Here is a 57671-nt window from a genome sequence, read left to right as displayed (position 1 = left end):
GCTCGGTGCTGGAAGTGATCCGCAGCATCGCCGAACAGACCAACCTGCTGGCGCTCAACGCTGCCATCGAAGCGGCCCGGGCCGGTGAGAGCGGGCGTGGTTTCGCGGTGGTGGCCGATGAAGTGCGCAACCTCGCCAAGCGCACCCAGGATTCGGTGGAAGAAATCCGTATCGTGATCGAGCGCATCCAGACCGGCACCCGTGGCGTGGTGGCGACCATGCATTCGAGCCAGACCCAGGCGCACAACAATGCCGGGCAGATCCGTCAGGCGGTGGACGCACTGGGCAAGATCAGCGATGCGGTGACGGTGATCAGCGACATGAACCTGCAGATCGCCAGCGCCGCCGAGCAACAGAGCGCCGTGGCCGAAGAGGTCAACCGCAACGTCTCGGCGATTCGCACCGTGACTGAAACGTTGACCGAGCAAGCCACGGAGTCGGCGGCGATCAGCAGCCAACTGAATGCCTTGGCGAGCCAGCAGATGAAGCTGATGGATCAGTTCCGCGTCTGAACCTCACCACCGCACCATTGTGGAAGCGAGCCTGCTCGAAAGCGGTGTGTCAGCGCCATTAACAGTGACTGATACAGCGCATTCGCGAGCAGGCTCGCTCCCACAGGGGCCGTGTTCGTTGTTCGGGAATTTCATCTGGCTCAGGATTTTTTTGCACTATCATCGTCCTCTCTTCCGGAGGGCCTTCGATGACTGATTTACTCACGTCCATTCAAGCCGCGCTCGGCTTGCCTCAAACGCCGATTCCGTTCACCGCCAGTGGCGCCCTGCCCTCGGCGTTCGCGGTCACCGACCTGGCCTGCGCCAGCATCGCCGCTGCCGGTCAGGCCGTCGTCGAACTGCTCCGGCAACAGACCGGGAACCCGCCCGCCGTCGAAGTCGACCGGCGTCTGGCCTCGTTCTGGTTTGCCACCTCATTGCGTCCGATTGGCTGGGAAGTGCCGCCGCTGTGGGATCCCGTCGCCGGCGACTACGCCACCCAGGATGGCTGGATCCGCCTGCACACCAACGCCCCGCATCACCGCGCCGCCGCCGAAAGCGTGCTGGGGGCCTGCGCCGACCGTGCCGCGATGGCAGCGAAAGTCGCGCAATGGAGCAGCGCCGAGCTGGAGCAAGCGGTGGTCGACGCCAAGGGCTGTGCCGCGCAAATGCGCAGTTGGGCGCAGTGGCAGCAGCATCCGCAGGGGCTGGCGGTAAATGCTGAACCATTGGTGCACTTCAGCGCTGATCAGCACGAAGTTGCGCCAGCGTGGTCCGGGTCGGTGGCGCGACCGCTGGCAGGACTCAAGGTGCTGGACCTGACCCGCGTGCTCGCCGGCCCCACCGCCAGCCGTTTTCTCGCGGGCCTCGGGGCCGACGTGCTGCGCATCGATCCGCCGACCTGGAACGAACCGGGCGTGGTGCCGGAAGTCACCCTCGGCAAACGCTGCGCACGGCTGGACCTGCATCAAGCGGCCGATCGTGCGCTGTTTGAAGATTTGTTGAAGGACGCTGATATTCTGCTGCACGGCTACCGTGCCGATGCACTGACACACCTCGGTTTCGGCAGCGAGCGCCGCCGGCAACTGGCACCGGGGCTGATCGACGTCTGCCTCAACGCCTACGGCTGGAGCGGCCCATGGCAGAACCGCCGCGGCTTCGACAGCCTGGTGCAAATGAGCAGCGGCATCGCCGAGGCCGGACAGCGCTGGAAGCACGCCGACAAACCCACTCCGCTGCCGGTGCAGGCGCTAGACCATGCAACCGGTTATCTGATGGCAGCGAGTGCGATCTGTCTTTTGACACAACGTTTGCAGAACGGCCGGGGTGGCTCGGCGCGTTTGTCACTGGCGCGAACCGCCAAGCTGCTGATCGAGCAGGGGCCGGGGCCGAGCGAAGCGTTGCGCGCTGAAGACGCGCAGGATCAAAGCTCGCAGCTGGAACAGACACCGTGGGGGCCGGCGCACCGCTTGCTGGCGCCAGTGAAGATCAGCGGGACGCCGCTGCAGTGGGCGTTGCCGGCCACTGAACTGGGTTCGCATCGAGCCCAGTGGTGACCTTCTGACCGCTTTCGCAAGCAGGCTCGCTCCCACATTTGAAACGCGTTCCCCTGTGGGAGCGGGCTTGCTCCCACATTTGAAATGCATTCCCCTGTGGGAGCGGGCTTGCTCTCACATTTGAAATGCGTTCCCCTGTGGGAGCGGGCTTGCTCGCGAAGAGGCCAGAACTGACACCATGAAATCAGGATCAGTCAGCCCGGCTCAAAGACGTCCACAACACCTGCGCCGCATACCCCCGAAAAGGCCGCCAAGCCTCAGCCCGATCAGCCAATGCCCGCGCCGTGGGTCGAGTCCCTTCCAGCTCTTCCAGCGCCCGCAACAACCCGACATCGCCATGGGGAAACCCATCCATATCGCGCAACTGCCGTAGCGCAATGTACTGCGCCGTCCACTCGCCAATCCCGTGCAACGCGAGCAATCGCGCAATGCCGCCCTCGCGATTCGGCTCGAACAACAACGGATCCTCCAGCAGCGCCTGCGCCACGCCCGAGAGCGTCCGTCCACGACTTTTCGGCATGCCCAGCGCCGCCAGATCGGCCGTCGCCAGCACCTGCGCCTCGGGAAATACGTGAGTCACACCCGGCACTGTCGAGCGTAATGGTGCGCCATGGTGCGCGAGCAGTTTTCCCGCCAGGCGAATCGCCGCGACCACGGTAATCTGCTGCCCCAGCACTGCGCGAAAGGCCAGTTCCAGACCGTCCCACGCACCCGGCACGCGCAGCCCCGGGCGCTCGGCGATCAATCGCGCCAACAGCGGATCGTGGGCCAGATGCCGTTGCATCAACGCAAGGTCGGCATCCAGATCAAACTGTCGGCGCAAGCGCAGGACTATCTCGGGCACCGCGGCCGGCTCAGCAAAATCCAGCTCGACGTCCAGCGCATCCCCCGCACCCGCCCACACAGACACCGTGCCGTGCACGCCGCGCAAGCCGATGCTGCGCGAATAAACGCCATCAACCACGGTCTCCATCCCGACCACCGCCCGCGCGGCGAGAAATCCCGACATCGCGTCCCAGTCATAGGGCGGCTGATACGCCAGCGCCAACCTCACAGCGACAGCACACCACTGTACAAGCCATACGCCGCCAGCCCGGCGCCGATGATCACGCAGGTGAAGATCACCTTCTCGACATGCGTGAACAACGGCTCGCCCTGCTCATGCTTGGCCTTGGCAAACAACACCACCCCCGGCGCATACAGCAGCGCCGACAGCAGCAGGTATTTCACCCCGCCGGCGTACAACAGCCACACCGCGTAACACAGGGCGATACCGCCAATCAGCAGATCCTTGGTGCGCTCGGCCGAGGCGTGCTCGTAGGTTTCGCCGCGTCCGCTGAGCAGCACCGCGTACGCTGCCGACCACAGGTACGGCACCAGAATCATCGACGAGGCCAGGTAGATCAGGCTGGTGTAGGTGCCGGCGGAAAACAGCGTGATCAGCAGGAAAATCTGAATCATCACGTTGGTCAGCCACAGCGCATTGACCGGCACATGATTGGCGTTTTCCTTTTTCAGGAACGCCGGCATGGTCTTGTCCCGGGCCGTGGCAAAGAGGATTTCGGCGCACAGCAACGCCCACGACAGCAACGCGCCGAGCAGGGAAACAGCCAGACCGAGGCTGATCAGCAATGCGCCCCACGGCCCGACGATGTGTTCCAGCACCGCCGCCAGCGACGGGTTCTGCAGGTTCGCAAGTTCCGGCTGACTCATGATCCCCAGCGACAACACGTTGACCAGCACCAGCAGTGCCAGCACGCCGATAAAACCGATCACCGTGGCGCGGCCGACATCGGTGCGTTTCTCCGCCCGTGCCGAGTACACACTGGCGCCCTCGATGCCGATGAACACGAACACCGTCACCAGCATCATGTTGCGCACCTGATCCATCACCCCGCCGAAGCTCGGGTTGCTGTGGCCCCAGATGTCACGGGTGAAGATGTCGGCCTTGAACGCCACTGCCGCGATGACGATGAACATGATCAACGGCACGATCTTGGCGACCGTGGTCACCTGATTGATGAACGCCGCCTCCTTGATCCCGCGCATCACCAGAAAGTGCACGGCCCACAGCAGCACCGACGCGCAGCCGATGGCGATCGGCGTGTTGCCCTGACCGAACACCGGAAAGAAATAGCCGAGGGTGCTGAACAGCAGAACGAAGTAACCGACGTTGCCCAGCCAGGCGCTGATCCAGTAACCCCAGGCAGACGAGAAACCCATGTAGTCGCCGAATCCGGCCTTGGCGTAGGCGTAGACGCCGGAATCCAGCTCGGGCTTGCGGTTGGCGAGAGTCTGGAACACGAACGCCAGGGTCAACATGCCGATCGCCGTGATGCCCCAACCGATCAGTATCGCCCCGGCATCGGCACGGGCCGCCATGTTCTGCGGCAGCGAGAAAATCCCCCCGCCAATCATCGAACCCACCACCAGGGCGATCAACGCGCCTAATCGCAGCTTTTGCGTCGGTTGCGACATCTGAGTCTCCATTCAAGTGCGTCGTGAGTTGTTATTTGTAACAACTATTAACTAAACGGATAAAGCCCGATCACGTTTATCAGGTAATACCGAAAAACGCCCATTTATATATAGCGGATAACGCTAACGCCTAGCACGTCAAGACAGTTTTGTGCGCTGGTCCTGATAATTCAATTCTGTACTGAAAACAGATGGGGAAAATTTGCCAAAAGCTGAAAAAGAACTAGCGTGATAATTCGAAAGTAATAATAGCCATTCCCAACCACTCCACCAGAAAGCCTCTGGGACGGGCCTTTCAGACGAAAGCTTTATGCCATCAGTGATTTCCTAAGTCATTCATTAACAATGGAATGTGACCATGAACTGATCTAAGTCAGCTGTTTGAACAGACAACAGAACTACGCTGTGATCTCTTCTCTCCTGCAATGGAGTCATGCAATGTCTGAAGCTCCCGGAAAACTACGACTAGGTGCACTGGCTGCATTGGTAGTCGGCTCGATGATCGGTGGCGGGATATTTTCTTTGCCACAAAACATGGCCGCCAGCGCCGACGTCGGCGCGGTGCTGATCGGTTGGGCCATCACCGCTGTCGGCATGCTCACCCTCGCTTTTGTCTTTCAAACCCTGGCCAATCGCAAGCCTGACCTGGACGGCGGAGTCTACGCCTACGCCAAGGCCGGTTTCGGCGACTACATGGGTTTTTCGTCCGCCTGGGGTTACTGGATCAGTGCCTGGCTGGGCAACGTTGGTTACTTTGTTCTCTTGTTCAGCACCCTCGGCTATTTCTTTCCGGTTTTCGGCGAAGGCAACACGGTGGCGGCGGTGATCGGCGCCTCCGTGCTGCTGTGGGCCGTGCATTTCCTGGTGCTGCGCGGGATCAAGGAAGCGGCATTCATCAACCTTGTGACCACTGTCGCCAAGGTCGTGCCGCTGCTGCTGTTCGTGCTGATCGCAATCTTCGCTTTCAAACTGGACATCTTCACCGCTGACATCTGGGGCGTGAAAAACCCGGATCTGGGCAGCGTGATGAACCAGGTGCGCAACATGATGCTGGTCACCGTGTGGGTGTTCATCGGCATCGAGGGCGCGAGCATCTTCTCGGCACGGGCAGAGAAACGTTCCGACGTCGGCAAGGCCACTGTGATCGGCTTCATCACCGTGCTGCTGTTCCTGGTGCTGGTGAACGTGCTGTCGCTAGGCATCATGACCCAGCCAGAACTGGCCAAACTGCAGAACCCGTCGATGGCCGCCGTGCTGGAGCACGTGGTCGGTCACTGGGGTGCCGTGCTGATCAGCGTCGGTCTGATCATCTCGCTGCTGGGCGCGCTGCTGTCGTGGGTGCTGCTGTGTGCGGAGATCATGTTCGCCGCCGCCAAGGACCACACCATGCCGGAGTTCCTGCGCAAGGAAAACGCCAACCACGTACCGGTCAACGCCCTGTGGCTGACCAACGCGATGGTGCAGATTTTCCTGATCATCACCCTGTTCTCGGCCAGCACTTACCTGTCGCTGATCTACCTCGCCACCTCGATGATTCTGGTGCCGTACCTGTGGTCGGCGGCCTATGCCCTGCTGCTGGCGGTGCGCGGCGAAACCTACGAAGGCTTTGCGGCCGAGCGACGCAAGGACCTGATCATCGGCGGGATCGCGCTGATCTATGCGGTCTGGCTGCTGTATGCCGGCGGGGTCAAGTACCTGCTGCTCTCGGCCCTGCTGTATGCCCCCGGCGCGATCCTGTTCGCCAAGGCCAAGCTCGAACTCAAACAAGCGGTTTTCACCAACGTCGAGAAGCTGATTTTCGCCGCGGTGATCGTGGGTGCCCTGGTGGCGGCCTACGGTCTCTACGACGGCTTCCTGACCCTGTAATTGCCCAAAGTTTTATCTCTGGAGGATCACTGCAATGACCACGGAAAAAGTTAAGTACGGCGTCCATTCCGAAGCCGGCAAACTGCGCAAAGTCATGGTTTGCTCCCCAGGTCTGGCCCACCAGCGGCTGACCCCGAACAACTGCGATGAACTGCTGTTCGACGATGTGCTGTGGGTTGCCCAGGCCAAGCGCGACCACTTCGACTTCGTCACCAAGATGCGTGAACGCGGGATCGACGTGCTGGAAATGCACAACCTGCTGACCGACATCGTCGCCATCCCTGAAGCGCTGGACTGGATTCTTGAGCGCAAGGTCACCGCCGATTCGGTGGGCCTGGGCCTGATCAGCGAAGTAAAATCCTGGCTGAAAAGCCTTGAGCCACGGCACATCGCCGAATTCCTGATCGGTGGCGTGTCCGCCGATGATCTGCCGGACAGCTTCGGTGGCAAGACCATCCAGATGTTCCGCGACTTCCTCGGCCACTCCAGCTTCATTCTGCCGCCACTGCCCAACACCCAGTTCACCCGCGACACCACTTGCTGGATCTACGGTGGCGTGACGCTGAACCCGATGTACTGGCCGGCGCGTCGCCAGGAAACCCTGCTGGCGACCGCGATCTACAAATTCCACCCGCAGTTCACCAACGCCGATTTCGAGATCTGGTACGGCGACCCGGACAAGGAGCACGGCAGCTCGACGCTTGAAGGCGGCGACGTGATGCCGATCGGCAATGGCGTGGTGTTGATCGGCATGGGCGAACGCTCGTCCCGTCAGGCCATCGGCCAACTGGCGCTGAACCTGTTCAAGAACAAGGCCGTGGAAAAAGTCATCGTGGCCGGCCTGCCCAAATCCCGCGCCGCGATGCATCTGGACACCGTGTTCAGCTTCTGCGACCGCGACCTGGTGACGATCTTCCCGGAAGTGGTGAACCAGATCGTCGCGTTCACCCTGCGCCCTGACGAAAGCAAACAAGGCGGCATCGACATCCGCCGCGAAGAAGGCACCTTCCTCGACACCGTGGCCAAAGCCCTCAACCTGCCGAAGCTGCGCGTGGTGGAAACCGGTGGCAACAGCTTCGCCGCCGAACGCGAACAATGGGACGACGGCAACAACGTGGTGGCCGTGGAACCGGGCGTGGTCATCGGCTACGACCGCAACACTTACACCAACACCCTGCTGCGCAAGGCCGGCGTGGAAGTCATCACCATCAGCGCCGGCGAGCTCGGTCGCGGCCGCGGCGGCGGCCACTGCATGACCTGCCCGATCGTGCGTGACCCAATCGATTACTAAACGACCATCTCCCCGGCCGCACCCACCCCGTAGCGGCCGGGCCGATTACCGAATCCAAGGAGAATCATCATGGCGTTCAACATTCACAACCGTAACCTGCTCAGCCTGGAACACCACACCCCACGTGAGCTGCGTTACCTGCTCGACCTGTCCCGCGACCTGAAACGCGCCAAATACACCGGCACCGAGCAGCAACACCTCAAGGGCAACAACATCGCCCTGATCTTCGAAAAAACCTCGACCCGCACCCGCTGCGCGTTCGAAGTGGCCGCGTATGACCAAGGCGCCAATGTCACCTACATCGACCCGAACTCTTCGCAGATCGGCCACAAGGAAAGCATGAAAGACACGGCCCGCGTGCTGGGTCGCATGTACGACGCCATTGAGTACCGTGGCTTCAAACAGGAAATCGTCGAAGAGCTGGCGAAGTTCGCTGGCGTACCGGTGTTCAACGGCCTGACCGACGAATATCACCCGACACAAATGATCGCCGACGTGCTGACCATGCGTGAACACGCCGACAAACCCATCCATGACATCAGCTACGCCTACCTTGGCGATGCGCGCAACAACATGGGCAACTCGCTGCTGCTGGTCGGCGCCAAACTCGGCATGGACGTGCGCATCTGCGCGCCGAAAGCCCTGTGGCCGCATGATGATCTGGTCGATCGCTGCAAGAAATACGCGGAAGAATCCGGCGCACGCATCACCCTCACCGAAGACCCGAAAGCTGCCGTCAAAGGCGTCGACTTCATCCACACCGACGTCTGGGTGTCGATGGGCGAACCGGTTGAAGCGTGGGCCGAGCGTATCCAGCAACTGCTGCCGTACCAGGTCAACAAAGAACTGATGAAAGCCACCGGCAACCCACGCACCAAGTTCATGCATTGCCTGCCGGCGTTCCACAACAGCGATACCAAGGTCGGCAAACAGATCGCCGAACAGTATCCGCACCTGGCCAACGGCATCGAAGTGACCGACGACGTGTTCGAGTCGCCAGCCTGCATCGCCTTCGAGCAAGCGGAAAACCGCATGCACACCATCAAGGCGATCCTGGTCTCGACCCTGGCTGACCTGTAACAACTCACTGAAGGAACCGGATCCAAATGTGGGAGCGGGCTTGCTCGCGAAGAGGCCATATCAGGCAACATTCATGGAGCCTGACACACCGCCTTCGGGAGCAAGCCCCCCTCCCACCAAGGCCCCCGGTTCTGGCAGTACGACCGAGTCGTTTGCCTCTCCTCTGATTAGAAGGACATACACCATGCGTATCGTCGTAGCTCTGGGCGGCAACGCCCTGCTCCGCCGTGGCGAACCGATGACCGCTGACAATCAGCGCGCCAACATCCGCATCGCCACCGAGCAAATCGCCAAGATCCACCCCGGCAACCAACTGGTCATCGCCCACGGCAATGGCCCGCAAGTCGGCCTGCTGTCGCTGCAGGCGGCGGCGTATACCTCCGTCACCCCTTACCCGCTGGACGTACTCGGTGCCGAAACCGAAGGCATGATCGGCTACATCATCGAACAGGAACTGGGCAACCTGCTGGACTTCGAGGTGCCGTTCGCCACTCTGCTGACCCAGGTTGAAGTCGACGCCAAGGACCCGGCGTTCCAGAACCCGACCAAACCGATCGGCCCGGTCTACGACAAGGCCGAAGCGGAAAAACTCGCCGCCGAAAAAGGCTGGGCCATCGCCCCGGACGGTGACAAGTTCCGCCGTGTGGTCGCCAGCCCACGGCCGAAACGGATCTTCGAAATCCGCCCGATCAAGTGGCTGCTGGACAAGGGCAGCATCGTAATCTGCGCCGGCGGCGGCGGGATTCCGACCCTGTACGACGAGCACCGCAACCTCAAGGGCATCGAGGCGGTGATCGACAAGGATCTGTGCTCGTCGCTGCTCGCCGAACAACTGGAAGCCGACCTGCTGGTGATCGCCACTGACGTCAACGCGGCGTTCATCGACTACGGCAAACCGACGCAGAAAGCCATCGCCGAAGCGCATCCGGACGAACTCGAACGCCTTGGCTTTGCCGCCGGCTCCATGGGACCGAAGGTGCAGGCAGCCTGCGAATTCGCGCGCCATACTGGCAAGGTCGCGGTGATCGGCTCGCTGGCGGACATCGAAGCGATTGTCCAGGGCACTGCTGGTACTCGCGTGACCACCGCGAAGCCCGGCATCAGCTATCGATAATTAGAAACTGCGGGGGCAGGCTCAGGGTCTGCCCTTCTCCCATGCCTTGAAAGGAGAAACCCATGGCCCAATTCGAACCCGGTCATTTGCATATTGAGCGGCATGCGTTGACGCCGGATGACGTCAGCTACAACGTGCACCTCGACTATGAGTTATTCACCGATCCTGGAAAAGGCAAAGGCATCCAGTTCACCCTGCACGGCAGCATCCAGGGCAAGGACATGAAAGAGACCTTCTTCCTGCCCAAGGAGGAGGCGTACAACTTTGCCAACAACGTGACACGAATCGCCGAGAAGTACGGGATTCCCAGGACCCACAGCCAGATCGGCTCGGTGCACAAGCATTACGATCTGATGTTTGAAGACATCCGTGTGCAGTTGAATATGAAATCCGGCGACCCGGTGAACATCGAACACTTCGAATAACCCGAACACAGCACACTCCCCCCTGTGGGAGCGGGCTTGCTCGCTCCCACAAGAGATCTGTGTAGCGCTGAAAAGCGCCATACATTTCACCATTGCCCCGCCCCAAGGCATACTTGCCACCCTCCGCACTGCAGAACACTGAACCGCCCCATGCGTATCCACGTCAGCTTCATCGACCGCGTCGGCATCACCCAGGAAGTCCTGGCTATCCTCGGTGGGCGTAATCTCAATCTGGATGCGGTGGAGATGATTCCGCCCAACGTCTACATCGACGCGCCGACCTTGAGCCCGCAAGTGCTCGAAGAACTCAAAGATGCGCTGTTTCGGGTGCTCGGTGTGGAGGCGGTGACCGTGGTCGACATCCTCCCCGGCCAGCGTCGGCACTTGCAGCTTGATGCGTTGCTGGCAGCGATGACCGACCCGGTACTCGCCCTCGACAGCGCCGGGAAAGTGTTGCTGGCGAACCCGGCGCTGATCGCGTTGTACGGCCGCGAACCGGCCGGTGAGAGTGTCGCGGAACTGTTCAACGATCCTGGCCTGCTGGAAACCCTGCTCGAACAAGGTTTCCGTCTGCCGCTGCGGGAAATCACCGTCAACGGCCAGACTTTGTTGCTCGACGCCACACCGATCACCGACGCTGGCGCGCTGCTGACCCTCTATCAGCCGAACCGCATCGGCGAACAACTTTCCGCACTGCACCACGACCATGCCGAAGGTTTCGATGCGCTACTGGGCGAGTCCCCGGCGATCCGCACCCTCAAGGCGCGCGCTCAACGCGTTGCCGCCCTGGATGCGCCGCTGTTGATTCAAGGTGAAACCGGCACCGGTAAAGAACTGGTCGCCCGTGCCTGCCACGCGATCAGTGCGCGGCACAGCGCGCCTTTTCTGGCATTGAACTGCGCAGCGCTGCCGGAGAACCTCGCCGAAAGCGAACTGTTCGGCTACGCCCCAGGCGCCTTCACCGGCGCGGCGCGCGGTGGTAAACCGGGGCTGATGGAACTGGCCAACCAAGGCACGGTGTTTCTCGATGAGATCGGCGAAATGTCACCGTACCTGCAGGCGAAATTGCTGCGTTTCTTGAACGACGGCAGCTTCCGCCGCGTTGGCGGTGATCGTGAGGTCAAGGTCAATGTGCGCATTCTCAGCGCGACCCACCGCGATCTGGAAAAAATGGTCAGCGAAGGCCTGTTCCGCGAAGACCTGTTCTATCGCCTCAACGTGCTCAACGTTGAAGTGCCGCCGCTGCGCGAACGCGGTCAGGACATTCTGCTGTTGGCGCGCTACTTCATGCAGCAAGCCTGTGCGCAGATTCAGCGTCCGGTTTGCCGCCTCGCCCCCGGCACCTATCCGGCGTTGCTTGGCAACCGCTGGCCGGGCAACGTGCGGCAATTGCAGAACGTGATCTTCCGCGCCGCCGCGATTTGCGAAAGCAGCCTGGTGGATATCGGCGATCTCGACATCGCCGGCACCTCGGTCGCACGGCAAACCGACAGCGACGTCGACAGTCTCGAACAAGCTGTGGAAGCGTTTGAGCGATCGCTGCTGGAAAAACTCTACGTCAGCTATCCCTCGACCCGCCAACTGGCGAGCCGCCTGCAGACGTCGCACACGGCGATTGCGCATCGGCTACGCAAATACGGCATTCCCAACAAGCCCTGAACCGGACTCGGTCAAAAATGTGGGAGCGGGCTTGCTCGCGAAGGCGTCGGGTCAGCCAGTATTTATGGTGACTGACACACCGCATTCGCGAGCAAGCCCGCTCCCACAGGGTATGTGGCGTATTCGAAATCCGTTCAAAAACGACCTCAATCTGTACTGAAAGCGCTACAGCGGAACGATATCACTACACCCTCCTCCAGCGACCGCTGTGCAAGACTTTGATCCGCTTCAGCTTTTTTACCTGCCCTGATCTGTAGCGATTTCGCTACACGCCTCGTCCCACCGCCCTCAGCCAAATCCAATAACTCATTGTTTTATAAAGATAAATTCAAGATGGCCGCGTTCTTGCTAAGTAACCGCTCATAAAATCAGGGCATTACCGCCCCAGCCTTCCACCGCGTCCACCAGACGAGTCTGGCCCCCTTAGGAGTTTCCATGAGCGAGTTGCGTTTTACTGAAGATCACGAATGGCTGCGCACCGAAGCTGACGGTAGCGTTACTGTCGGCATCACCGCTTTCGCGCAGAACGCCCTGGGCGACGTGGTGTTCGTGCAACTGCCTGAGCTGCAGGCTTACGAAAAAGGCGCTGAAGCCGCCACCGTGGAATCGGTGAAAGCCGCCAGCGGCGTGTACATGCCCCTCGATGGCGACGTGCTGGAAGTCAACCCGGCGCTGGAAGACGCTCCAGAACTGGTCAACGAAGATCCACTGGGCGAAGGCTGGTTCTTCCGTTTCAAACCAAGCGACGCATCGGCCGTGGCGAAACTGCTGGATCAGGATGCGTACGACCGTCTGATCAAAGCCCAAGCCGAAGCCTGAGGAGTAGCGCCATGACCCAAGTAAACCTCGGCACCGCTAACGAATTCATCGCCCGTCACATCGGCCCGCGCGCCGGTGACGAGCAGGCCATGCTCAACAGCCTCGGCTTCGACTCGCTCGAAGCCCTGAGCGCCAGCGTCATCCCGGAAAGCATCAAGGGCACCAGCGTTCTCGGCATGGACGATGGCCTGAGTGAAGCCGACGCCCTGGCGATGATCAAATCGATCGCCGGCAAAAACCAGCTGTTCAAGACCTACATCGGCCAGGGCTACTACAACTGCCACACGCCATCACCGATCCTGCGCAACCTGCTGGAAAACCCGGCCTGGTACACCGCTTACACGCCGTACCAACCAGAAATTTCCCAGGGCCGTCTCGAAGCGCTGCTGAACTTCCAGACCCTGATCAGCGATCTCACCGGCCTGCCGATCGCCAACGCTTCCCTGCTCGATGAAGCTACCGCCGCTGCCGAAGCCATGACCTTCTGCAAACGCCTGAGCAAGAACAAGGGCAGCCACCAGTTCTTCGCCTCGATCCACAGCCATCCGCAAACCCTCGACGTGCTGCGCACCCGTGCCGAGCCGCTGGGTATCGATGTGGTCGTGGGCGACGAGCGTGAACTGAGCGACGTGACGCCGTTCTTCGGCGCGCTGCTGCAATACCCGGCCAGCAACGGTGATGTGTTCGACTACCGCGAACTGACCGAACGCTTCCACGCCGCCAACGCGCTGGTGGCCGTGGCTGCCGACCTGCTGGCCCTGACGCTGCTGACCGCCCCGGGCGAGTTTGGCGCCGACGTCGCTATCGGTTCTGCGCAACGTTTTGGCGTGCCGCTGGGCTTCGGTGGCCCGCACGCCGCGTACTTCTCCACCAAGGATGCATTCAAGCGCGACATGCCGGGCCGTCTGGTCGGCGTCTCGGTTGACCGTTTCGGCAAACCGGCCCTGCGTCTGGCGATGCAGACCCGCGAGCAACACATCCGCCGCGAGAAGGCCACGTCGAACATCTGCACGGCACAGGTGCTGTTGGCCAACATCGCCAGCATGTACGCCGTCTACCACGGCCCGAAAGGCCTGACGCAGATCGCCAACCGCGTGCATCACCTGACCGCGATTCTGGCCAAGGGCCTGAGCGCACTGGGCGCTAATGTCGAACAAGCCAGTTTCTTCGACACCCTGACCGTGGCCACCGGCGCACAAACCGCCGCGTTGCACGACAAGGCGCACGCTGCGCAGATCAACCTGCGCGTGATCGACGCTCAGCGTCTGGGCCTGTCGGTGGACGAAACCACCACTCAGGCTGACATCGAAACCCTGTGGCGCCTGTTCGCCGACGGCAAGACCCTGCCGGACTTCGCCGCACTGGCCGCCTCGGTGCAAAGCACCATCCCGACCGCGCTGGTACGTCAGTCGCCAATCCTCAGCCATCCAGTGTTCAACCGTTATCACTCCGAAACCGAGCTGATGCGCTACTTGCGCAAGCTGGCGGACAAGGACCTGGCCCTGGATCGCACCATGATCCCGCTGGGCTCGTGCACCATGAAACTCAACGCCGCCAGCGAAATGATCCCGGTGACCTGGGCCGAATTCGGCGCCCTGCACCCGTTCGCCCCAGCCGCACAAAGTGCCGGTTACCAGCAACTGACCGACGAACTGGAAGCGATGCTCTGCGCCGCCACCGGTTACGACGCGATCTCGCTGCAACCGAATGCCGGTTCGCAAGGTGAATACGCAGGCCTCCTGGCGATCCGCGCCTACCACCAGAGCCGTGGCGATGAGCGCCGCGACATCTGCCTGATCCCCTCGTCCGCCCACGGCACCAACCCGGCCACCGCCAACATGGCTGGCATGCGCGTGGTCGTGACCGCGTGCGATGCGCGTGGCAACGTCGACATCGAAGACCTGCGCGCCAAAGCCATCGAGCACCGCGAACACCTCGCCGCGCTGATGATCACCTACCCGTCGACCCACGGCGTGTTCGAAGAAGGCATCCGCGAAATCTGCGGGATCATTCACGACAACGGCGGCCAGGTATACATCGACGGCGCGAACATGAACGCAATGGTCGGCCTCTGTGCACCAGGCAAGTTCGGCGGCGACGTCTCGCACCTGAACCTGCACAAAACCTTCTGCATTCCACACGGCGGCGGCGGCCCGGGCGTCGGCCCGATTGGCGTCAAGTCGCACCTGACTCCGTTCCTGCCAGGCCACGGCCAGATGGAACGCAAGGAAGGCGCGGTCTGCGCAGCACCGTTCGGCAGCGCGAGCATTCTGCCGATCACCTGGATGTACATTCGCATGATGGGTGGGGCGGGTCTCAAGCGTGCTTCGCAACTGGCGATCCTCAACGCCAACTACATTTCCCGTCGCCTCGAAGAGCACTACCCGGTGCTGTACACCGGCAGCAACGGACTGGTGGCGCACGAATGCATCCTCGACCTGCGTCCGCTGAAAGACAGCAGCGGCATCAGCGTTGACGACGTCGCCAAGCGCCTGATCGACTTCGGCTTCCACGCCCCGACCATGTCGTTCCCGGTCGCTGGCACACTGATGATCGAGCCGACCGAAAGCGAATCCAAGGAAGAACTGGACCGCTTCTGCGACGCCATGATCCGCATCCGCGAAGAAATCCGTGCAGTGGAAAACGGCACCCTGGACAAAGACGACAACCCGCTGAAGAACGCCCCGCACACCGCAGCAGAACTGGTTGGCGAGTGGACCCACCCGTACAGCCGCGAGCAAGCGGTGTATCCAGTGGCGTCGTTGATCGAAGGCAAATACTGGCCGCCGGTCGGCCGTGTCGACAACGTGTTCGGCGATCGCAACCTGGTGTGCGCCTGCCCGTCGATCGAAAGCTACGCTTAACCGGATGAGGGGCGGGTTGACCTGCCCCGATTTCAGCAAAACCATAGATCCCAAAGTGGGAGCGGGCTTGCTCGCGAATGCGGTGTATCAGTCGCCATCAATGTTGCCTGACACACCGCATTCGCGAGCAAGCCCGCTCTTACAGGGGATTTGTGTCCAGCCTTGAGCTTGCGCCAATTCCTATAACAAGAAACCGGAGAACCACTCATGTCGTTAAGCGTGTTCGACCTGTTCAAGATTGGCATCGGTCCCTCCAGTTCCCACACCGTCGGCCCGATGCGTGCCGCTGCGCGCTTCGCCGAAGGCCTGCGCCGGGACGGCCTGTTGTCTGCAACCAGCACCCTCAAAGTCGAGCTGTACGGCTCGCTCGGTGCCACCGGCAAGGGGCACGGCAGCGACAAAGCCGTGTTGCTCGGCCTTGAGGGCGAACACCCCGACACTGTCGACACCGAAACCGTCGCCACGCGCCTGCAAGAGATTCGCGGCAACGGCCGGCTGAAGCTGCTCGGTGAACACAGCATCGCGTTCAACGAAAAAGAACACCTGGCAATGATCCGCAAACCGCTGGCTTATCACCCCAACGGCATGATCTTCCGTGCGTTCGACGCGGCGGGAATCCAGATCCGCAGCCGCGAGTATTACTCGGTCGGCGGTGGTTTCGTGGTCGACGAGGATGCCGCCGGTGCCGACCGCATCGTCGAAGACGCCACGCCGCTGACCTTCCCGTTCAAAAGCGCCAAGGACTTGCTTGGCCATTGCGCCACTTATGGGCTGTCGATCAGCCAGGTGATGCTGACCAACGAAAGCGCCTGGCGTCCGGAGGCGGAGACCCGCGCCGGCCTGCTGAAGATCTGGCAAGTGATGCAGGACTGCGTGGCTGCCGGATGCCGCAACGAAGGCATCCTGCCGGGCGGGCTGAAGGTCAAGCGCCGGGCGGCGGCGCTGCATCGGCAATTGTGCAAGAACCCGGAGTCGGCGCTGCGCGATCCACTGTCGGTGCTCGACTGGGTCAATCTGTACGCGCTGGCAGTCAACGAAGAAAACGCCAACGGCGGGCGCGTGGTGACTGCGCCCACCAACGGCGCGGCGGGGATCATCCCGGCGGTGCTGCATTACTACATGCGCTTTATCCCGGGTGCGAATGACGACGGCGTGGTGCGCTTTCTGCTGACCGCCGCCGCTATCGGCATTTTGTACAAGGAAAACGCCTCGATCTCCGGCGCCGAAGTCGGCTGTCAGGGCGAGGTCGGTGTCGCTTGTTCGATGGCGGCCGGCGCGTTGTGTGAAGTGCTCGGCGGCAGCGTGCAGCAAGTCGAGAACGCTGCGGAAATCGGCATGGAACACAACCTTGGCCTGACCTGCGACCCGATTGGCGGGCTGGTGCAGGTACCGTGCATCGAGCGCAACGCGATGGGCTCGGTGAAGGCGATCAACGCGGTGCGCATGGCGATGCGCGGCGACGGACAACACTTCGTCTCGCTCGACAAGGTCATCCGCACCATGCGCCAGACCGGCGCCGACATGAAAAGCAAATACAAGGAGACCGCCCGTGGCGGTCTGGCGGTCAACATTATCGAATGCTAATTAGCCCCCTCTCCCTTGGGGAGAGGGTTGGTGTGAATCAAGGAGTCCCGCATGTCCACCGAACCATTGTCGAAAACCCCGCTGCACGCTCTGCACCTCGAACTTGGCGCCCGCATGGTGCCCTTCGCTGGCTACGACATGCCGGTGCAATACCCGCTCGGCGTGATGAAAGAACACCAGCACACCCGTGAGCACGCCGGACTGTTCGACGTCTCGCACATGGGCCAGATCCGCCTGACCGGTGCCAACGCTGCCAAAGCCCTGGAAACCCTGGTACCGGTTGACATAATCGACTTGCCGGTGGGCATGCAGCGTTATGCGATGTTCACCAACCAGAGCGGTGGCATCCTCGACGACCTGATGGTCGCCAACCTCGGCAACGACGAACTGTTCCTGGTGGTCAATGCCGCCTGCAAGGATCAGGACCTGGCGCATCTGCAAAAACACATCGGCGATCAGTGCACCATCACGGAGCTGTTCGAAGCGCGCGCCCTGCTCGCCCTGCAAGGTCCGGCAGCCGTCACCGTACTGGCCCGCCTGGTGCCTGCAGTCGCGAAGATGACCTTCATGCAGTTCGCCCGCGTGAATCTGCTGGGCGTGGATTGCTTCGTCAGCCGTTCCGGTTACACCGGTGAAGACGGTTTCGAGATCTCGGTACCCGCAGCTGACGCGGAAAAACTCGCCCGCGCTCTGCTCGCAGAGCCTGAAGTCCAGGCCATCGGCCTCGGCGCCCGCGATTCGCTGCGCCTGGAAGCCGGCCTGTGCCTGTACGGCCACGACATGAACACCGACACCACACCCATCGAAGCCAGCCTGTTGTGGGCGATGTCCAAACCTCGCCGTGCCGACGGCGCGCGGGCCGGCGGTTTTCCGGGGGCAGAAAGCATTTTTGCTCAGCAGCAGAACGGCGTCGCCCGCAAACGCGTCGGCCTGCTGCCACAAGAACGCACACCCGTGCGTGAAGGCGCAGAAATCGTCAACGAAGCCGGCGAGATCATCGGCAGCGTGTGCAGCGGCGGCTTCGGGCCGACCTTGGGCGGCCCTTTGGCGATGGGTTACCTCGACAGCGCTTATGTCACCCTCGACACACCAGTCTGGGCCATCGTCCGTGGGAAAAAGGTGCAAATGCTTGTAAGCAAAATGCCATTTGTTCCACAACGCTACTACCGCGGTTGATTGATTGTTTCTATAAGTAACGCGATTGCGTTATGCGTGCACTAATGTGTAACGCAATCGCCACAAAAAAGTGCATTTTCTAACATTCGATTCGAATATGAACTTTGCTTATAACGATCGAAAACAATTGAACCCGCTAATCGTCCAAGCCGCACTAGTGAACTGACTAATTGCCAGCAGGGGCAGGAAAACCGGGGCCTTCACGGGGCTTGTTTTTTCTCCCGTAGTTGGCGTAGAGTTTGTCCACTGTGTTTGCATGGGTCAGCTTGGAATCGTGACCTGGGCAGTAGCCTACAAGTTAGCTACATCCCGTTCGACGTCTTCTTACTCTCCTGCAACCAGCCCCAGTACTCTTTCATGAGGAAGAGACTGTCATTAATTTTTGCGTCAAAGGAAATAAGAAATGTCCCAACGTCAGAGCGGTACCGTCAAGTGGTTTAACGACGAGAAAGGTTTTGGTTTTATCACTCCAGAAAGCGGTCCGGATCTGTTCGTGCATTTCCGCGCTATTCAGGGCAACGGCTTCAAAAGCCTGAAAGAAGGCCAGAAAGTGACCTTCGTTGCTGTGCAAGGCCAGAAAGGCATGCAGGCTGACGAAGTACAAGCAGAAGGCTAATCTTCTGTAACGAAAAAGCCCCTGATATTGATATCAGGGGCTTTTTTGTGCGCGCGAATCCGTAAAATGGCGCTTCATTTTGCGTCCAGAGGCTGCCATGTCGAAAAACCTGCTCACTCCCCAGGGCGATTTTCCTGCCGTAGGCCTCGGTCGACGTTTGGCCGCGATGTTCTATGACTTCCTGCTGTGCACCGCCCTGCTGATCGTGACCGGCTTCGTTTACAAGCTGATCCAGGCAGCGATCATCGGCGAAGAGCGTCTGCGCGCAATGACCGATGCCGGCAAACTGGATGGCGACCCGCTGTACTCCACTGTATTGCTGCTGGTGCTGTTTGCGTTCTTCGCCAAGTTCTGGACCCATGGCGGCCAGACACTGGGCATGCAGGTGTGGGGGATTCGCGTACAGAACGCCGATGGCAGCGCGATCAGCCTGTGGCAGGCACTGTTGCGCTTCATGGTGTCGATCGCTTCGTGGCTGTGCGCAGGGCTCGGGTTCTTCTGGTCGCTGTACGACAAACAGAAGCGCACCTGGCACGACATCTACTCCGATACCCGCCTGGTACGGATTCCGAAGAAAACCAAATAACCCTCCAAAACGCAGAAACAACTGTGGGAGCGGGCTTGCTCGCGAAGGCATCGTATCAGTCGAGTTAGATGTTGACTGATATGACGCCTTCGCGAGCAATCCCGCTCCCACAGGTTTTGTATGCTGCCTTTAGAGCTTAGGCGTTACCAGCCAGCTTCATCCGCGCGGCCTGAGTAAAGTCCAGCATGCGCTTCAAAGGCCGGATCGCCTGCGGAATCAGCGCCGGATCAACAAAGATCTCGTTCGTGCCTTCCTTGAGGCTCTTGAGCGTTCGCTCAAGGGTGTTCATGGCCATCCACGGGCAATGTGCGCAACTGCGGCATGCGGCGCCGTTACCGGCGGTTGGCGCCTCGATGAAGACCTTGTCCGGGCACAGCTGCTGCATCTTGTAGAAGATGCCGCGATCGGTAGCGACAATCAGGGTCTTGTTCGGCAGGCTTTGCGCGGCAGCGATCAACTGGCTGGTCGAACCGACGGCATCCGCTAGTTCGATCACCGAGGTCGGCGACTCCGGGTGCACCAGAATGGCGGCGTCCGGGTACAGCGCCTTCATGTCTTCAAGCTGCTTGGACTTGAACTCCTCGTGAACGATGCAGGCGCCGTCCCACAGCAGCATGTCGGCACCGGTCTTGCGCTGGATGTAAGTACCCAGATGCTTGTCCGGGCCCCAGATGATGGTCTCGCCGTTGTCCATCAGGCTTTCGACGATCTCCAGCGCGCAACTCGACGTCACGACCCAGTCAGCCCGGGCTTTGACCGCTGCGGAGGTGTTGGCGTACACCACCACCGTGCGCTCCGGGTGCTGATCACAGAACGCCGAGAACTCATCTACCGGGCAACCCAGGTCCAGCGAGCACGTCGCATCAAGGGTCGGCATCAGCACGCGTTTTTCCGGGTTGAGAATCTTCGCGGTCTCACCCATGAATTTCACGCCGGCGACCACCACGGTCTTGGCCGGATGGGCGTTACCGAAGCGGGCCATCTCCAGGGAATCGGATACACAGCCTCCGGTCTCTTCGGCCAGGGCCTGAATCACCGGATCGCAATAGAAGTGGGCAACCAGCACCGCGTCCTGAGCCTTGAGCTCGGCGGCGATGGCGGAACGGTAATAGGCCTCTTCCTCGGCACTCAGCGGTTTGGGCTGTTTGGCATCGAGGTGGGCTTGAACCAGAAGGCGTTCGGAAATCTGCGTCATGTTCGCAAGACCTGCAGGCGCTTTCGCGCGAAAGTCGAGTATACACCCGGCTCCGGACCGCTTGAGGGTACCGCCGGGAGAGTGAGTATCATCAGGCACGGACAGCATTGAAGCTGCGCAAGGCTACAGAATATCCCGTTGATACAAAAGATGATTCTGACCTGTGTCAGCACCGACGGCGCTGAGGAAATGCTCACCCGAATCGCAGGCAAAAAAAAACCCGGAAATCCTCACTTTCGTGGGCCTTCCGGATTTTCTAAACCGCCAAATATGGTGGGTCGTGTGGGATTCGAACCTACGACCAATTGGTTAAAAGCCAACTGCTCTACCAACTGAGCTAACGACCCGCTGTGTGGTGGCGCGTATAATACTGATTTTTAAGGACTATTCAACACCTTTTTGAAAAAAATCAAAAATAATGTGTTGGGTCGTCCACACCAGCGGCCGCAAAGCCCTCTGCACGCAGGCGGCAGCTGTCGCATTTACCGCATGCGCGGCCTTCATCGTCGGCCTGATAGCAGGAAACAGTAAGACCATAATCCACACCCAGCTTCACGCCGGCCTGGACGATCTGCGCCTTGCTCAGGTTCTGCAGCGGCGCCTGAATGCGGAAGCCATTGCCTTCCACGCCCGCCTTGGTCGCCAGGTTGGCCATACACTCGAACGACTCGATGAACTCGGGACGGCAATCCGGGTAACCGGAGTAATCGACCGCATTGACGCCGATGAAGATGTCACGGGCGCCGAGCACTTCAGCCCAGCCCAATGCCAGCGACAGGAACACCGTGTTGCGCGCCGGCACGTAAGTCACCGGAATGCCCTCACCCAGCGCCTCAGGAATGTCGATGCTGGTATCGGTCAGGGCCGAACCACCCATGCCGTTCAGGTTCAGGCCAATGACCTTGTGCTCGACCACACCCAGATCACGGGCAACACGGGCGGCGGCGTGCAGTTCAGCGTGAGAACGCTGACCATAATCGAAGCTCATGGTGTAGCAGGCGTAACCTTCAGCCCGGGCCATCGCCACGACTGTGGCTGAGTCCAGGCCACCGGACAGCAGGATTACTGCGCGTTTTTCACTCGTGTTCAGTTGTTCAGTCATCTCAGCGCCCCGGCTCATCATTCCATAGATATTTATGCAGCTGCAGTTGCAACCGCACTGGCAGATTATCTGCCACCACCCAGTCCGCCAGATCCCTCGCGTTGAGGTCATGGTGACTTGGAGAAAACAGAACTTCGCCGGCACGTCGGTCGAGCCCGTACTGGATCAGTTTGGAAACTGCCCAGTCATAGTCTTCCCGCGAACAGATGACAAACTTCACCTGGTCGTTGCGAGTCAGCAGCTCGATATTCTCGTAACGGTTGCGATGGGCCTCTTTCGAGCCGGGCGTCTTCAGGTCGACAACGCGACTGACCCGCGAGTCGACTGCCGAAACGTCGAGGGCACCGCTGGTTTCCAGCGAGACCTCGTAACCGGCATCACACAAGCGCTTGAGCAAGGGAATGGCATTGGGCTGTGCCAGCGGCTCACCGCCAGTGACACACACATAGCGCGGTCGGAACCCGGCCACTTGCTCAAGGATGTCGTCGAGGGTGCGGATCGTACCGCCAGTGAACGCGTAGGCGCTGTCGCAGTATTGGCAACGCAATGGGCAACCGGTCAGGCGCACAAAAACCGTGGGCAGCCCGGCAGTCCGCGTTTCCCCCTGCAACGAGTAGAAAACTTCGGTGATTCTCAATGTGTCTTGCATAGTCGCCACGGGCGTAACAGCTAAACAGGCTGTCCGCCTCCGTCAGGCACTTCAGATAACCCCGCCAACGCGCAGGCCATAAGAAGCGTGTTTCAGAAAAAGGGCGTGAATTCTAACGAAAAAACCCGCGACAAGCGCGGGTTTCTTCCAAACGGGGTGAAGCTCAATTACATGCGTTGCAGATCGCGTTGGGCCAACTGGGCTGCGGAGGTCCCCGGGTATTGGGAAACCACCTGCTGCAGAATGCCTTTGACCTTGTCGGTGTGACCGAGGCGGCGCTCTACGTCAGCCAGCTTGTACAGCGAATCCGGCACTTTGGCATGCTTGGGATACAGTTGCGAAACCTTGGCAAACGCTTGACCCGCACCTTGCAGATCGCCTTTGGCCAGATTGACTTCGCCCAACCAGTACTGGGCATTGCCCGCGTATTGGCTGTTCGGGTATTTGCGCAGGAATGCCGAGAAAGCCTGGCTGGCCTTGTCGAAATCCTTGGCTTTGATCAGATCGAAAGCCGCATCGTAATACAGCTTTTCCTTGGCCGGATCACCCGGTTCACTGCTCGCAGCAGGTGCCTGGGCAGCAGCCCCGGCACCAGCGGCAGCACCGGCAGCAGCACTTGCATCGCCACCGGCAGAAGAATTCTCAGGAGTCGCGGCAGGTGCAGCACCGGATCCTATGCGCCGATCAAGATCCTGGTATCGCTCCAGGGACTCTTGCTTCATGCGCGCAACCTGATTCTGCAGTTCTTCGATCACACCTTGCTGGCGCGATATCTGATCCTGCATTTGTTGCAATTGGTTGAACAGCATGCCCTGTGCCGAGGCAGGGGCCGAAGCCGCTCCCCCGGCATAGGCGCCGTTCGTACCGTAACCTGCAGGCGGATAACTGCTCCCGCTATTGTTATAACCGGAGTTGTCATCGACCACAGGAACCGCAGCCCACGCCGCAAGCGGCGCGAGGCTGAGAGCCAGAACAGTTACAGCACGACGGCACGTTCGCATATCGAATTACTTACGCAGTTCGACGCGACGGTTTTGAGCCCAGGACTGCTCGTCGTTGCCGGTAGCAACTGGACGCTCTTCGCCGTAGGAAACCAGTTCCAGCTGAGCTGGGGAAACACCTTGCAGTACCAGGTAGCGCTGAACGGCTTTCGCACGACGCTCGCCCAGTGCCATGTTGTACTCACGAGTACCACGTTCGTCGGTGTTGCCTTCCAGAACAACGCGAGCGCCGTTTGCTTTCAGGTCTTTGGCGTGAACGTCCAGAGCGCGCATGGCTTCTGGCTTCAGGTCCGAGCTGTCGTATTCGAAGTAGAAGGTGGTGATTGCGCGCAGAGCAGCTTCTTCGCTCAGGGAACCGTCAACGGCACCAGTGTTTGCGCCGTAACCAGCGTTTGGATCAACAGCGCCTTCACCGGCGTTGTCGCCGCCTTTGGACGAGCAACCTACAGCTACAGCCATGGCCAGAGCCAGCGCAGCAAATTTACCAAACTTCAGCATTTCCATCGTGAAACTCCTAATGAACCCCAGTGTGTTAAGTAAAACGTGTAGCGCCGCGTCAGTTCAGGTAAGGGGACCAGGACGGTTCTCTGACTTCGCCTTGAGCGGTAGGAAGCGGGAGCCTCACGCGTCCATTAATGGACACGAGCATCAAGACTCCCCGGCCCTGCTGGCGGGTGGCGTAGATTACCATGGTGCCGTTGGGCGCAACAGTAGGCGACTCGTCCAGAGTGCTATCAGTTAGGATTTTTACACTTCCGCGCTGCAAATCCTGAGCCGCCACCTTGAAATTGGTGAAACCGTCCTGACGATGGATCATCACCAGGGTCTTTTCGTCAGCCGAAAGCTTCGGGTTGGCGTTGTAGTTACCGATGAAGGTCACTCGCTCCGCACCGCCGCCACTGGCGCTGGTTTTGTAGATCTGTGGTTTGCCGCCACGGTCCGAGGTGAAGTAGATGGTCGAACCATCCTTGCCCCAGTACGGTTCGGTGTTGATGCCAGGACCTGCCGTCACGCGAGTGATCTGACGCGAACCCAGGTTCATCACATAGATGTCCGGGTTGCCGTCCTTGGACAGCACGAAGGCCAGGCGATTGCCATCCGGCGACCAGGCAGGCGCGCCGTTCAGGCCTTCGAAGTTGGTGATCTGCTCACGGCGACCGGTGTCGATGTTCTGCATGAAGATGCGCGGACGCTTCTGCTCGAACGACACGTAGGCGATACGCTTGCCATCCGGTGCGAAACGCGGCGACAGGATCGGCTCGCGCGATTGCAGCAGGGTCACGGCGCGGGCACCGTCGTAGTCCGAACGCTGCAGGGTGTAGCGAGTGTTCTTCTCGGAGAAACGCTCGGCTGTCACGTACAGCAGACGGGTCGAAAACGCACCTTTGATGCCGGTAAGTTTTTCGAACGACTGGTCAGAGATGTAGTGCGCCATGTCACGCAGTTGCTCGGTAGTACCGGAAACACTGCCGTCAGCCACTTTCTGTTCGGTGGCCACGTTGAACAGCGCCCATTGCACCTGCAGGCGACCGCCCGCTGGAACAATGCTGCCGACCATCATGTATTGAGCACCCACCGCCTTCCAGTCACGGAAGATGATTTCACTCGGCTGGCTTGGCTGGGCAATCATGTTCTGCTTTGGAATCGGCGAGTAGTAGCCCGAGTTCCGCAAGTCATTACCAATGATTTCTGCCATGTCGTCCGGCAGCACTGCACCGCCCTGGAAACCGAATGGTACGACGGCGATCGGCGTTGCCCGATCGCTGCCGCTGGTGACCAGAATGTTCTTTTCATCAGCCATCGCGATCCCTGCCATGCAGCAGATCACGACCAGCATTCCTCGAAGAAGGTTTCTCACAAGGCTAGATCCTCAGGTGTGAATGTCATCTTGAATGAACGATACGGAGCGAAATCGCTCGGCTTCATTCCCTGCATTTCCGTCAAACGTCCAATATTCTTGACCGCCGCGACTGCCGAAGCATCGAACGGACCGTCGCCGCTGGACTTGGCCACGCTGACCGAGGTCACCGTACCGTCCGGCAACATGCCGATTTGCAGCACGACCGTCATGCCTTTGCGTGCCGAAGGTGGACGTGCCCAACCTTCCGCTGCCCGCGCACGAATCAGGTCATCGAAACTGCCCGCGACTTCGTCACCCTGCTCATCGGCCAAGGCCTGCTGACGCTGCGGCGTGTCGGAAAGCAAATCTGCCAGGGCCTGAGCCTTTTTGTCTTCGGTAGATTTACGTGCCGCGTCCTGCGCTTTCTTCTTCGCAGCATCGGCAGCAGCTTTCTTCTTCGCTTCGTCGGCGACTTTCTTCTTCGCCTCTTCAGCTTCAGCTTTCTTCTTGGCGTCTTCGGCGGCTTTCTTCTTCGCGTCTTCGACGATCTTCTTCTTGGCTTCTTCAGCGGCCTCTTTCTTGGCCTCTTCCTTAGCTTCTTCTTCAGCCTTCTTCTTGGCTATATCAGCCAATTGTTTCTCTTCGGCCTTTTTGGCTTCGGCTTTCTTCGCGTCGTCGGCTTTCTTGGCGTCATCCGCCTTTTTCGCCTCGTCCGCTTTCTTCGCCTCGTCGGCCTTCTTGGCTTCCTCGGCCTTTTGAGCCGCTTCTTCTTTCTTTTGTTCCGCAGCCTTCACCGCTTCCTGCTCGACCTTTTTCTGCTCCATCTGCTCGACTTCGGTCTGGCGCGCGGCGGATTTCTTCGCCTCACCCGCAATCTTCTGATTGGTCTGGGTGGTTGCCTGACTTTTCGATTTCAGTTGGTACAAGGTTGCCTGGACAATCGGCTTGGCCGGCGGCAGCTCCGGTGTCAGGGCAAAACTGACGAACAGCATGCCGAATACCAGCACGTGCAAGCCAATTGCCAGGACACTAGGCCAGAAGTAGCTTTCCGAGGCGGACGGCTCTCGCTGTTGCTGCATCAGGGCGCCTCGGTAATCAAGCCAACATTACCGACCCCGGCTTTCTGCAACCCGCCCATCGCGCCCATGACGGCGCCGTAGTCGACCGACTTGTCGCCACGAATGAACACCTGGGTGTGCTTGCCGCCTTCGTTGCCGGCGCGAATGATCTTGGTCACCGCGTCAGTCATCTGCGGCAGCGTCATGGCCCTGTCCTGCTGCTTTTCAGTGTCGACTTCGCTGCCAAGGTTCCAGTAGTAGGTCTTGTCAGCCTTGATCGAAATGGTCAGCACCTGAGTGTTGTTGTCCTGCGGCAAGGCTTCACTGGAAACCTTGGGCAGATCCACTTTCACGCCCTGATTGAGCATAGGCGCGGTCACCATGAAGATAACCAGCAGCACCAGCATCACGTCGATGTATGGCACCACGTTCATCTCGGCGACCGGCTTGCGCTTGTTTCGGGCTCGAGCGATTAAAGCCATCGGGAAATACCTGCTTATTCTTCGCTGGTGTGCACTTTGCGGTGCAGGATCGCCTGGAACTCATCGGCGAAGGTGTAGTAGCGGCTCAGCAAGGTTTCGCTGCGGGCTGAGAAACGGTTGTAAGCGATAACGGCCGGGATCGCGGCAAACAGGCCGATTGCGGTGGCGATCAGGGCTTCGGCGATACCCGGGGCCACGGTGGCCAGGGTCGCTTGCTGGGCCTGAGCCAGACCACGGAAGGAGTTCATGATGCCCCATACGGTACCGAACAGACCGATATACGGGCTGACGGAACCAACAGTGGCGAGAAACGGCAGGCTCTGCTCCAGCTTCTCTTCTTCACGGGAAATGGCAACGCGCATGGCTCGCGCCACACCTTCCATCACCGCCTCAGGATCGACGCCTGGCTGCTGACGCAGACGGGAGAACTCCTTGAAACCGGCACGGAAGATCTGCTCCACACCCGAATCCGGATCCGGGTTGCTGCCGGCCTGACGGTACAGCTTGGACAGGTCGATACCCGACCAGAAGCGCTCCTCGAAGCTCTCCAGGGCGCGTCGACCGGCGCGCAGCAGATTGCTGCGCTGAAAGATCATGATCCATGAGGTCACCGATGCGGCCACCAGGGTCAACATTACCAACTGCACCACGATGCTGGCATTGCTGACCAGGCTCCACATGGAGGAATGGTCGACGACGTTAGCTTCCACGCTTTATCTCCTGCTTTGAGTGTGTACCCGTGCCGCCCGCGTCGGCAAAGGCCGCACGCAAGGATTCGGGCATGGCCCGGGGTTTCAAACTTTCGGTGCGCACACAGGCCACCAGAAACTGCCCTTCACAGAGCAGCACATTATCCGTGGCCCGCCTGACCTGCTGTTTGAAGCGCAGGCTGGCACGGTTCAATTCGATTACATCAGCGCTTACCAGCAGTTCGTCGTCCAGTCGCGCCGGCGCGTGGTAGCGCGCTTCGCTGGAGTGCACGACAAACAACAGGTCCTCCCCTGCCAGTTCCGACTGGGAAAAGCCCAGCGTTCGGAGCCGCTCGGTTCGAGCCCGTTCCATAAACTTGAGGTAATTAACGTAATACACGATGCCGCCGGCATCGGTGTCCTCGTAATAAACGCGACAACGATGTGCGAACGGCTCAAGCCCGTTTTGCGCGCGCATACTCTAGTGCTTACTCCTCGGGTTGCCAATCCAGCCAGGCAACTGTTTTTCATTGTTCAAAGGCTTTACCGCAAAAGTACCGTCCTGTGACAGTACAAACGCTGAATAAATCGACAATAAATGTGTACTAATCGTCTACCGCATCGAGAAACTCGTCTACCACGGGCATCTCGCCCATTCGTGACGGAATGTTTAAACCGAAATGCAGGTACGCATGCCGTGTCACCACCCTGCCCCGTGGCGTGCGCATGATGTAACCCTGCTGAATCAGGTACGGCTCCAGCACATCCTCAATGGTGTGGCGTTCTTCGCTGATCGCAGCCGCCAGGCTGTCGATGCCCACCGGACCGCCATCGAACTTCTCGATCATGGTCAGCAGCAAGCGCCGGTCCTGATGATCGAAGCCATGTTCATCGACATCCAGCAGATTGAGCGCCAGATCGGCCACGGCCTTGGTGATGTGACCCTTGGCCCGGACTTCAGCGAAATCCCGCACCCGACGCAGCAGACGGTTGGCGATCCGCGGCGTACCACGGGCGCGGCGGGCCACTTCAAAGGCACCTTCCGGGTCCAGCGGCAAGCCGAGAATGCTCGCCGAACGACTGACAATCGTCGACAGGTCGGCGGTGTTGTAGAACTCCAGACGCTGGACGATGCCGAAGCGGTCACGCAACGGATTGGTCAGCATGCCGGCGCGGGTGGTGGCGCCGACGAGGGTGAACGGTGGCAGATCCAGCTTGATCGAGCGCGCCGCCGGCCCTTCGCCGATCATGATGTCGAGCTGAAAGTCTTCCATGGCCGGGTACAGCACTTCTTCCACGATCGGCGACAGACGATGGATTTCATCGATGAACAACACGTCGTGCGGTTCCAGATTGGTCAGCAACGCCGCCAGATCGCCCGGGCGCTCAAGCACCGGGCCGGAAGTGCTCTTGATCGACACGCCCATTTCCTGGGCGATGATGTTGGCCAGGGTGGTTTTACCCAGCCCCGGGGGGCCGAAGATCAGCGTGTGATCGAGGGATTCGTTACGGCCACGGGCGGCCTGGATGAACAGTTCCATCTGCTCGCGGACCGTCGGCTGGCCAATGTAGTCGGCCAGGCTGACGGGGCGAATGGCCCGGTCCTGGACTTCTTCGCGCTCGCGCGGGCTGTGCGCGGCGGCGATCAGACGATCAGCTTCAATCACTTAAATCATTCCCTTCAGGGCACGGCGGATCATGTCTTCACTGCTCAGGTTCTTGTCCTTGATGGCGGAAATCGCCTTGCTCGCTTCCTGCGGCTTGTAGCCCAGGGAAATCAGCGCGCTGACCGCATCGTTTTCGGCGGTGTTGACCGGCGCCGGACCGTCCGGCTGGTTCGGCACCAGGGCGAACATCGCCGGCACGGTTTCCCAGGCCTTGAAGCGGTCTTTGAGCTCGACCAGCAGACGCTCGGCGGTTTTCTTGCCAACACCCGGGACCTTGGTCAGCGCCGAAGTGTCCTGGGATTGCACGCAGCGGATCAACTCATCGACTTCCAGGCTCGACATCAAGGCCAGGGCCAGTTTCGGCCCGACACCATTGAGACGGATCAACTCGCGAAAAAAGTCTCGCTCACGCTTGCCGGCGAAGCCATAGAGTAACTGCGCGTCTTCGCGTACGACCAAATGGGTGTGCAACGTCAGCGGTTCACCGACCGACGGCAGACGATAAAGGGTGGTCATGGGCACTTCCAGCTCATACCCGAGGCCGTTTACATCCAGAATCAGGTGCGGCGGCTGTTTCTCAGCCAGGGTGCCGCGCAAGCGTCCAATCACGTTTCAGATCCTTGAGCGTTGACCAGCCGGGGGCTGGCGACAAAACGGAATACGGATTCGGGCCGACGACCCAGGCACAAAACCCATATACCGGAAAATTGATTGCTGATGCTATCAGAGACGCAGGCGCCCGCCACGACTGCGTGCGGCGCCCAGACCATGCGGCAACAGACTGGAGCGGGTGTGCGCGTGACAAATGGCGATAGCGAGGGCGTCCGAGGCATCGATTTGCGGCTTGGCGGTCAGCTTGAGCATGTGCATGACCATCATCTGCACCTGCTCCTTATTGGCAGCGCCGGTGCCGACCACGGCTTGCTTGACCTGGGTTGCAGTGTACTCGGCAATCTCCAGGCACTCTTCAGCGCCAGCAACAATCGCGGCCCCGCGCGCCTGCCCCAACTTCAGCGCTGAGTCGGCGTTTTTCGCCATGAACACTTTTTCGATGCCCATGGTCACCGGGCCATAGGTCTGAATGATTTCCCGCACACCGCGATAAACGATTTGCAGCCGCTCATGCAGCTCACCGGCGCCGGTACGGATGCAACCCGAGGCGACATAGATGCAGCCGCCGCGTCCGGTATCACGAACAATCCCGTAACCGGTAATGCGCGAGCCGGGGTCGATACCAAGAATTAGAGTCATAACGCCTGCGGAGTCGGTAAAAACACAAAAAACAAATCAGCGAATAACCAATATGGGAGCGGGCTTGCTCGCGAAGGCGGTGGGTCATTCAGCATTATGTCTGCTGATAAGCCGCCTTCGCGAGCAAGCCCGCTCCCACATTCAAGCCTAGTCGCTCTTAACCGAGCTGAGCGGCCACGTCTTCGGGAATATCCGCGTTGGAGTAGACGTTCTGCACGTCGTCCAGATCCTCAAGCATGTCGATCAGCTTGAGCACCTTCTCCGCGCCCTCCAGATCCAGCTCGGCGCTGGTGGTCGGCTGCATGACGATTTCTGCGTCATCACCTTTGAACCCGGCCGCTTCCAGCGCGTTGCGCACGGCGTAGAAGCTGGTGAACGAGGTGAACACGTCAATCGAGCCGTCTTCATGGCTGACCACGTCATCGGCATCGGCTTCCAGCGCCGCTTCGGTCAATGCGTCTTCATCGACGCCCGGCGCGAAGCTGATCTGGCCTTTGCGCTCGAACAGATACGCCACCGAACCATCGGTGCCGAGATTGCCGCCACACTTGCTGAATGCATGACGTACAGCTGCAGCGGTACGGTTGCGGTTGTCGGTCATGCACTCGACCATTACCGCCACGCCACCCGGGCCATAGCCTTCGTAGGTCAGCTCTTCAACGTTGTCCGCCTCGGTCGCACCGGCGCCGCGCGCCACGGCACGGTCGATGATGTCGCGACTCATGTTCGCGCTCAGCGCCTTGTCCAGCGCCAGACGCAGACGCGGGTTGGAGCCCGGATCGCCACCGCCCTGACGGGCCGCAACGGTCAGCTCACGGATCCACTTGGTGAAGATCTTGCCTCTCTTGGCATCCTGACGTTCTTTGCGGTGCTTGATGTTCGCCCACTTGGAATGACCTGCCATAACTCGCTCCGAATTCTCTTTGAAACGTTGCCCGCCCTGCTCATGCAGCGGCCAGCAAACAAAAAATCTCGACCTGCTCTCTACAGATAGAAAAAAGGCGCATCCGAAGATGCGCCTTCAGGCCCGTCTTACTCAGCCTTTGGCGTTTCGCGCAAACGAATATGCAGCTCGCGCAGTGCCTTGGCATCCACCACACCCGGTGCTTGCGTCATCACGTCCGCAGCGCTCTGGGTTTTCGGGAAGGCGATCACTTCACGGATCGACTGGGCACCGGTCATCAGCATCACCAGACGGTCCAGACCGAAGGCCAGACCACCGTGCGGCGGTGCACCGTACTTCAGCGCATCGAGCAGGAAGCCGAATTTCTCTTCCTGTTCTGCTTCGTTGATACCCAACAGACGGAATACTGCTTGTTGCATTTCCTTGCGGTGAATACGGATCGAACCGCCACCCAGCTCAGTGCCGTTCAGCACCATGTCGTAGGCGCGGGACAGAGCGCCGGCCGGGTTGGCTTCCAGCTCTTGCGGGGAGCACTTCGGCGCGGTGAACGGGTGGTGCAGCGCGGAGAAACTGCCGTCGTCGTTTTCTTCGAACATCGGGAAGTCGACGACCCACATTGGCGCCCACTCGCAGGTCAGCAGCTTGAGGTCGTGACCGAGCTTGATACGCAGCGCACCCAGGGCCTCGCTGACGATCTTGGCCTTGTCGGCACCGAAGAACACGATGTCGCCATCGACTGCGCCAACGCGGTCAAGGATCACGTTCAGCTTGTCTTCAGGAATGTTTTTCACGATCGGCGATTGCAGACCTTCAACACCGGCAGCACGCTCGTTGACCTTGATGTACGCCAGGCCCTTGGCACCGTAGATGCCGACGAACTTGGTGTAATCGTCGATCTGCTTGCGCGGCATGCTCGCCCCGCCTGGAACGCGCAGTGCGGCGATACGGCATTTCGGATCGTTGGCCGGGCCGCTGAATACTTTGAAATCGACTTCTTTGAGTTGATCGGCAACGTCGACCAGTTCCAGCGGGTTACGCAGGTCTGGTTTGTCGGAACCGTAGCGGCGCATGGCTTCTTCGAAAGTCATGTGCGGGAAGTCGCCGAACTCCAGACCCAGCACTTCCTTGAACAGGTTGCGGATCATTTCTTCGGTCAGGCCCATGATCTCTTTTTCATCGAGGAAGCTGGTCTCGATGTCGATCTGGGTGAATTCAGGCTGGCGATCAGCGCGCAGGTCTTCGTCGCGGAAGCACTTGGCGATCTGGTAGTAACGGTCGAAACCGGCCACCATCAGCAGCTGTTTGAACAGCTGCGGCGATTGCGGCAGCGCAAAGAACGAACCGGCGTGAGTACGGCTTGGCACCAGATAGTCACGTGCACCTTCAGGGGTGGCACGGGTCAGGATCGGGGTTTCAACGTCGAGGAAGCCGTTTTCGTCGAGGAAGCGGCGGATGCTGGTGGTCATGCGCGAACGCAGACGCAGCTTCTCGGCCATTTCCGGACGACGCAGGTCGAGGAAGCGATAGCGCAGGCGGGTCTCCTCGCCGACGTCGGAGAACTCGTTCAGCGGGAACGGCGGGGTTTCCGACTCGTTCAGCACTTCCAGCTCGTAGCCCAGCACTTCGATCATGCCCGACGCCATGTTGGCGTTGGTGGCGCCGGTCGGACGCAGACGCACCTTGCCGGTGATCTTCACCACGTACTCGCTGCGCACGCGATCGGCAGCGGCGAAGCTCTCGGCGCGATCCGGATCGAATACCACCTGGGCCAGACCATCACGATCACGGATATCGAGGAAAATCACCCCGCCGTGGTCGCGACGACGGTGAACCCATCCGCAAAGGGTAATTTCCTGGCCTTCCAGGCTTTCGTTCAGTTGGCCGCAATAATGGCTGCGCATCATGGTAGTGGTTTCGCTTCTCGTAATTCGAAATTCGGTGGAGATCCCGTCGCCATCAAGCATTGCGAAATCTCACGCGTGTCGTTCGACCTGGGCCTGAACCCTAGTCAGATTTGTCGCCACCGGCCAGGTTCTTCTTGGCTCCGGTCTTGAAATCGGTTTCGTACCAACCGCTGCCGCTGAGGCGAAAACCCGGCATGGACAGCTGTTTCCTGAGCTCTGGCGCCTGACAGGCAGGGCAGTCGACCAGCGGTGCCTCGCTGATCTTTTGAATGGCTTCCAACTGATGACCACAGGAAGCACATTGGTAATCGTACATCGGCATGGGGGTGTCTCGGCGATCAGATTGCCACCGCGCGCAGGGCTTTGCGGCGAAAGAGCGGGATTATATCCATTAAATGCGGGCTGTGCAGCCGTAAGACTGCACAGCCCGCCACGTCATTTCAAGTATTGCCCGTTCAGGGCATGACGGCCGACGGGGTATCACGCAGGCCGTTCATCACGCACACCACCCGCACCAGACCGCTGAAGTTTTTCACCCCGCCATGGCGCAGGTGTACTTCGCGGTCCACATGGGACAACAGCGTACTGACCGAACAGCCGTTGTCTTCGGCCATACCGCCAAGAATGTTCCAGTAAACCTGCTCAAGCCTCAAGCAAGTCGCAAAGCCATTCAAACGCACCGACCTGGACAGCGGCCGGATCAACTCGAAGTCGAAATCGCTGACAAACGGATCGACCTTCATCTCCTGATGCGAACCGGTCTGTTCGCTTCGCCTGTCTCCACCTACCATATCGCTGACACTCCTTTGTCATCACTGCTTATAAAGGCAACTTCCTGTGCCCTCATAAAAACGCAGACGCAAAGTTAGCGCCAGATGACTAGTTGCCCATCTGCGTAGGATAAGCCGACATAATCAGTAAGATTTGAACCAGCACGCGGACATCCACCACCCCGGGACGTCCGCGCACCGGGCGATCAGGCCTCCAGCAGCGCGCGCAGCATCCAGGCGGTCTTCTCATGCACCTGCATGCGCTGGGTCAGCAGGTCGGCCGTGGGTTCATCACTGACCTTGTCCAGCAGAGGGAAGATGCCGCGCGCGGTGCGCGTCACCGCTTCCTGCCCCTCGACCAGTTGCTTGATCATGTTCTCGGCACTCGGCACGCCCACCTCCTCCTTGATGGAAGAAAGGCGCGCGTAGGTGGCGTAAGCCCCCGGCGCCGGAAAGCCCAGGGCGCGAATGCGCTCGGCGATCAGGTCCACGGCCAGCGCCAGTTCGTTGTACTGCTCTTCGAACATCAGGTGCAGGGTCCTGAACATGGGACCTGTGACGTTCCAGTGGAAGTTATGGGTTTTCAGATACAGCACGTAGGTGTCCGACAGCAGCCGCGACAGCCCCTCGACGATGGACTTGCGGTCTTCTTCACTGATACCGATATCGATTGCCATGTTTACCCCCTAAGGCGATTGAATTCATCCAGCAGGTGCAGACCCACTCTAGCAAGGCAACCGCCACCTCGCAGCCAGCAATCGGCGCGCGTGGTGCGACAAATCGACCGGGCAGGTGCCGCTGGCCGGGGTGATTTGAGTAGCTGCAGGCTTTGCTGTTAAATAGGCAGCGTGTCGCTACGCCCCATTTTTCGGGGGTGTGGCGCATAGGCTGATGCCGGGCACGTGTCCAACGCCTCTTTATTGTTCCGAAGCGAACCGTGCGCCTTCAGCTCTTCCTTGTGAGCCGTCATAACGTGAGCCAATCAAAATGTTGAAAATCGTCCACCTGCTAATGGGCGCAGCGGCCTTGCTGCTGTCGTTCATACCCAGCTTGAAATCCGAAGCCGTTCCTTACCTGCAACAACCCGACGCACTTTACCTGGCCTTTTTCGGCCTGCTGAACCTGGTCATCGCTCCAGTGATTCCTTACTGGAACAAAGGCCCGCGCCAGCATCTGCAAAACCTCGTCAGCGCTCTTCTCGTGCTGACTGTCGTCCTGCAAACCCTGACCCTGATCGCACCGATGCCGGTCATCGCCGGCCAACCAGCCGTGCTGTTCAGCCTGGTGATAGCCCTGGTTGCCGTGGTCCTGCACCTGGCCGTGAGCTTTTACAAGTCTTCGCCGGCGGCTGCACCTGTCAGCTATGACATGAGCAACCGCGATACCGGGACCGTCAAGTGGTTCAACACCTCTAAAGGCTTCGGCTTTATTTCCCGGGATTCCGGCGATGATATTTTCGTGCACTTTCGTGCAATCCGTGGTGAAGGCCACCGTGTTCTGGTCGAAGGCCAGCGCGTGGAGTTCTCGGTGATGAACCGCGATAAAGGTCTGCAAGCCGAGGACGTGATCGCCGCCCTGCCGCGTCGCTGATCCAAGGCAACAAAAAACCGCGAACAGCCAGGCTGTTCGCGGTTTTTTTACGCCCGCACAAACGTGCCGACATCAGTAATGGGGCGGCGGCGCCTCTTCCTCGAAAGAGTCAAACTGCCCGACCATCTCCTCCTGACGCTTGAGCAGTGCCGCCATTTGCAGCTGCAGACGCTCGATCACACGCTGCTGCGCCACCAGCTCGTCGTTCAACGCCTGAATGGTGTCATCCTGGAAGGCCAGACGGCTTTCCAGATCGGTAACGCGCTCTTCAAGGCTCATGATTCAGCCCTCCAGAAACGTGAAATGTTCGGTCAGCACCAGACGCAGCCGTTCACGAATGGCGGCTACCTGCTCTGCGCTGTAGGGTTTGGCCGGGGGCTTGCCCCAGACCGGTGCCGGCCATGCCGCATCGTCGCGTTTACGCACAATCACATGCATGTGCAGCTGGCTGACGACGTTGCCCAGGGTCGCGACGTTCAGCTTGTCGGCGTCGAACAAATCCTTGAGCAGCTCAGCCAGCGCGGTGGTTTCCTGCCACAACTGCTGCTGATCAGCGACATCCAACTGAAACAACTCGCTGATATCGTCGCGGCGTGGCACCAGGATGAACCACGGGTAATTGGCATCGTTGGACAGCAACAGTCGGCACAGCGGGAAGTCGCCGATGGTCAGGGTGTCCTGTTGAAGTCGTGAATCTAAAGCAAACACTGGGTGCACTCCCGGCTGATCTACATCATTGAGCTTAGCGGCCGTCCCGACGGGCAACGCACCAAGCGACAGGCAGGCAGCATACCTGCGAATGCGCCGGGCTTCACGATGACAGTGCTGCCCATACCGGCACAGCCCCGACAAGAGACATCTGAAGAGACCGCGCACCATCACAGAGCCAGGATTGCCATCGAACACCCAAAAATACCCGAAAACACCTGCTGCACCTGACTGCACGCTCACGCTGAACTGTATGAATCCTGTACAGCGTGTAATTTTTTTGCACCAAAACCGCACAGTGCGTCTACGCTCAGTGCGTCGAGCATCCGCCGAATACTCACCAATGGGGTGAACCGGTAACGTTTTTGGTTGTCACGCCCCAATTCCAACGTGACAACACCATGCAAGGGAGTGCGTCAAGCTCCTGATACAAAAGGGCTTGAACCCCCGTTTTCACAAGGTTTTCACAGGCACAGGCAGCTGTTCGGAAAAATAAACGCGACAACTTGGCGATTTGTGCACGCTTGTTGCATTGAGACACACATGGTCTATAAGCGCACCACGGGAAGTGGGGGCTTGAGACCAACAAATACGGTGGCAGGGTTGCCCCAATGGAGATTCAAGTGTTTTGCCAGGGACTCTTTTTTACCGATGCAAAAAGGCCCAGAAACAGCGATAAAGTTGTCAGTCCGGCTGCATTGGTACTGTGAATTTGCGACATCAACCAAGCCATTTGCGACGTCGTCGTAAAGAACGTGAAAGGTTGTATGTGCAAGTATCGCCAACATTGTCGGCGTGATATAAGTTTGCGCCGACACAAAAAGAAAGAGCCGCCCAGATAATAAAACAGGTGGGACGGCAGTACTCTTCTAAAACCAAAGGAGCAAATCACGATGCGCGTGATGAAGTGGAGCACAATCGCACTGGCCGTTGCAGCAGCAGCCAGTACTCAGTTGGCTACGGCCGCACCGTTTGTAGATGACCAGGCAGAAGCCAAAGGTTTTGTTGAAGGTGCGAAACTCACCGAGACGTTGAAGAACTACTACTTCAACCGCGACAACAAGAACGGCGGCCACGACCAGAAAGACTGGACCCAGGGCTTTCTCGGTAACTTCACTTCCGGTTACACCCAAGGCACCGTAGGCGTCGGTATCGATGCATTCGGTTACCTGGCGGTAAAACTGGATGGCGGTGATGGTACTTCCGGTACTGGCAACATGAGCCGTAGCGACTCCGTCAAGGCCAACGGTTATGCCCACGACGTTGATGAAAGCCAAGGCAAAGCCGGCGCTGCCATCAAGTTCCGCGTCTCCAAAACCGAACTGAAATTCGGTGACATGCAGCCAAGCACTGCCCCGGTATTCGCTGTTGGCGGCTCCCGTATCCTTCCGCAAACTGCCACTGGCTTCCAGTTGCAGAGCAGCGAAGTCAAAGATCTGGACCTCGAAGCGGGTCACTTCTACTCGGCTACCAGCCAGGACAAAAACGCCCGTGATGGCGGCCTTTACGCCACCTACGCCGGCGTTGAAGCCAAGAACATCGACTACTTCGGTGGTAAATACGGCATCACTGACAACCTGACTGCATCGCTGTACGGCGCCAAACTGGAAGACATCTGGAACCAGTACTACGCCAACGTGAACCTCACCACCCCGTTCGGTGGTGATACTTCGCTGAACACCGACTTCAACATCTACCGCACCACCGACACCGGCAGCGCCAAAGCGGGCGACATCAGCAACACCGCCTTCTCGCTGGCAACCGCCCTGTCGTTCCTGAAGGCACACACCTTCACCCTGGCCTTCCAGAAGGTCAACGGCGACACCCCGTTCGACTACATCGGCGTGGGCAAGAACAACCGTGGTGGCGACTCGATCTTCCTCGCCAACTCCATCCAGTACTCCGACTTTAACGGTGCAGGCGAGAAATCCCTTCAAGCCCGTTACGACCTGAAAATGGCCGAGTATGGCGTTCCTGGTCTGAGCTTCATGGTTCGCTACGTTAAAGGTTGGGATATCGACGGTACCCACACTCCAGCGGGTAGCGCTTACGCCGGTCTTTACGGTGAAGATGGCAAACACCACGAAACCAACTTCGAAGCCAAGTACGTTGTTCAGTCTGGCCCTGCGAAAGATCTGTCCTTCCGTATTCGTCAAGCCTGGCACGTTGCTAACGCTGATGAAGGCGAAGGCGACGTTAAAGAGTTCCGCCTGATCACCGAATACCCACTGAACATTCTGTAATTGTCAGTGGTTAGTTTGGAAGCATAAAAAAGGCCCATCTTCGGATGGGCCTTTTTATTGCCTGTCACTTGTAATAAATGCCTGACCAACAAGTCAGGCATTTAATTAGCAACCTATCATTGTGTTGCCGACTCCTGAACCACACGAATCACACGCTGTGGAAACGGGATATCAATACCGGCAGTCTTTAAACGATCACGCGACTGTTCGTTAAACATGAACATCACATCCCAGTAGTCCGCGGTTTTAACCCAGACACGCAGGGAAACAGTGATCGAACTGTCACCGAGCGTCGAAATCACTGCCTGCGGTGCAGGGTCCTGCATGACACGGTCATCCTTGGCCAGATCCAGCAGCACCTGACGCGCTTTCTGCAGATCTGCCTCGTAATCCACACACACATCGAACACAACTTTACGGGTTGGCTGACGGTTGGTGTTGGTGATGATGCCGTTGGACAGGTTACCGTTCGGCACGATGATGGTCTTGTTGTCGCCAGTACGCAGCACGGTATGGAAAATCTGGATGCTGTCGACAGTACCCGCCACGCCCTGCGCTTCGATCCAGTCACCGATACGGAACGGACGGAACAGCAGAATCAGCACGCCGCCGGCGAAGTTCGCCAGACTGCCCTGCAACGCCAGGCCGATGGCCAGACCTGCAGCACCGATTGCCGCCACGAACGAGGTGGTTTCGACACCGATCATCGAGGCCACGCTGACGATCAGCAGCACCTTGAGAATGATGTTCGCCAGGCTGCTGATGAAGCCTTGCAGCGCCAGGTCGGCGTTGCGCAGAGCCAGCAGGCCGCCGAGCTTTTGCGTGACCTTGTTGATCAGCCACCAGCCGATCGCCAGTGTAATGACCGCCAGCAGCACGCGGCTGCCGTACTCCATGATCATCGGAATCCACGCCTGGGATGCCTTGACCAGGTTGTCTACTTCAGCGTTCAAATCCATCTTCCATCTCCTGATTTCCGGCTACCCGGGCTGTTTACAAATTAAAAATGGGAGCGGGCTTGCTCGCGAAAGTCGTGCGTCATTCAGCAATGAGTTGCCGAACACACCGCTTTCGCGAGCAAGCCCGCTCCCACAGGTCATCTGACCGAGCTTAGTCGCGGAAGTTGTTGAACTGCAGTGGCATGCCGAACTCTTTGGCACGCAGGGCAGCAATGGCTTCCTGCAGATCATCGCGTTTCTTGCCAGTCACACGTACCTGCTCGCCCTGGATGGCGGCCTGTACCTTGAGCTTGGCCTCCTTGATGTGAGCGACGATCTTCTTCGCCAGCTCCTTGTCGATGCCTTCCTTGAGGATCGCGTCCTGTTTCATCAGCTTGCCCGAGGCGTAAGCGTCTTTTACTTCAAGGCACTGTACGTCGATCTTGCGCTTGGTCAGGGCCAGCTTCAGGATCTCGATCATCGCTTCCAGCTGGAACCCGGCTTCAGCGGTCAGGTTGACGGTCAGGTCCTTTTCCTTGAACTCGAAGCTGCCTTTGCCTTTCAGGTCATAACGACGATCGAGTTCCTTCACGGCGTTCTCGACCGCGTTGGTGAGTTCGTGTTTGTCCAGTTCGGATACCACGTCGAACGACGGCATGTAATCTCTCCAATAAAAAGTCGCGCTCGATCAGGATGGAGCGCGCTTGGCTTGCGGTTAAAATCCGGCTCATTATAACGGGTCTTTTCCCACCGATACGGCGAGCCTTGCATGCCAGTACCTTACCGAGTGAAAAACTGATGTCCACCCCCTGGCACGTTCTCGGCGCCGGCAGTCTCGGCACGCTATGGGCCACGCGCCTGGCCCGGGCCGGTCTGCCGGTGCGCCTGATCGTGCGTGATGCCCAGCGTTTGCGCGACTATCAGGCGGCGGATGGCCTGACCCTGGTCGAACACGGCGAGGCCAACACCTATGCCGTCCCCGCGCAAACGCCGGACGATGCAGAACCGATCCGCCGCCTGCTGGTCGCCTCCAAGGCCTATGACGCCGAAAGCGCCGTCGCCCGCCTCGCCCCGCGCCTGACGGCAGATGCCGAACTGATCCTGCTGCAAAACGGCCTCGGCAGTCAGGACGCCGTCGCAGCACTGGTACCGCAGGCGCGCTGTATCAGCGCCTCCAGCACCGAAGGCGCGTTCCGCGACGGTGACTGGCGCGTGGTGTTCGCCGGTCATGGTTTCACCTGGCTGGGTGATGCCGGGCACCCGGTGGCACCGATCTGGCTCGACGATCTGCAAGCAGCGAAAATCCCCCACGAATGGAGCACCGACATCCTCACCCGCCTGTGGCGCAAACTGGCGCTCAATTGCGCGATCAATCCGTTGACCGTGCTCCACAACTGCCGTAACGGCGGGCTTGAGCAGCATCAGTGCGAAGTCGCCACGCTGTGCAATGAGCTGGCCGAGTTGCTGGAGCGCTGTGGCCAACCAGCCGCGGCGGTCAATCTGCAACAGGAAGTCGAGCGGGTGATCCACGCCACGGCGGCCAATTACTCCTCCATGTATCAGGACGTAGCGAACCAGCGCCGTACCGAAATCAGCTACTTGCTGGGTCACGCCTGCAAAGTCGCCACGCGCCATCAACTGAACCTGCCGCACCTCAAGCAATTGCAGCAGCGTCTGGTCGGCCATCTGCACAGCCTTGGATTGCCCAGCGACTGAGCAGCGGCTACGCTGGCCACTTGTTCCTTTGCTGCGATAAACCTGATGCCATTGCGCCAGCGCCTTGAAAACCTGCCGGTCGGCCAGAAACTGCTGGCCGCCCTGCTGGTGTTGTTGACCACCGTTCTGCTGGTCGCCAACCTGACCTTTATCAGCGCCGCCTATTACATCTCCCAGGAAAGCATGGCGCCGCAGGCTCTGCAGACCATCGGCCGGCTGATATCCAACCCCAGCCTGGTTGCACAGGCCCTGGAGTCACCGCAAAGCGCCGAACGCCTGCTCAAGGAACTCGACAGCTACTCGCCGTTGCGCGCGGCGGCGCTGTACGACGGCAAGGGCGACCGGATCGCTCAGGTTCAGCGCGGCGACAAGCTCAATCTGCCGGAACGCTATCGGCACGTCGAAGCCTGGCAACTCACCGAATTTCGCAGCAATCAGTTGATTACCCTGCCCCGCCCGGGGACTGAGCCGGGGCATCTGCTGCTGGTCGCCAGCAGTGAACTGCCGATGGCGTTCTACACCGGCACATTGACTGCCAGTCTCGGCATCCTGATTTTCAGTGTGCTGCTGTGGCTGGTGATTGCCCGGCAGATCAAACGCCTGATCACTCGCCCGATCCATCAACTGGAAGAACTCTCGCGTCAGGTCACCCGCGAGGAGAACTACGCCCTGCGCGCCTCACGCGGCAACCATGATGAAATCGGCAGCCTTGCCGAAGCGTTCAACACCATGCTCTCGCGCATCGAAGCCCGCGAACAGCAACTCAAACGCGCCCGTGACGATTCGCAAGCCGCTTACGATCAGGCTCAGGGCCTTGCCGAAGAAACCCGCCACACCAACCGCAAGCTGGAACTGGAAGTCCAGGTGCGCAGCAAGATCGAGAAGAAACTCACCGGATTCCAGAACTACCTCAACAGCATCATCGACTCCATGCCCTCGGCGCTGATCGCCCTCGACGAACAGCTCTACGTGACCCAGTGGAACCAGGAGGCCAGCGCGCTCTCCGGGACGCGCCTGGATGAGGCGTTGAACCAGCCGATCTTCCTCGCCTTTGAGCCGCTCAAACCGTTTCTGCCGCAACTCAAGCAGACCGTGGAAGAACACACGGTGGCGAAGATCGAGCGGGTGACCTGGTTCAAGGATGATGAACCCAAGCATTACGCCCTGACCTTTTACCCGCTGATGGGTGGCGCCGGGCGTGGCGTGGTGATCCGTATCGATGACATCACTCAGCGCCTGTCGCTGGAAGAAATGATGGTGCAGTCGGAAAAGATGCTCTCGGTGGGTGGTCTCGCCGCCGGCATGGCGCATGAGATCAACAACCCGCTCGGCGCGATCCTGCACAACGTGCAGAACATTCGCCGACGGCTGTCGCCGGACCTGCCGAAAAACCTCGAAACCGCCGAACAACTCGGCATCGAACTGGACACGGTCAACCTGTACCTGCAAAACCGCGAAGTGCCGAAACTGCTCGACGGCATCCAGCAGGCCGGCGCCCGGGCGGCAAAAATCGTCACCCACATGCTCAGTTTCAGCCGGCGCAGTACGCGGCAAATGGCACCGTGCGATTTGCCGGCGCTGATCGATCAGGCGGTGGAGATTGCCGGCAACGACTTCGATCTGGCGATCGGTTTCGACTTCAAGGGCCAGGCGATCATCCGTCAGTTCGACCCGGCGCTTGGCCCGGTGCCAGGCACCGCCAACGAACTGGAGCAAGTGCTGCTCAACCTGCTGAAAAACGCTGCGCAAGCCATTCACCAGCGCGAAGACGACAGCGAGCCTGGACGGATCATCCTGCGCACCCGGCTGAATCCACCGTGGGCCGAGATTCAGGTCGAGGACAACGGCATCGGCATGAGCGAGAACGTGCGCAAACGTACCTTCGAGCCATTCTTCACCACCAAGGAAATCGGCCAGGGCACCGGGCTTGGGCTGTCGGTGTCGTACTTCATCATCACCAACAATCACAAAGGGCAGATGGAAGTGCAGTCCACACCGGGCCAGGGCACCTGCTTCACCTTACGCCTGCCCCTGTCGCAACCTGCAGCCATCGCGGCCGAAACCAATCAACTGACGAGGTAACCCATGGGCTTTCGCCTGTCGAAGATTTACACCCGCACCGGCGACAAAGGCGAAACCGGCCTGGGCGATGGCCGCCGCGTGCCCAAGGACCATCCGCGAATCGAAGCCATCGGTGAAGTCGATACACTGAACAGTCAGGTCGGCGTGCTGCTGGCCGGTTTGCTCGCCGAGCGTGAGGCGTTTGCGGGGTTGAATGAGCTGATTGAAGTGCTCGCCCCCTGCCAGCATCGCTTGTTCGATCTGGGCGGTGAGCTGGCAATGCCGGAATATCAGGCGCTGAACACAGCGGAAATCGAACGCCTGGAAGCGGCAATCGATGTGTGGAACGAGGAGTTGGGGCCGCTGGAGAATTTCATTCTGCCCGGCGGCTCTATGCTGATCGCCCAGGCCCATGTGTGCCGCAGCCTGGCGCGCAGTGCCGAACGGCGTTGTCAGCATCTGAACGCGATAGAGCCATTGGCCGGGGTTGGCCTGGCGTACATCAATCGGTTGTCGGATTTGCTGTTTGTGGCGGCGCGGTTGATTGCGCGGCGGCAGGGGATTGCAGAGATTTTGTGGCAGCCGGCGGCAAAACCTTCAGAGGTGTAGCGCTGGTCAAGACGCCTTCGCGAGCAGGCTCGCTGCCACAGTTGATTGCAGTCCAACTGAAGCAACCCGATCAACTGTGGGAGCGGGCTTGCTCGCGAAGAGGCCGTCAGCCTCAATACACAATCAAGCTTCTGGCCAGAACGCCCGAATCCCCGCCACACCCTGCGCCCCAACACCCCAGGCCTTCTCCCGCTCCGCCGGGCCTACCCCGCCGAGCAGAAACACCGGCTTGCTGAAGCCCTCGATCAACGTCGACGCCTGCTCCCAGCCCAACGGCTGCGCATTCGGGTGGGTCAAGGTTGGCTGTACCGGCGACAGGGTGACGAAATCCACGCCCATCTGTTCGGCCAGCGCCAGTTCTTCGGCGTTATGGCACGAAGCCGCGAGCCAGCGCTCCGCCGGCAAAGGCCGCCCCGCCGCTGCGTATTTACGCAACTGAGCCGAGGTGATGTGCCAACCGGCCGACGGGAAATCGCCGAGCCATTCGAACGGCCCCTTGATCATCAACTGCGCCTTGCCGGCACACAGGCCGACCGCATCCACCGCCAGGTCGCGGTATTTGGGGTCATAGCCGTTCGGCGCGCGCAACTGGATCAGCTTGATCCCACCGGCAATCGCCTTCTGGATGCCACGCAACAAGGCCGGTGTCTCCAGATCGTCCGGGGTGATCAGGTATTCGCCGGGCAGACGCGCGGCGGCAACGATTGGCTGGTTGGCAGCCGGAAATTCGTAGCCCACCAGCTCCTTCGCAGTCACCCAGGCCAGTGGCTGACCTTCGGCACCGTGCGGTTCGCCACTGAAGCTCGACACCTCCCAGACATCCAGCAACACCTGCTTGTCCGGGTAGTCATGGCGAACCTTGATCAGCGGACGAGCAGCACCGACGACGATGCCCAACTCTTCCTGAAGCTCGCGAGCCAGCGCGCGCTCGACGGATTCGTCAGCCTCGACCTTGCCGCCGGGAAATTCCCACAGACCACCCTGATGCTGAGTGTCGGCACGGCGGGCAATCAGTATCTTGCCACTGTCGTCACGAATGACGGCGGCGGCGACGTGTACGCGTTTCACGGGTTCAACTCCTCCAGTCCAGCCTTTTGCCACGCCTTGAAGGCGGGCCATTGGTAGACGGTTTCAACATAAGCTTGATCGATGGCTGGCAACTGCACCTGATAGGTACGCAGACGCACGGCAATCGGTGCGAAGAACGCATCGGCCAGGCTCACGCGACCAAACAGATATGGCCCCGGCTCAGTGGCAACGGCACGGCATTCCGCCCACAGCGCGAGCATGCGCTCGATATCGACCTTGACCTCCGGCGGCACCGGGTTGAGCGGCGCGTCGTGGCTCAGGTTGAACGGCATGTGATTGCGCATGGCGAAAAAACCACTGTGCATCTGCGCGCACGCAGAGCGGGCCTGGGCGCGAGCGAAAAGATCGCTCGGCCAGAGCTGTTCGGACGGGAACTGTTCGGCCAGGTATTCGGCGATCGCCAGAGAGTCGGCAATCGTGCCGCGTGCGGTTTGCAGCAGCGGTACCTTGGCGGTCGGCGAATGCTTGAGCAGCCGTTCGCGGGTATCGGGCTTGCCGAGCTTGATCAGTTCTTCGCTGTAGGGTGCGCCGGTCAGCTCAACGGCCAGTGCGGCACGCAGTGACCAGGAGGAAAGCAGTTTGTCGCCGATGATCAGGTGCAGGGACATGGTGTGGCGCCTTTTCGTCAGTGGAAAAGCGTTGGGACTTGCGGTGTCTGGACCACCGTCTTCGCGAGCAGGCTCGCTCCCACATAGGATCTTCAGTGCACACAAACTGTGTGTACGGCAGAAAACCGTGTGGGAGCGAGCCTGCTCGCGAAAGCCACGACTCGGTCTTGGATCAGGTGCGGTACTCGGCGTTGATCTTCACGTATTCATGCGACAGGTCGGTGGTCCAGATGGTTTCGCTGCAATCGCCACGACCCAGTTCGATGCGGATGGTGATCTCTTCCTGCTGCATCACTGCCGAGCCCTGCGCTTCAGTGTAGGTCGCTGCACGAGCGCCACGGCTGGCGATGCACACGTCGCCGAGGAACACGTCGATCTTGCTCACATCCAGATCCGGCACGCCGGCACGACCAACGGCAGCCAGAATGCGGCCCCAGTTCGGGTCGGAAGCGAACAGCGCGGTCTTGATCAGCGGCGAGTGCGCCACGGTGTAGCCGACGTCCAGACATTCCTGATGATTGCCGCCGCCATTCACTTCAACGGTGACGAACTTGGTCGCGCCTTCGCCGTCACGCACGATCGCCTGTGCCACGTCCATGCACACTTCGAACACCGCTTGCTTGAGCTTGGCGAACAGCTCTCCTTCAGCGCGGGTGATTTGCGGCAGTGCAGCCTTGCCGGTGGCAATCAGCATGCAGCAGTCGTTGGTCGAGGTGTCGCCATCGATGGTGATGCGGTTGAACGACTTGTTGGCGCCGTCGAGCATCAGGTTATGCAGCACATCACGGGAGACCTTGGCGTCAGTGGCGATGTAACCGAGCATGGTCGCCATGTTCGGACGGATCATGCCCGCACCTTTGCTGATACCAGTGACGGTGATGGTCACACCGTCATGCTGGAACTGGCGGCTGGCACCCTTGGGCAGGGTGTCGGTGGTCATGATGCCGGTGGCGGCGGCTTCCCAGTTGTTTTCCGACAGGTCGTCCAGAGCCGCTTGCAGTGCGCCTTCGATCTTCTCGACGGGCAGTGGCTCGCCGATCACGCCGGTGGAGTAAGGCAGAATCTGGCTGGCATCGACGCCCGTCAGTTCAGCCAGCTTCGCGGTCGTGCGCTCGGCGGCAGCCAGGCCTGGCTCACCGGTGCCGGCGTTGGCGTTGCCGGTGTTGGTTAGCAGGTAACGCACGGCGTTCTGTACACGTTTTTTCGCCAGGATCACCGGAGCGGCACAAAAGGCGTTCAACGTGAACACGCCGGCCACGGTCGAACCTTCGGCGCAGCGCATCACTACCACATCCTTGCGCCCGGGGCGCTTGATGCCGGCCGAGGCGATACCGAGTTCAAAACCGGCAACCGGGTGCAACGTTGGCAAAGGACCAAGACCAACAGCCATGAATGCGCTCCTTACTCAATGATGTCAGCACCGCTCACAGTGATGGCGGTGGTTTAAATGGCAAAACGCCGCGACGGCAGGAGCCGGTCGCGGCGCGGGTATTTCAGCGATTGAAACGGGGTTTACTGGATCTGCCCGTGGCAATGCTTGAATTTCTTGCCCGAACCGCAGTAGCACAGTTCGTTGCGGCCCAGCTTCTGCTCGTTGCGAACCGGCGCGGTGGCGAGGGCCACATCGACCTCTTCACCGAGTATTTCCGGCTGGTCCAGACCAGGGGCCTCAGCGTGTTCGAACTGCATGCGGGCGGCCAGTGCTTCAGCTTCCTCACGCAGGCGTTGCTCTTCGGCTTCCGGATCTTCGCGGCGCACCTGAACGTGCGACAGCACACGGATAGAGTCGCGCTTGATCGAATCCAGCAGCTCGGAGAACAGCGTGAACGACTCGCGCTTGTATTCCTGCTTCGGGTTCTTCTGAGCGTAACCACGCAGGTGGATGCCGTGACGCAGGTGGTCCATGGTCGACAGGTGGTCTTTCCACAGGTCGTCCAGGACGCGCAGTACGATTTGCTTCTCGAAGGAGCGCAGCGCTTCGGCACCGGCCTGGTCTTCTTTCTCGTTGTACGCGGCCATCAGCTCGACCATCAGCTTCTCGCGCAGGGTCTCTTCGTACAGGTGATCATCTTCGTCGAGCCATTGCTGGATCGGCAGTTTCACCCCGAAGTCGCTGGCAATCGACGCTTCCAGACCGGCCACATCCCACTGCTCTGGCAGCGATTGCGGCGGAATGTGGGCGCTGACGGTGGCGTTGAGTACGTCCTGACGGAAATCGGCGATGGTTTCACCGATGTTGTCGGCAGCCAGCAACGTGTTACGCATGTGATAAATCACTTTACGCTGTTCGTTGTTGACGTCATCGAACTCGAGCAGTTGCTTACGAATATCGAAGTTGCGGCCTTCAACCTTGCGCTGCGCCTTCTCGATCGCGTTGGTCACCATACGGTGCTCAATCGCTTCGCCCGGCTGCATGCCCAGGGCTTTCATGAAGTTCTTCACCCGGTCAGAGGCGAAAATACGCATCAGGCTGTCTTCCAGCGACAGGTAGAAGCGGCTCGAACCGGCGTCACCCTGACGGCCGGCACGGCCACGCAACTGGTTGTCGATGCGACGGGATTCGTGACGCTCGGAGGCAATTACCTGCAGACCGCCGGATTCCAGCACTTGCTGGTGACGCTTCTGCCAGTCGGCCTTGATCTGGGCAATCTGCTCAGGGGTCGGGTCTTCCAGCGACGCAACTTCAACTTCCCAGTTACCGCCCAACAGGATGTCGGTACCACGACCGGCCATGTTGGTGGCAATGGTCAGAGCCCCCGGACGACCGGCCTGCGCGATGATTTCAGCTTCTTTTTCGTGGAACTTGGCGTTCAGGACCTTGTGTTCGATGCCTTCCTTAACGAGCAATGCGGACATGTGCTCGGAGGTTTCGATGGTGGCAGTACCCACCAGCACCGGACGACCGGCCGCCATGCTTTCCTTGATGTCCGCAACGATGGCCGCGTACTTCTCTTCGGCGGTCAGGAACACCAGGTCGTTGAAGTCTTTACGCGCCAACGGTTTGTTCGGCGGAATGACCATCACTTCCAGACCGTAGATCTGGTGGAATTCGAACGCTTCGGTGTCGGCGGTACCGGTCATGCCGGACAGCTTGGTGTACAGACGGAAGTAGTTCTGGAACGTGGTCGACGCCAGGGTCTGGCTCTCGGCCTGGATGTTCAGGCCTTCTTTGGCTTCGATCGCCTGGTGCAGGCCTTCGGACAGACGGCGGCCCGGCATGGTACGACCGGTGTGTTCGTCGACCAGTACGACCTGGCCATCCTGCACGATGTATTCAATGTTGCGATTGAACAGTTTGTGCGCACGCAGACCGGCATAGACGTGGGTCAGCAGGCCCAGGTTATGTGCCGAGTACAGGCTCTCGCCTTCAGCCAGCAGGCCGACGCCGGTGAGCATGTCTTCGATGAACTGGTGACCGGCTTCGTTGAGCTCGACCTGACGGGTCTTCTCGTCAACGGTGTAGTGGCCAGCCTTGGTGACTTCGCCTTCGACCTCTTCAACGTGCAATTGCAGCTGCGGGATCAGTTTATTGATCTCCATGTACAGCTTGGAGCTGTCCTCGGCCTGACCGGAAATGATCAGCGGAGTACGCGCTTCGTCGATGAGGATGGAGTCGACTTCGTCGATCACGGCAAAGTTGAGTTCGCGCTGGAATTTTTCTTCCATGCTGAACGCCATGTTGTCGCGCAGGTAGTCGAAACCGAATTCGTTGTTGGTGCCGTAGGTGATGTCGGCGGCGTATGCCAGACGCTTCTCTTCCGGCGGCTGGAACGGCGTCACGACGCCGACGGTCAGGCCGAGGAACTCATACAGCGGACGCATCCAGTTGGCGTCACGACGCGCCAGGTAGTCGTTCACCGTCACAACGTGCACGCCCTTGCCGGACAGCGCGTTGAGGTAAACACCCAGGGTCGCCACGAGGGTTTTACCCTCACCGGTGCGCATTTCGGCGATTTTGCCTTCGTGCAAGGTCATGCCACCGACGAGCTGTACGTCGAAGTGGCGCATGCCCATGATGCGCTTGCCGGCTTCACGGGCGACCGCAAAGGCTTCTGGCAGCAGCTTGTCGAGGGTTTCCCCTTTGGCGATGCGGGCCTTGAACTCATTGGTCTTGGCGCGCAATTGATCGTCCGAAAGGGCCACCATTTGCTCTTCGAAGGCATTGACGAGCTGCACCGTCTTGAGCATGCGTTTGACTTCACGCTCGTTCTTGCTTCCAAAAAGTTTCTTTAACAAAGGCGCAAACATATCGGCAGGATCTTCCACACTAAAGGGATGGAGGGCGGCCCCGTGAGCGTCGCCCGTGCAGCCCTCATGGCCGCATGCGAACGAGCATTCTACCCGGAAACGGAAGTGAGGAAAGTGGCGATATTCCACGATGCTGGCACTGCGCTTTGACGGGGCTCACTTAAAATAGGGGCGTTTTGCTCAACTTCAAGTCATACAAGGAAGAAGTTAGTCGTTGATTTAATGGGTAAAGCGGGGGCAAAAGCAATGGGCGAGTGATTTCGGCCTTTCTGCTACCATGGCGATTCTGTTACTTCAGGTGTTCGATCATGGCATTTCGCCCGCTTACAGCCAGAGCTCCCGCCGCTCTGCTTCGCGAAGCCAAGCCGCTAAAAGCCATCCTCGGCCACGCCCAACGCCTGGGTCATCTGCAACGCCTGCTCGAAAGCCAACTGCAACCTGCCGCTCGCGCGCACTGCCATGTGGCAAAGTGGCGTGAAGGCGAACTGTCACTGGTTGTGACTGACGGCCATTGGGCCACGCGCCTGCGCTACCAGCAAAAACGCCTGCAACGGCAACTGCAACTGTTCGAAGAATTCGCCAGCCTGACGCGGATCAAATTCACGGTACGACCACCGATCGTGCAGCACGGGGCTGCCGGGCACACGATGGATCTGTCGAGTGATGCGGCAGCGACCATTCAGTCGACGGCCGACGGGATCAGCGATCCGGGTTTGCGTGCAGCGCTTGAGCGCCTGGCGGCGCACGCCAAAGACAAGACCTGACAGCTCTCTAATGTGAATGCATTTCTAATGTGGGAGCGAGCCTGCTCGCGAACGGGGTGTGTAAGACGACCTATACGTTGAATGACACACCGCTTTCGCGAGCAGGCTCGCTCCCACATTTCAATCTCCATCCATCCCGATTCAGCGGCGCTTGCTGCCACCGAGTAACGACCCCATCAAACCGCGCACCAATTGCTTGCCGAGATTATTGGCAGCCTGACGCATGGCCGATTTCAGCGCTTGGCCGGCAGCGGTGCCGAGGAATTCCCCTGCCCTGTCGGCCAGGCTCGGCTCCTCGGCGGCCGGCTTGCCCACGGGGGCTTCAGCCTCCGGCGCCAAGCCTTTACGCCCCATCAGGATTTCATACGCCGACTCGCGATCGATCGGCTTGTCATAACGCCCCTTGAACGGCGAGCCGGCGATCAGCAGCGTGCGCTCGGTTTCGCTCAATGGCCCGATCCGCGATTGCGGCGGCGCCACCAGCACGCGCTGGACCATCTCCGGCGTGCCTTTTTCCTGCAACGTACCGACCAGCGCTTCGCCGATGCCCAGCTCCGTCAATACCGACAACGTGTCGAACGCCGGATTCGGCCGGAAGCCATCGGCCACCGCCCGCAGGGATTTCTGTTCCTTGGCGGTAAACGCGCGCAAGCCGTGCTGGACCCGCAGGCCAAGCTGCGCCAGCACGTTATCCGGCAGGTCGCCCGGCGATTGGGTGACGAAATACACGCCGACGCCTTTCGAGCGAATCAGCCGCACCACTTGTTCCAGCCGGTCCTGTAACGCCTTGGGCGTATCGCCGAACAGCAAATGCGCTTCATCGAAAAACAGCGCCAGCAGCGGCTTGTCGGCATCGCCACGCTCCGGCAACTGCTCGAACAGTTCGGCCAACAGCCACAGCAGGAACGTCGCGTAGACCTTCGGCGCCTCGTGTACCAGACGACTGGCATCAAGCAAATGAATGCGCCCACGACCGTCAGCTGCCGGCTGCAGAATGTCTTGCAGTTGCAGCGCCGGTTCACCGAACAAAGCTTCAGCGCCCTGCTGTTCCAGGGTCGCAAGCCGTCGCAACAGCGCCTGGCTGGAGCCGGTGGTCATCAATGCAGCGTCTTCGCCGAGCAGTTGCGGGTTGTCCTTGAGGTGATTGAGCAACGCCTTGAGGTCTTTCAGGTCCAGCAACAGCAGGCCTTCGCGGTCCGCCACTTTAAAGGCCGCGTACAACGCCGACTGCTGACTGTCGGTCAGTTCCAGCAGGCTGCCGATCAGCAGCGGGCCCATTTCACTCAAGGTGGTGCGCAACGGATGACCGGACTCACCGTGAATGTCCCACAGCGTCACCGGATAAGCCTGCGGTTTGTAGTCGAGCCAGGGCATCCCGGCGATGCGCTCGGCGACCTTGCCCTGCGGATTGCCGGCAGCGCCGAGGCCGCACAGGTCACCCTTGATGTCAGCGGCGAACACTGCCACCCCGGCGTCACTGAACGCCTCGGCGAGGCGCTGCAAAGTCACTGTCTTGCCGGTTCCGGTCGCGCCGGCGATCAGCCCGTGCCGGTTCGCCAGGCGCATGGCCTGAGCAATCGGTTGCCCCGCCAGATCGGCACCGATAACGAGTTGCGATGTGTCAGGCATTTTGTCACCTATGGTTAATCTTTAATTCGCGATGGCCGATAAACAAGGCGAGTACCCGACCGAAAGGTCGAGTCGGACATTTCCCTAAGGAGAGACGGAAATATCAGTTGGTTTTCACCCTTGCCCATATTGCGCGTCTTTATAAAAGCACGCCCAGGACATTAAGACCTTAGCGGAACCCCAAGCCATGAACAAAAATCTGCGCTTCAGCCATAAAATTTTGCTTGCCGCCGCCCTCATCGTCATCGCCGCCTTCGCCTCGTTCACGCTGTACAACGACTGGCTGCAACGCAACGCGATCCGCGATGACCTGAACAACTATCTCAACGAGATGGGCGAAGTCACTGCCGACAACATTCAGACCTGGCTCAACGGGCGCATTCTGCTGGTGGAGAACGCCGCCCAGAACATCGCCATCAATCCGGAACCGGCCAACGTCGCCAGCCTGCTGGAACAGAAATCCCTGACCTCGACGTTCATGGCCACTTACCTGGGCGATGCCACCGGCCACTTCACCATCCGTCCGGACGTGAAGATGCCGGACGGTTTCGACCCTCGGGTTCGCCCTTGGTACAAAGGCGCCGAGAGCAGCAGCGCCTCGACGCTGACCGAACCGTACATCGATGCCGCCACCGGCCAGTTGATCATCTCTATCGCCACCGCTTCGAAAAAGGCCGGCCAGAGCGTTGGCGTGGTCGGCGGCGACCTGAGTCTGCAAACCCTGGTCGATACCCTCACCGCCCGCGACTTTTCCGGCATGGGTTACGCGTTCCTGGTCAGCGCCGACGGCAAGATCCTGGTGCACCCGGACAAGGCGCTGGTGATGAAGTCGCTGAAAGAGGCCTACCCGCAGGACACCCCGCGCATCAGCAGCGATTTCAGTGAAATCACTGTCGATGGCAAGACCCGCATCGTCAGCTTCACGCCGATCAAGGGCCTGCCATCGGTGAACTGGTATATCGGTCTGTCGGTGGACAAGGACAAAGCTTTCTCGATGCTCAGCGAGTTCCGCACCTCGGCAGTGATCGCCACCGTGATCGCGGTGGTCATCATCATTGCGCTGCTGGGAATGCTGATTCGCCTGCTGATCCAGCCGCTGCACGTCATGACCCGCGCCATGGAAGACATCGCCGACGGCGAAGGCGACCTGACCAAACGCCTGACCATCGTCAATAACGATGAATTTGGTGTGTTGGGTACCGCATTCAACCGTTTCGTGGAGCGTATTCACGGTTCGATCCGCGAAGTGTCTTCCGCCACCGGGCAAGTCAACGAGGTCGCCCTGCGCGTGGTCGCGGCGTCCAACTCGTCGATGTACAACTCCGATCAGCAAGCCTCGCGCACCAGCAGCGTCGCCGCCGCGATCAATCAGCTGGGCGCCGCCGCTCAGGAAATCGCGCGCAATGCCGCGCAAGCCTCGAACCAGGCCAGCGACGCCCGTGGCCTCGCCGAAGACGGCCAGCAAGTGGTGGATCGCAGCATCAAGGCGATGAATCAACTGTCGAGCATGCTCAGCGCGTCCAGCAGCAACATCGAGTCGCTGAACAGCAAGACCGTGAACATCGGGCAGATCCTGGAAGTGATCACCAGCATCTCCCAGCAAACCAACCTGCTGGCCCTCAACGCCGCCATCGAAGCGGCGCGTGCCGGTGAGGCTGGCCGTGGTTTTGCGGTGGTGGCGGACGAAGTGCGCAACCTGGCGCATCGCACCCAGGAATCGGCGCAGCAGGTACAGACCATGATCGAGGAGCTGCAAGTCGGCGCCCGGGAGTCGGTGAGCACCATGAGCGACAGCCAGCGCCATAGCCAGGACAGCGTGGAAATCGCCAACCTCGCCGGCGAGCGCCTCAACAGCGTGACCCTGCGCATCGGTGAGATCGATGGGATGAACCAGTCGGTGGCGACCGCGACCGAGGAACAGACCGCGGTGGTCGAGTCGATCAACGTCGACATCACCGAAATCAACACACTGAACCAGGAAGGCGTGGAAAACCTGCAGGCAACGTTGCGCGCCTGTTCGGATCTGGAGCAACAGGCTGCGCGTCTGAAGCAGCTGGTAGGCAGTTTCCGCATCTAAGATCAAAAGCCTTCCCCCTCACCCCAACCCTCTCCCCCAGGGGGGCGAGGGGGAAGGGAGCCGATCTTCAAGCTTTTCAAGCCTGAGCTCGACTCAGGTCAACGTATCAAGCCAAAACACCTCGGTCAGTCCCCTCTCCTCCGGGAGAGGGTCAGGGTGAGGGGCACTTCAGCTGCACCGCGTATTCCCGACCGAACATCTATTCTGGATAAAGGTCAACCAAGGGAGTGCAACGCAGCGGAGGGTTGATCACCGTGCACATCGCCGACATCACCATGTTTTACGCCCCGGCCAGCGGCGGCGTACGCACCTATCTGGACGCCAAGCACCGCCGCTTGAGCGTCAAACCCGGAATTCGCCACAGCCTGCTGATTCCCGGCGCGCATTTGGGTGAACACGACGGTGTCTACACGGTGCCCGCGCCTGCCCTGCCCTTCGGCAAAGGCTATCGCTTCCCGCTGCGCCTCGCGCCGTGGCGCAATGTCCTGCAGGATTTGCAGCCGGATCTGATTGAAGTCGGCGACCCGTATCTCACCGCGTGGGCGGCGCTGGACGCACGGCGCCAACTGGATGTGCCGGTGATCGGCTTTTACCACTCGGACCTGCCGCTACTGGTCGGCAACCGCATGGGCCATTGGCTTACGCCGAATGTCGAGGCGTACGTCACCAAACTCTACGGCAACTTCGACCGGGTGCTGGCGCCCAGCCAGGTAATGGCCGACAAGCTCACGGGCCTTGGGGTGCGCAACGTGTTCGTGCAGCCGCTGGGGGTGGACCTGCAAACTTTCCACCCTGACGCCCGCGACAACGGTCTGCGCGCCGAACTGGGCATTGCCGAGGACACGCGTCTGCTGATCTTTGCCGGGCGCGGTTCCAAAGAGAAAAACCTGCCCGTACTGCTCAAGTGCCTGCAACGTCTCGGCCCGCGCTATCACCTGCTGCTGGTTGGCTCGTCCATGCCAGCGGTGGTCCCGGACAATGTCAGCGTCATCGATTCGTTCTGCCCCGCGCCCACCGTCGCCCGCTTGATGGCCAGTGCCGATGCCCTGCTGCATGCCGGTGATCAGGAAACCTTTGGCCTGGTGATCCTTGAAGCCATGGCGTGCGGCACTCCGGTTGTTGCGGTGGCCGCCGGGGCATTCAAGGAAATCATTCACGAAGACTGCGGCGTGCTGTGTCTGCCGAATAACCCGCAAGCCATGGCCAACGCCGTGCGCGAACTGTTCAGTCGCGGTTGCGTGAAACTCGGCCAGCAGGCGCGGCAACATGTCGAACGGCATTACGCCTGGGACAGCGTGGTCGACAGCCTGCTCGGTCATTACCACGCGGTCCTTGGCCAATCATTGCCACGGGTGGCCAATGGCTGATTCCACCAACTGCCACGCCGTGCTGCTGGTGCTGCACGACGTAGCGCCGTCGACGTGGGCGGATTATCGGCCGTTTGTCGAAGCCGTCGACGCGATCGGCGGCATACCGATGACCTGGCTGGTGGTTCCGGACTTCCATGGGCACGACGCACTTGAAGACCACCCGGCGTTTTGCCGAATGCTCGGCGAGCGGATTGCCCGTGGCGATGAACTGGCCCTGCACGGTTACTACCATGATGACCGCGAGCCAACGCCAACCACGCCCCGCGACTGGTTCATGCGCCGGATCTACACCCATGAAGGCGAATTTTATCGTTTGTCGCGCGACGCCGCGCTGGCTCGTCTGCGCGCCGGCATCGAGCTGTTCCAGCTAAATAACTGGCCGTTGCACGGTTTTGTCGCCCCGGCCTGGCTGATGAGCGAGGGGACGCGCCTGGCCCTTCGCGAGTTGCCATTGCGCTACACCAGCGACCCGCAACATCTTTTTCAATTGCCTGATTTCACCCCCATCGACGCTCCGGGCCTGGTCTGGAGCGCCCGCAGTGCCTGGCGCCGGGGCGTGTCGAAACTCGTCTGCGAGCAGCGTGAACAGCACTGGCGCGACGCCGCGGTGATTCGTCTAGGCTTGCACCCGGTGGACATGCGCCACCGGTTCGCGCGCGACTATTGGCTGCACACCCTTGAACGACTGCTGGCGGAAGGACGCAAGCCCATGAGCAAAATCGACTGGCTCACCCATCAACGCGAGTGCATTGGGCGCGCGGCATGAGTCGCGGCATTGTGCTGTTGATCGGCCTGCTCGCCGCCGTGCTGATTCCGGTGCTGCTCGGCGGCGGTGAGATCGGCGCGCGGCTGCAGAACTTTCCGCTGCAATGGCTGCTGATCATGTTCGGCATGATCCTGCTCTGCTGGGGCATCAACACCCTGCGCCTGCGTCTTTTACTGGGCGATCAACGCGAGCGGGTCACACCGCTCAAAAGCCTCGGCGTGGTCATGGCGGCGGAGTTTGCCTACTGCGCCACTCCCGGTGGCAGTGGCGGGCCACTGACGATCATGGCGTTGCTGGCCCGCTGCGGCGTGCGCCCGGCCCGGGGCAGCGCGGTGTTTGCCATGGATCAGTTGAGTGACCTGCTGTTCTTCCTCTGCGCTTTGAGCGGCATTCTGATTTATGCATTGTTTCAGCACCTCAGCGACCGCCTGGAATGGTTGCTGATAGTCAGCGCCGTGTCGCTGTTCAGTGGGTTGTTCAGTTGTGTGCTGCTGGCGCGCTACCACCGTCGCCTGATCCGCCTGAGCGGGCGCCTGCTCGCCCGCCTGAACGTGCAGCCCGCGACGCGCCGGCGCTGGGCGCGCAAGCTGTTGCACTTCCTCGATGCGTTTATCGACACACTCAAGCTGCCGTGGCAGACCCTGGTCAAGGTGTTCGCCCTGACCTGCATGCACTGGCTGCTGCGTTACAGCGTGTTGTACCTGGCCTTGCGCGGGCTGGGCGCGGAGCTGCAATGGGCCTGGAGTTTCCTGGTGCAGATGCTCTCGCTGGGCGCCGGTCAGATGAGCCTGTTGCCCGGTGGCGCGGGCGCTGCGGAGCTGACGTCGGCGGCGCTGCTGGCGCCGATGGTCGGCAAATCCACCGCTGCAGCGGCGATCCTGATCTGGCGGGTGGTGACGTTCTACTTCTATCTGCTGGTGGGCGGCCCGGTATTTCTATTAATGCTGGGACGGCCGCTGCTCAAAAAGCTGCTGAAGATCAGGCAGGTTTCTTAGGCTCATCCGGTTCCTCCCTGAGCTGTTCCCACAGTTCTGCCGCGCCGGGAAACTCGGTGCCGTCTTCCGGGCTCAGGTCATCCGGGTCATAGCGGCTCAGGCAGCCCTCGCCCACAGTGGCAGGCGCTTGCGAAGTGGCTTTG

General features: G+C 60.1%; 54 protein-coding genes and 1 tRNA gene (2 of these 55 cut by a window edge). 24 read left to right on the top strand and 31 right to left on the bottom strand.

The genetic code is table 11. The annotated features are described in order from the left end of the window. A protein-coding gene (locus tag U862_RS31525; RefSeq protein ID WP_371260381.1) for a methyl-accepting chemotaxis protein crosses the window boundary here: on the top strand, positions 1-512 show its 3' portion. 244 nt of this gene lie to the left of the window's left edge; only the last 512 of its 756 coding nucleotides appear in the window; its start codon lies off the left edge, out of view; its stop codon occupies positions 510-512. 188 nt (positions 513-700) lie between these two features. After that, the gene (locus U862_RS0124435; RefSeq protein ID WP_025112811.1) at positions 701-2047 is read left to right on the top strand and encodes a CoA transferase; all 1347 of its coding nucleotides are present in this window, start codon (positions 701-703) and stop codon (positions 2045-2047) included. A 190-nt stretch (positions 2048-2237) separates the two neighbouring features. Here U862_RS0124435 and U862_RS0124430 read toward each other — a convergent pair whose 3' ends face one another. Next, positions 2238-3101: a DNA-3-methyladenine glycosylase gene (locus U862_RS0124430; RefSeq protein WP_025112810.1), complete on the bottom strand. Its 864-nt coding sequence runs from the start codon at positions 3099-3101 to the stop codon at positions 2238-2240. Then, entirely contained in the window at positions 3098-4525 is a 1428-nt protein-coding gene (gene arcD, locus U862_RS0124425; protein ID WP_025112809.1) for an arginine-ornithine antiporter, read from the bottom strand. Before arcD (U862_RS0124425) ends, U862_RS0124430 begins: the two co-directional genes overlap by 4 nt. A 438-nt stretch (positions 4526-4963) precedes the next feature. Here arcD (U862_RS0124425) and arcD (U862_RS0124420) point away from each other — a divergent pair, with 438 nt between their 5' ends. The 12 genes from arcD (U862_RS0124420) (at position 4964) to U862_RS0124365 (ending at position 19605) form a co-directional block, all read left to right on the top strand. Further along, positions 4964-6391 carry an arginine-ornithine antiporter gene (arcD, locus tag U862_RS0124420; protein ID WP_025112808.1) on the top strand — a complete coding sequence of 476 codons (1428 nt, stop codon included), beginning with the start codon at positions 4964-4966 and terminating at the stop codon, positions 6389-6391. 34 nt (positions 6392-6425) lie between these two features. Next, positions 6426-7682, top strand: a complete 1257-nt coding sequence (arcA, locus tag U862_RS0124415) for an arginine deiminase (protein ID WP_025112807.1) — start codon at positions 6426-6428, stop codon at positions 7680-7682. Positions 7683-7751: 69 nt separating this feature from the next. After that, the gene (locus U862_RS0124410) at positions 7752-8762 is read left to right on the top strand and encodes an ornithine carbamoyltransferase (RefSeq protein ID WP_025112806.1); all 1011 of its coding nucleotides are present in this window, start codon (positions 7752-7754) and stop codon (positions 8760-8762) included. A gap of 184 nt (positions 8763-8946) precedes the next feature. Further along, positions 8947-9876, top strand: a complete 930-nt coding sequence (arcC, locus tag U862_RS0124405) for a carbamate kinase (RefSeq protein WP_025112805.1) — start codon at positions 8947-8949, stop codon at positions 9874-9876. Between the two features lie 62 nt (positions 9877-9938). Then, on the top strand, positions 9939-10301 hold the full coding sequence (locus U862_RS0124400) for a DUF5064 family protein (RefSeq protein ID WP_025112804.1): 363 nt from the start codon (positions 9939-9941) through the stop codon (positions 10299-10301). Positions 10302-10451: 150 nt separating this feature from the next. Then, positions 10452-11960 carry a sigma-54-dependent transcriptional regulator gene (locus U862_RS0124395; protein WP_025112803.1) on the top strand — a complete coding sequence of 503 codons (1509 nt, stop codon included), beginning with the start codon at positions 10452-10454 and terminating at the stop codon, positions 11958-11960. A gap of 435 nt (positions 11961-12395) precedes the next feature. Further along, the gene (gene gcvH, locus U862_RS0124390) at positions 12396-12779 is read left to right on the top strand and encodes a glycine cleavage system protein GcvH (RefSeq protein WP_025112802.1); all 384 of its coding nucleotides are present in this window, start codon (positions 12396-12398) and stop codon (positions 12777-12779) included. Between the two features lie 11 nt (positions 12780-12790). Further along, positions 12791-15643 (top strand): aminomethyl-transferring glycine dehydrogenase, encoded by a 2853-nt coding sequence (gene gcvP / locus U862_RS0124385; protein WP_025112801.1) that lies wholly within the window; start codon positions 12791-12793, stop codon positions 15641-15643. A 207-nt stretch (positions 15644-15850) separates the two neighbouring features. Next, positions 15851-17227, top strand: coding sequence for an L-serine ammonia-lyase (locus U862_RS0124380; protein WP_025112800.1), 1377 nt, complete (start codon positions 15851-15853; stop codon positions 17225-17227). A gap of 51 nt (positions 17228-17278) precedes the next feature. Further along, a complete protein-coding gene (gene gcvT / locus U862_RS0124375; protein WP_025112799.1) occupies positions 17279-18403 on the top strand; it encodes a glycine cleavage system aminomethyltransferase GcvT in 1125 nt (374 codons plus the stop codon). Positions 18404-18806: 403 nt separating this feature from the next. Then, a complete protein-coding gene (locus tag U862_RS0124370) occupies positions 18807-19019 on the top strand; it encodes a cold-shock protein (RefSeq protein WP_007934683.1) in 213 nt (70 codons plus the stop codon). 97 nt (positions 19020-19116) lie between these two features. Further along, positions 19117-19605, top strand: a complete 489-nt coding sequence (locus tag U862_RS0124365; protein WP_025112798.1) for an RDD family protein — start codon at positions 19117-19119, stop codon at positions 19603-19605. Positions 19606-19741: 136 nt separating this feature from the next. On the opposite strand, the gene nadA is transcribed toward U862_RS0124365, so the two are convergent. The 19 genes from nadA to U862_RS0124270 all read right to left on the bottom strand — a co-directional run bounded on the left by nadA (position 19742) and on the right by U862_RS0124270 (position 34794). Beyond that, the gene (nadA, locus tag U862_RS0124360) at positions 19742-20800 is read right to left on the bottom strand and encodes a quinolinate synthase NadA (protein WP_025112797.1); all 1059 of its coding nucleotides are present in this window, start codon (positions 20798-20800) and stop codon (positions 19742-19744) included. Between the two features lie 271 nt (positions 20801-21071). Beyond that, a tRNA-Lys gene (locus U862_RS0124355) sits at positions 21072-21147 on the bottom strand. Between the two features lie 62 nt (positions 21148-21209). Then, complete coding sequence (gene queC / locus U862_RS0124350; protein ID WP_025112796.1) at positions 21210-21902, bottom strand: 7-cyano-7-deazaguanine synthase QueC; 693 nt, start codon at positions 21900-21902, stop codon at positions 21210-21212. Position 21903: 1 nt separating this feature from the next. After that, positions 21904-22551, bottom strand: coding sequence for a 7-carboxy-7-deazaguanine synthase QueE (queE, locus tag U862_RS0124345; protein WP_025112795.1), 648 nt, complete (start codon positions 22549-22551; stop codon positions 21904-21906). A 167-nt stretch (positions 22552-22718) separates the two neighbouring features. Beyond that, positions 22719-23552: a tol-pal system protein YbgF gene (ybgF, locus tag U862_RS0124340; RefSeq protein WP_025112794.1), complete on the bottom strand. Its 834-nt coding sequence runs from the start codon at positions 23550-23552 to the stop codon at positions 22719-22721. A gap of 6 nt (positions 23553-23558) precedes the next feature. After that, on the bottom strand, positions 23559-24056 hold the full coding sequence (gene pal, locus U862_RS0124335; RefSeq protein ID WP_003178634.1) for a peptidoglycan-associated lipoprotein Pal: 498 nt from the start codon (positions 24054-24056) through the stop codon (positions 23559-23561). A 52-nt stretch (positions 24057-24108) separates the two neighbouring features. After that, positions 24109-25389: a Tol-Pal system beta propeller repeat protein TolB gene (gene tolB, locus U862_RS0124330; protein WP_177327372.1), complete on the bottom strand. Its 1281-nt coding sequence runs from the start codon at positions 25387-25389 to the stop codon at positions 24109-24111. A gap of 17 nt (positions 25390-25406) precedes the next feature. Beyond that, the gene (tolA, locus tag U862_RS0124325) at positions 25407-26471 is read right to left on the bottom strand and encodes a cell envelope integrity protein TolA (protein WP_025112792.1); all 1065 of its coding nucleotides are present in this window, start codon (positions 26469-26471) and stop codon (positions 25407-25409) included. Next, positions 26471-26923 (bottom strand): protein TolR, encoded by a 453-nt coding sequence (gene tolR, locus U862_RS0124320; protein ID WP_177327371.1) that lies wholly within the window; start codon positions 26921-26923, stop codon positions 26471-26473. Before tolR ends, tolA begins: the two co-directional genes overlap by 1 nt. 23 nt (positions 26924-26946) lie before the next feature. Next, the gene (gene tolQ, locus U862_RS0124315) at positions 26947-27642 is read right to left on the bottom strand and encodes a protein TolQ (RefSeq protein WP_003227517.1); all 696 of its coding nucleotides are present in this window, start codon (positions 27640-27642) and stop codon (positions 26947-26949) included. Further along, positions 27632-28099 (bottom strand): tol-pal system-associated acyl-CoA thioesterase, encoded by a 468-nt coding sequence (gene ybgC / locus U862_RS0124310; protein ID WP_025112790.1) that lies wholly within the window; start codon positions 28097-28099, stop codon positions 27632-27634. Before ybgC ends, tolQ begins: the two co-directional genes overlap by 11 nt. Before the next feature lie 127 nt (positions 28100-28226). Continuing rightward, positions 28227-29288, bottom strand: coding sequence for a Holliday junction branch migration DNA helicase RuvB (ruvB, locus tag U862_RS0124305; RefSeq protein WP_025112789.1), 1062 nt, complete (start codon positions 29286-29288; stop codon positions 28227-28229). After that, the gene (gene ruvA / locus U862_RS0124300) at positions 29289-29897 is read right to left on the bottom strand and encodes a Holliday junction branch migration protein RuvA (RefSeq protein ID WP_025112788.1); all 609 of its coding nucleotides are present in this window, start codon (positions 29895-29897) and stop codon (positions 29289-29291) included. Positions 29898-30011: 114 nt separating this feature from the next. Beyond that, on the bottom strand, positions 30012-30539 hold the full coding sequence (ruvC, locus tag U862_RS0124295) for a crossover junction endodeoxyribonuclease RuvC (protein WP_025112787.1): 528 nt from the start codon (positions 30537-30539) through the stop codon (positions 30012-30014). Between the two features lie 157 nt (positions 30540-30696). Beyond that, entirely contained in the window at positions 30697-31443 is a 747-nt protein-coding gene (locus U862_RS0124290; protein WP_007912738.1) for a YebC/PmpR family DNA-binding transcriptional regulator, read from the bottom strand. A gap of 128 nt (positions 31444-31571) precedes the next feature. Next, positions 31572-33347, bottom strand: coding sequence for an aspartate--tRNA ligase (gene aspS, locus U862_RS0124285; protein WP_025112786.1), 1776 nt, complete (start codon positions 33345-33347; stop codon positions 31572-31574). A 100-nt stretch (positions 33348-33447) separates the two neighbouring features. Then, positions 33448-33669: an FmdB family zinc ribbon protein gene (locus tag U862_RS0124280; RefSeq protein ID WP_025112785.1), complete on the bottom strand. Its 222-nt coding sequence runs from the start codon at positions 33667-33669 to the stop codon at positions 33448-33450. Between the two features lie 133 nt (positions 33670-33802). Further along, positions 33803-34138, bottom strand: a complete 336-nt coding sequence (locus U862_RS0124275) for a ribbon-helix-helix domain-containing protein (RefSeq protein WP_025112784.1) — start codon at positions 34136-34138, stop codon at positions 33803-33805. 185 nt (positions 34139-34323) lie between these two features. Next, positions 34324-34794 (bottom strand): Dps family protein, encoded by a 471-nt coding sequence (locus U862_RS0124270; protein ID WP_025112783.1) that lies wholly within the window; start codon positions 34792-34794, stop codon positions 34324-34326. Between the two features lie 310 nt (positions 34795-35104). Here U862_RS0124270 and U862_RS31330 point away from each other — a divergent pair, with 310 nt between their 5' ends. Next, positions 35105-35707 carry a cold-shock protein gene (locus U862_RS31330; protein WP_025112782.1) on the top strand — a complete coding sequence of 201 codons (603 nt, stop codon included), beginning with the start codon at positions 35105-35107 and terminating at the stop codon, positions 35705-35707. Positions 35708-35779: 72 nt separating this feature from the next. Here U862_RS31330 and U862_RS0124260 read toward each other — a convergent pair whose 3' ends face one another. Then, positions 35780-35986, bottom strand: a complete 207-nt coding sequence (locus U862_RS0124260) for a SlyX family protein (protein ID WP_025112781.1) — start codon at positions 35984-35986, stop codon at positions 35780-35782. A gap of 3 nt (positions 35987-35989) precedes the next feature. Further along, complete coding sequence (locus U862_RS0124255) at positions 35990-36415, bottom strand: HIT domain-containing protein (protein ID WP_025112780.1); 426 nt, start codon at positions 36413-36415, stop codon at positions 35990-35992. A gap of 893 nt (positions 36416-37308) precedes the next feature. Here U862_RS0124255 and U862_RS0124250 point away from each other — a divergent pair. Further along, positions 37309-38658 carry an OprD family porin gene (locus tag U862_RS0124250; RefSeq protein WP_025112779.1) on the top strand — a complete coding sequence of 450 codons (1350 nt, stop codon included), beginning with the start codon at positions 37309-37311 and terminating at the stop codon, positions 38656-38658. A 116-nt stretch (positions 38659-38774) separates the two neighbouring features. Here U862_RS0124250 and U862_RS0124245 read toward each other — a convergent pair whose 3' ends face one another. Beyond that, positions 38775-39617 carry a mechanosensitive ion channel family protein gene (locus U862_RS0124245; RefSeq protein ID WP_025112778.1) on the bottom strand — a complete coding sequence of 281 codons (843 nt, stop codon included), beginning with the start codon at positions 39615-39617 and terminating at the stop codon, positions 38775-38777. Between the two features lie 151 nt (positions 39618-39768). Continuing rightward, positions 39769-40254, bottom strand: coding sequence for a YajQ family cyclic di-GMP-binding protein (locus U862_RS0124240; RefSeq protein ID WP_025112777.1), 486 nt, complete (start codon positions 40252-40254; stop codon positions 39769-39771). A 140-nt stretch (positions 40255-40394) separates the two neighbouring features. On the opposite strand from U862_RS0124240, the gene U862_RS0124235 reads away from it, so the two are divergent. The 3 genes from U862_RS0124235 to U862_RS0124225 are packed head-to-tail and all read left to right on the top strand — an operon-like array spanning position 40395 to position 43982. After that, on the top strand, positions 40395-41312 hold the full coding sequence (locus tag U862_RS0124235; protein WP_025112776.1) for a putative 2-dehydropantoate 2-reductase: 918 nt from the start codon (positions 40395-40397) through the stop codon (positions 41310-41312). A gap of 45 nt (positions 41313-41357) precedes the next feature. After that, on the top strand, positions 41358-43394 hold the full coding sequence (locus U862_RS0124230) for a HAMP domain-containing sensor histidine kinase (protein WP_025112775.1): 2037 nt from the start codon (positions 41358-41360) through the stop codon (positions 43392-43394). A gap of 3 nt (positions 43395-43397) precedes the next feature. After that, positions 43398-43982 (top strand): cob(I)yrinic acid a,c-diamide adenosyltransferase, encoded by a 585-nt coding sequence (locus tag U862_RS0124225; protein ID WP_025112774.1) that lies wholly within the window; start codon positions 43398-43400, stop codon positions 43980-43982. Positions 43983-44105: 123 nt separating this feature from the next. Here the strand turns inward: U862_RS0124225 and U862_RS0124220 are convergent, their stop codons facing one another. The 4 genes from U862_RS0124220 to secA all read right to left on the bottom strand — a co-directional run bounded on the left by U862_RS0124220 (position 44106) and on the right by secA (position 49927). Next, positions 44106-45050: a Nudix family hydrolase gene (locus tag U862_RS0124220; RefSeq protein WP_025112773.1), complete on the bottom strand. Its 945-nt coding sequence runs from the start codon at positions 45048-45050 to the stop codon at positions 44106-44108. Beyond that, positions 45047-45679, bottom strand: coding sequence for a glutathione S-transferase family protein (locus U862_RS0124215; protein ID WP_025112772.1), 633 nt, complete (start codon positions 45677-45679; stop codon positions 45047-45049). Before U862_RS0124215 ends, U862_RS0124220 begins: the two co-directional genes overlap by 4 nt. A gap of 172 nt (positions 45680-45851) precedes the next feature. Beyond that, positions 45852-47069 (bottom strand): bifunctional glutamate N-acetyltransferase/amino-acid acetyltransferase ArgJ, encoded by a 1218-nt coding sequence (gene argJ / locus U862_RS0124210; protein ID WP_025112771.1) that lies wholly within the window; start codon positions 47067-47069, stop codon positions 45852-45854. Positions 47070-47191: 122 nt separating this feature from the next. After that, positions 47192-49927 carry a preprotein translocase subunit SecA gene (gene secA / locus U862_RS0124205; protein WP_025112770.1) on the bottom strand — a complete coding sequence of 912 codons (2736 nt, stop codon included), beginning with the start codon at positions 49925-49927 and terminating at the stop codon, positions 47192-47194. Between the two features lie 308 nt (positions 49928-50235). Here secA and U862_RS0124200 point away from each other — a divergent pair, with 308 nt between their 5' ends. Next, a complete protein-coding gene (locus U862_RS0124200) occupies positions 50236-50691 on the top strand; it encodes a DUF721 domain-containing protein (RefSeq protein WP_025112769.1) in 456 nt (151 codons plus the stop codon). Positions 50692-50832: 141 nt separating this feature from the next. Here U862_RS0124200 and U862_RS0124195 read toward each other — a convergent pair whose 3' ends face one another. Beyond that, on the bottom strand, positions 50833-52320 hold the full coding sequence (locus U862_RS0124195) for a helicase HerA-like domain-containing protein (protein WP_025112768.1): 1488 nt from the start codon (positions 52318-52320) through the stop codon (positions 50833-50835). A gap of 187 nt (positions 52321-52507) precedes the next feature. Between U862_RS0124195 and U862_RS0124190 the strand changes: the two genes are divergently transcribed. From U862_RS0124190 to U862_RS0124175, 4 genes are all read left to right on the top strand, one after another. Next, a complete protein-coding gene (locus tag U862_RS0124190; RefSeq protein ID WP_025112767.1) occupies positions 52508-54397 on the top strand; it encodes a methyl-accepting chemotaxis protein in 1890 nt (629 codons plus the stop codon). 275 nt (positions 54398-54672) lie between these two features. Next, the gene (locus U862_RS0124185) at positions 54673-55764 is read left to right on the top strand and encodes a glycosyltransferase family 1 protein (RefSeq protein WP_029977839.1); all 1092 of its coding nucleotides are present in this window, start codon (positions 54673-54675) and stop codon (positions 55762-55764) included. Next, the gene (locus tag U862_RS0124180; RefSeq protein WP_025112765.1) at positions 55757-56533 is read left to right on the top strand and encodes a DUF2334 domain-containing protein; all 777 of its coding nucleotides are present in this window, start codon (positions 55757-55759) and stop codon (positions 56531-56533) included. Before U862_RS0124185 ends, U862_RS0124180 begins: the two co-directional genes overlap by 8 nt. Next, positions 56530-57528 (top strand): lysylphosphatidylglycerol synthase transmembrane domain-containing protein, encoded by a 999-nt coding sequence (locus tag U862_RS0124175; RefSeq protein WP_025112764.1) that lies wholly within the window; start codon positions 56530-56532, stop codon positions 57526-57528. The genes U862_RS0124180 and U862_RS0124175 overlap by 4 nt, the downstream gene beginning before the upstream one ends. On the opposite strand, the gene U862_RS30950 is transcribed toward U862_RS0124175, so the two are convergent. Further along, on the bottom strand, positions 57512-57671 hold the 3' portion of the coding sequence (locus U862_RS30950; protein WP_177327369.1) for a hypothetical protein. It continues 17 nt past the right edge of the window; only the last 160 of its 177 coding nucleotides appear in the window; its start codon lies off the right edge, out of view; it ends in the stop codon at positions 57512-57514. The two genes, U862_RS0124175 and U862_RS30950, sit on opposite strands and share 17 nt — an antisense overlap.

The organism is Pseudomonas sp. H1h, assembly GCF_000633255.1.
Lineage (GTDB): Bacteria > Pseudomonadota > Gammaproteobacteria > Pseudomonadales > Pseudomonadaceae > Aquipseudomonas.
Note: the sequence above shows the minus strand (reverse complement) of the source record. Positions and strands in the feature narration are given on the sequence as shown.

What these genes read in the sequence shown, in the direction of transcription:
- U862_RS0124435 (WP_025112811.1), top strand. Translation starts at nt 701, where the DNA reads ATGACTGATTTACTCACGTCCATTCAAGCCGCGCTCGGCTTGCCTCAA.
- arcD (WP_025112809.1), bottom strand. Translation starts at nt 4,525, where the DNA reads ATGTCGCAACCGACGCAAAAGCTGCGATTAGGCGCGTTGATCGCCCTG.
- arcD (WP_025112808.1), top strand. Translation starts at nt 4,964, where the DNA reads ATGTCTGAAGCTCCCGGAAAACTACGACTAGGTGCACTGGCTGCATTG.
- arcA (WP_025112807.1), top strand. Translation starts at nt 6,426, where the DNA reads ATGACCACGGAAAAAGTTAAGTACGGCGTCCATTCCGAAGCCGGCAAA.
- U862_RS0124410 (WP_025112806.1), top strand. Translation starts at nt 7,752, where the DNA reads ATGGCGTTCAACATTCACAACCGTAACCTGCTCAGCCTGGAACACCAC.
- arcC (WP_025112805.1), top strand. Translation starts at nt 8,947, where the DNA reads ATGCGTATCGTCGTAGCTCTGGGCGGCAACGCCCTGCTCCGCCGTGGC.
- U862_RS0124400 (WP_025112804.1), top strand. Translation starts at nt 9,939, where the DNA reads ATGGCCCAATTCGAACCCGGTCATTTGCATATTGAGCGGCATGCGTTG.
- U862_RS0124395 (WP_025112803.1), top strand. Translation starts at nt 10,452, where the DNA reads ATGCGTATCCACGTCAGCTTCATCGACCGCGTCGGCATCACCCAGGAA.
- gcvH (WP_025112802.1), top strand. Translation starts at nt 12,396, where the DNA reads ATGAGCGAGTTGCGTTTTACTGAAGATCACGAATGGCTGCGCACCGAA.
- gcvP (WP_025112801.1), top strand. Translation starts at nt 12,791, where the DNA reads ATGACCCAAGTAAACCTCGGCACCGCTAACGAATTCATCGCCCGTCAC.
- U862_RS0124380 (WP_025112800.1), top strand. Translation starts at nt 15,851, where the DNA reads ATGTCGTTAAGCGTGTTCGACCTGTTCAAGATTGGCATCGGTCCCTCC.
- gcvT (WP_025112799.1), top strand. Translation starts at nt 17,279, where the DNA reads ATGTCCACCGAACCATTGTCGAAAACCCCGCTGCACGCTCTGCACCTC.
- U862_RS0124370 (WP_007934683.1), top strand. Translation starts at nt 18,807, where the DNA reads ATGTCCCAACGTCAGAGCGGTACCGTCAAGTGGTTTAACGACGAGAAA.
- U862_RS0124365 (WP_025112798.1), top strand. Translation starts at nt 19,117, where the DNA reads ATGTCGAAAAACCTGCTCACTCCCCAGGGCGATTTTCCTGCCGTAGGC.
- nadA (WP_025112797.1), bottom strand. Translation starts at nt 20,800, where the DNA reads ATGACGCAGATTTCCGAACGCCTTCTGGTTCAAGCCCACCTCGATGCC.
- queC (WP_025112796.1), bottom strand. Translation starts at nt 21,902, where the DNA reads ATGACTGAACAACTGAACACGAGTGAAAAACGCGCAGTAATCCTGCTG.
- queE (WP_025112795.1), bottom strand. Translation starts at nt 22,551, where the DNA reads ATGCAAGACACATTGAGAATCACCGAAGTTTTCTACTCGTTGCAGGGG.
- ybgF (WP_025112794.1), bottom strand. Translation starts at nt 23,552, where the DNA reads ATGCGAACGTGCCGTCGTGCTGTAACTGTTCTGGCTCTCAGCCTCGCG.
- pal (WP_003178634.1), bottom strand. Translation starts at nt 24,056, where the DNA reads ATGGAAATGCTGAAGTTTGGTAAATTTGCTGCGCTGGCTCTGGCCATG.
- tolB (WP_177327372.1), bottom strand. Translation starts at nt 25,389, where the DNA reads ATGCTGGTCGTGATCTGCTGCATGGCAGGGATCGCGATGGCTGATGAA.
- tolA (WP_025112792.1), bottom strand. Translation starts at nt 26,471, where the DNA reads ATGCAGCAACAGCGAGAGCCGTCCGCCTCGGAAAGCTACTTCTGGCCT.
- ybgC (WP_025112790.1), bottom strand. Translation starts at nt 28,099, where the DNA reads ATGCGCGCGCAAAACGGGCTTGAGCCGTTCGCACATCGTTGTCGCGTT.
- ruvC (WP_025112787.1), bottom strand. Translation starts at nt 30,539, where the DNA reads ATGACTCTAATTCTTGGTATCGACCCCGGCTCGCGCATTACCGGTTAC.
- U862_RS0124290 (WP_007912738.1), bottom strand. Translation starts at nt 31,443, where the DNA reads ATGGCAGGTCATTCCAAGTGGGCGAACATCAAGCACCGCAAAGAACGT.
- aspS (WP_025112786.1), bottom strand. Translation starts at nt 33,347, where the DNA reads ATGATGCGCAGCCATTATTGCGGCCAACTGAACGAAAGCCTGGAAGGC.
- U862_RS0124280 (WP_025112785.1), bottom strand. Translation starts at nt 33,669, where the DNA reads ATGCCGATGTACGATTACCAATGTGCTTCCTGTGGTCATCAGTTGGAA.
- U862_RS0124275 (WP_025112784.1), bottom strand. Translation starts at nt 34,138, where the DNA reads ATGGTAGGTGGAGACAGGCGAAGCGAACAGACCGGTTCGCATCAGGAG.
- U862_RS0124270 (WP_025112783.1), bottom strand. Translation starts at nt 34,794, where the DNA reads ATGGCAATCGATATCGGTATCAGTGAAGAAGACCGCAAGTCCATCGTC.
- U862_RS31330 (WP_025112782.1), top strand. Translation starts at nt 35,105, where the DNA reads ATGTTGAAAATCGTCCACCTGCTAATGGGCGCAGCGGCCTTGCTGCTG.
- U862_RS0124260 (WP_025112781.1), bottom strand. Translation starts at nt 35,986, where the DNA reads ATGAGCCTTGAAGAGCGCGTTACCGATCTGGAAAGCCGTCTGGCCTTC.
- U862_RS0124250 (WP_025112779.1), top strand. Translation starts at nt 37,309, where the DNA reads ATGCGCGTGATGAAGTGGAGCACAATCGCACTGGCCGTTGCAGCAGCA.
- U862_RS0124245 (WP_025112778.1), bottom strand. Translation starts at nt 39,617, where the DNA reads ATGGATTTGAACGCTGAAGTAGACAACCTGGTCAAGGCATCCCAGGCG.
- U862_RS0124240 (WP_025112777.1), bottom strand. Translation starts at nt 40,254, where the DNA reads ATGCCGTCGTTCGACGTGGTATCCGAACTGGACAAACACGAACTCACC.
- U862_RS0124235 (WP_025112776.1), top strand. Translation starts at nt 40,395, where the DNA reads ATGTCCACCCCCTGGCACGTTCTCGGCGCCGGCAGTCTCGGCACGCTA.
- U862_RS0124230 (WP_025112775.1), top strand. Translation starts at nt 41,358, where the DNA reads ATGCCATTGCGCCAGCGCCTTGAAAACCTGCCGGTCGGCCAGAAACTG.
- U862_RS0124225 (WP_025112774.1), top strand. Translation starts at nt 43,398, where the DNA reads ATGGGCTTTCGCCTGTCGAAGATTTACACCCGCACCGGCGACAAAGGC.
- U862_RS0124215 (WP_025112772.1), bottom strand. Translation starts at nt 45,679, where the DNA reads ATGTCCCTGCACCTGATCATCGGCGACAAACTGCTTTCCTCCTGGTCA.
- argJ (WP_025112771.1), bottom strand. Translation starts at nt 47,069, where the DNA reads ATGGCTGTTGGTCTTGGTCCTTTGCCAACGTTGCACCCGGTTGCCGGT.
- secA (WP_025112770.1), bottom strand. Translation starts at nt 49,927, where the DNA reads ATGTTTGCGCCTTTGTTAAAGAAACTTTTTGGAAGCAAGAACGAGCGT.
- U862_RS0124200 (WP_025112769.1), top strand. Translation starts at nt 50,236, where the DNA reads ATGGCATTTCGCCCGCTTACAGCCAGAGCTCCCGCCGCTCTGCTTCGC.
- U862_RS0124195 (WP_025112768.1), bottom strand. Translation starts at nt 52,320, where the DNA reads ATGCCTGACACATCGCAACTCGTTATCGGTGCCGATCTGGCGGGGCAA.
- U862_RS0124190 (WP_025112767.1), top strand. Translation starts at nt 52,508, where the DNA reads ATGAACAAAAATCTGCGCTTCAGCCATAAAATTTTGCTTGCCGCCGCC.
- U862_RS0124185 (WP_029977839.1), top strand. Translation starts at nt 54,673, where the DNA reads ATGTTTTACGCCCCGGCCAGCGGCGGCGTACGCACCTATCTGGACGCC.
- U862_RS0124180 (WP_025112765.1), top strand. Translation starts at nt 55,757, where the DNA reads ATGGCTGATTCCACCAACTGCCACGCCGTGCTGCTGGTGCTGCACGAC.
- U862_RS0124175 (WP_025112764.1), top strand. Translation starts at nt 56,530, where the DNA reads ATGAGTCGCGGCATTGTGCTGTTGATCGGCCTGCTCGCCGCCGTGCTG.